This is a genomic window from Streptomyces sp. NPDC043746 (assembly GCF_056436485.1).
The window spans coordinates 26,370-83,332 of the sequence record NZ_JBWKCM010000010.1 but is presented as its reverse complement, the minus strand read 5'-3'; the positions used below and the strand labels follow the sequence as shown (position 1 = coordinate 83,332).

Below are 56,963 nucleotides of genomic sequence, written 5' to 3'. Positions count from 1 at the left end.
GCGACCGCGAGGGCGGCGAGGTAGTAGGTACCCGCCTGGTTGATGATCAGGACCTGGACGTCGGTGTACGACGCCGAGTCGAACATGATCCGGTACGGCTCGAAGGGGTTGCGGCCGGAGGCGAGCAGCACCACAGTCGTCAGCGCGAGGGCCACGACCAGGGCGAGCACCGGCCCGGCGAAGCCGAGGATCAGCCGGTCCTTGTCGATTTTCTTCATCGGGCCTCGTCCTCCGGGCTTTCGAGGTGACCGGTGGCGGCACCGGTCATGGCCGAGCCCAGTTCCTCCGGGGTGATGGTGGCCGGGTCGGCGTCGGCGACCAGTCGGCCGCGGTACATGACGCGCAGGGTGTCGGAGAGCCCGATCAGCTCGTCCAGGTCGGCCGAGATCAGCAGGACCGCGAGCCCCTCGCGGCGGGCCTCGCGGATCTGGTCCCAGATCTGCGCCTGCGCGCCGACGTCCACGCCCCGGGTGGGGTGGGCGGCGATCAGGAGCTTGGGGGCGTGGCTCATCTCGCGGCCGACGATCAGCTTCTGCTGGTTGCCGCCGGAGAGCGAGGCCGCGGTGACCTCGATACCGGGGGTGCGGACGTCGTACTCGCGCACGATCCGCTCGGTGTCGGTGCGGGCCGCCCTGTTGTCCAGCAGCCAGCCGCGGCTGTTGGGCTTCTCGGTGACATGGCCGAGGATGCGGTTCTCCCAGAGCGGGGCCTCCAGCAGGACCCCGTGGCGGTGGCGGTCCTCGGGGATGTAGCCGATGCCCGACTCGCGGCGCTTGCGGGTGGGGGCGTGCGAGATGTCGTCGGTGTCGAGGGTGATCACGCCGCCGTCCGGGTCGCGCATGCCCATCAGGGCCTCGATCAGCTCGGTCTGCCCGTTGCCCTCGACGCCTGCGATGCCGAGGACCTCACCCTTGTGGATGGTGAAGTCGACGCCCGCGAGGACGTCGCGGACAGTGCCGTCGGGGTCGGTGACGGTGAGCGAGAGGTCCTGGACGCGCAGCATCGGGACTTCGGTGACGGTGGACTCGCGGGTCTCCGGCGAGGGCAGCTCGCTGCCGACCATCAGCTCGGCGAGCTGCTTGGTCGTGGTGGTGGCCGGGTCGGCGGTGCCCACCGTCGTGCCGCGGCGGATCACCGTGATGTCGTCGGCGACCGAGAGCACCTCGCCCAGCTTGTGCGAGATGAAGATGACGGTCAGGCCCTCGGCCTTCAGCTCGCGCAGGTTGGCGAAGAGGGCGTCGACCTCCTGCGGCACGAGGACCGCGGTCGGCTCGTCCAGGATGAGGATGCGGGCGCCCCGGTAGAGGACCTTGAGGATCTCCACGCGCTGCCGGTCGGCGACCCCGAGGTCCTCGACGAGCACGTCGGGCCGGATGCCGAGCCCGTAGGCGTCGGAGATCTCCTTGATCTTCCTGCGGGCGCCGGAGCCGATGCCGTGCAGCTTCTCGCCGCCGAGGACCACGTTCTCCAGGACGGTGAAGTTGTCGGCGAGCATGAAGTGCTGGTGCACCATGCCGATGCCGCGCTCGATGGCCTCACCGGGGTTGGAGAACGAGACCTGCTCACCGTTGATGGCGATGGTGCCCTCGTCCGGCTTCTGCATGCCGTAGAGGATCTTCATCAGGGTGGACTTGCCGGCACCGTTCTCCCCGACGAGGGCGTGCACGGTGCCCTTGCCGATGGTGATGTCGATGTCGTGGTTGGCGACGACGCCGGGGAATCGCTTGGTGATGCCGTGCAGTTCCACGGCGGGGGGGCTGCTGGACGCGTTGATGACGCACTCTCCTTGGCCGGACAGGAGCGGGGGCGGAGGGGCTGAAGGGGGTGAAGTTATCGCGCCGGAGGGCTGTCTACACGCGTAGAGCTGCCAAATCTTGAAACACAGGCGCACGTCACCGTCCGGACACGGGGTCCGGCCCGGTAAGGAGAGCACTGCGAGAGGCGGATCTTCTTCTTCGGGTACCGCGGGTTCTTCTCGGGTGTCGCGGGGGAGCCGCGGTCGTGCCGCGGTCCTCCGGCTGCGGTGGGGACCTGCCCCGCTGGTCGGGGAGGGCCCGGCGGCCCTGTCCGCCCGCCACGCCGGTGTGCGGCGGGCGGTCGGACAGGGCCTGGTGCCTGAGGGAAGGGCCGTCCCGGTTACGGGGCGGTCTTGACGGTGATCTTGCCGTCGATGATGTCCTGCTTGGCCTTGTCGACCGCGGCGATGACGTCGGTCATCTTGGTGAAGGCCGGGTTGGACGTCGACAGGGCGACGCCGTCCTTGTCGAGGCCGTAGCGGATCTCACCGGACTGCGGCTTGCCGTCCTTGACCGACTTGATCAGGTTGAAGACCGCGTCCGAGACGTCCTTCGTGACCGAGGTCAGGATGGACTCCTTGTAGTTGGCGAGGCCCGCCTGGTTGTACTGGTCGGAGTCGACGCCGATGTTCCACTTGCCCGCCTTGGAGGCGGCCTCGATGGCGCCGGAGCCGGCCAGACCGGCGGCCGAGTAGATCACGTCGGCCTTCTTGTCGAGCTGGCCCTGGGCGGCGGCCTTGCCGAGGTCGGGCTTGGAGAAGCCGTCGAAGTTCGGGGGCTGGGTCAGGTACTGCGGCAGCACGTTCACCGAGGGGTCGGTGTCCTTGACGCCCTGGACGTAACCGGCTTCGAACTTCTTGATCAGCGGGGTCTCGACACCGCCGATGAAGCCGACCACCTTCGTCTTGCTGACCTTGGCGGCGGCGACGCCGGCGAGGTAGGAGCCCTGCTCCTCGTTGAAGACGATGTTGGCGATGTTCTTGCCGGTCACCGAGGCGTCGTCGATGATCCCGAACGTGGTGTCCGGGAACTTCGGGGCGACCTTCTTGATGGCGGGCGCGTAGGCGAAGCCGACGCCGATCACCGGGTTGTTGCCGGCCCGGGCCAGCTCGGTGAGGCGCTGCACCTTGTCGGCGTCGCTCTCACCGTCGGAGGGCTCGGCCTCCTTGCCCTCGACGCCGAGGTCCTTCTGCGCCTTGGAGAGACCGGCGTAGGCGGCGTCGTTGAACGACTGGTCGCCGCGGCCGCCGATGTCGTACGCGATGGCGGCCTTGTCACCGTCGGAGCCGGAGCCCGACGACGACGTCTTTCCGCCACACGCGGTGGCGCTGAGCGCGAGGGCCGCTGACGCGACGCCCACGGTGGCAATCCTGGTGATCCGGCGCAAGGGAGGCTCCTTCAAACCTGACCGAAGCGCCTCTTCCGGCGCTGGTTTCGCGGCGATCGTAACGCGCGTAGATGTCAGATAAGAGCACGTACGGAAGCCGTTATCGGATCGTCGCGAACAGAGGGTGGCGCGCCGGGTCCACGGATGGCCGGCGAACAGTTCGTTACGGCTGCCCTACGACCGTCCGGCCAGCAGGGCGGCGGCCGTGAACAGCTCGACCCCCACGGTGATGGCCTCTTCGTCCACGTCGAAGTTGCCCCGGTGCAGGTCCAGACCGCGCGTGTCGCCGGGCGGCCGGACGCCCAGGCGGGCCATGGCGCCGGGGACGCGCTCCAGGTACCAGGAGAAGTCCTCGCCGCCGAGGCTCTGTTCGGTGTCCTCGATCGCGTACGAGCCGCGGCGCTCGGTCATCGCCGCGTCCAGCAGCCCGATGGACTCGGCGTCGTTCACCACGGGCGGGACGCCCCGTACGTAATTGATCACGGTCTTGGCCCGATGCATTCCGGCCACCTCGTCGATGGCGGCGTGCACCAGGTCGGGCGCGTCCCGCCAGGCGGCCAGATCCAGGCAGCGGACCGTGCCGGACAGCTCGGCGTGCTGCGGTACGACGTTGGGGGCGTGGCCCGTCTGGAGGCGGCCCCAGGTCAGCACGAGGCCGGAGCGGGCGTCGACGCGGCGGGCGAGCAGCGCGGGGACGTCCACGGCGACCCGGGCGGCGGCGGTGACCAGGTCGGTGGTCAGGTGCGGGCGGGCGGTGTGGCCGCCGGGGCCGTCGAGGGAGATCTCCAGGCGGTCGCAGGCGGAGGTGATGGGGCCGATGCGCAGCCCGATCCTCCCGGCGTCCACCTTGGGGTCGCAGTGGACGGCGATGATCCGGCCGACGCCCTCCAGGACCCCGGACTCGATCGCGTCGACCGCGCCGCCCGGGAGGACCTCCTCGGCCGGCTGGAAGACCAGGCGTACCGCGTTCGGCAGGAGCCCCTGCCGGTGGAGCCCGGCGAGGACCAGCCCGGCGCCGAGCACGGTGGTGGTGTGGACGTCGTGCCCGCAGGCGTGGGCCCGGTCGGGGACGGTGGACCGGTAGGGGACGTCCGCCTTGGTGTCCGGGATCGGCAGCGCGTCGATGTCGGCCCGCAACGCCAGCATGGGCGTCACCCCGTCCCACTCCCCCACGTCACAGACGAGCCCGGTCCCCACGTCGAGCACCCGCGGCCGCAGCCCCGCCTTCTCCAACCGGTCCTTGATGGCGGCGGTGGTCCGGAACTCCTGGTTGCCCAGCTCGGGGTGCATGTGCAGATCCCGGCGGAAGGCGATCAGCTCGGCCCGCAGCTCGTCACCGAGCCTGCCGGGCAGCCCACCTCCTCCCGGCTGGTCGACCAGGTCTTCGGAGCGGGCTGCGGCGCGGGACTTCAACTGGTTCACCTGGTGAAGCGTAGGCCCCTTCACCCCCCAACTGGCCACAGATCAAGAAAACTTCAACCGCACAGGGGAACAGAAGGCGGGGTGGAGGTGTGTGACGGGTCGTGACGGTGGGTATGCCTTGGGGTTCTCCAATGGTGTACGGGACCGGTCGATACGCCGTCGCCGCACCCCCTGCGCGTACGCCCTCCCCGCTCCCTGCGCGTACGACACCCCGCCCTCTACGCGTGCGCCGTGGACGTCAGCCGCTGCACCCCCCGGGCCGTCTCCGTGACCCCGCTCAGGAAGCCCTGGGCGCGCGGGGAGGCCGTCGTACGCAGCCACTCGGGGGCGATGTCGCAGACCGCGACGTTCACGCCCGTGCCGGCCAGGGCCAGCGGGAGGGTGTGGACCACCGTGGAGGGGAAGCTCACCACCGTGTGGCCGATGGGGCCGCGGCGGGCGATGAGCTCCAGGGGGAGGTCCGGGCGGACGATCTCCAGGCCGGTGGCGGCTTCCAGGGCGTGGAGCTTCTCGGCGGACTCGCGGCGGTGGGCGAAGTAGCGGGTGGCCCCGTGGGTGCGGGTCAGGGCCGCCACCGCCTCCCGGTACGGGGCGGCGTCGACCACGCCCGTCTCCACCAGGGAGGTGCCGACCAGGTCCGCGCCCTTGCCGATGGCGGGCGGGCCGAAGCGGGCGCGGGTCCAGGTGAAGGCGTTGGCGGTGACGGTGATGCCCTCGGGGGGCTCGACCGGCATCGCGGTGAAGACCTCCACCGTGCGCCGGGCCGTCGGGGTGAAGCGGCGCCGCGCGGTGGCCGTGACCGGGGCCAGGACCAGTTCGCGCGGCCCGCCCCGGCCCTTGCGGTGCCAGCGGGTCAGCCGCTCGCCCCTGGCCAGCTGGGCGACGAACTCCATGGTCGCCGTGCCGTCGTCGACCACCGTGAGGCGCTCGGCGCGGACCAGGGTCAGCAGGAGCTGCACGTAACGGGAGAACGGGTCGCCGATCACGATGTGGTCCGCGCGCCTGACCAGTCCGGCCAGGGCGCGCAGGGCCTTGAGAGGCGCGCCGGACTCCCCGCGCGCCTCCTGCCAGCGGACGGCGACGCCCTCGTCGCGGGCCAGCTCCGCCATCCGGCGCAGCTGACCGCGCGACATCGGGTCGACCGGGGGGAGAACGACGACCGTGGTGGCGGCCGGATCGTCTCCCCCCTCGGTGTGCACCCACTCCAGGACGTTCAGGAGCTGGACCGGGCTCTCGACGAAGGCGAGGTTCACCGGTCGGCGCTCAGACCGCGACCGGCTCGGGGGCCGGGGCGTTCTCGGCCTCGGCGACGACGCCCGCGACCCGGCGGAGCTTCTTCATCGGGCCGAGCTCGGACGCGTACACCTTCTTGACGCCGTCACCGAGGGACGCCTCGATGGTGCGGATGTCGCGGACCAGGCGGGTCAGGCCCTGCGGCTCGACGGAGGCGGCCTGGTCGGAGCCCCACATGGCGCGGTCCAGGGTGATGTGGCGCTCGACGAAGGTGGCGCCGAGGGCGACGGCGGCCAGCGTGGTCTGGAGGCCGGTCTCGTGACCGGAGTAGCCGATCGGGACGTTCGGGTACTCCTGCTGGAGGGTGTTGATGACCCGCAGGTTCAGCTCCTCGGCCTTGGCCGGGTAGGTCGAGGTGGCGTGGCAGAGCAGGATGTTGTCGCTGCCCAGGACCTCCACCGCGTGGCGGATCTGCTTCGGGGTGGACATGCCGGTGGAGAGGATGACCGTGCGGCCCGTGGCGCGCAGGGCGCGCAGCAGCTCGTCGTCGGTGAGCGAGGCGGAGGCCACCTTGTGGGCGGGGACGTCGAACTTCTCCAGGAAGGCGACGGCCTCGGTGTCCCACGGGGAGGCGAACCAGTCGATGCCGCGCTCGGCGCAGTGCTCGGAGATGGCCCGGTACTCCTCCTCGCCGAACTCGACGCGGTGGCGGTAGTCGATGTACGTCATCCGGCCCCAGGGGGTGTCGCGCTCGATGTCCCACTGGTCGCGCGGGGTGCAGATCTCCGGGGTGCGCTTCTGGAACTTGACGGCGTCGCAGCCGGCTTCCGCGGCCACGTCGATCAGGGCGAGGGCGTTGCCGAGGTCGCCGTTGTGGTTGATGCCGATCTCACCCGTGATGTAGACGGGCCGGCCGGGTCCGGCGGTGCGGGTGCCGAAGGTGCGCAGACGGGAGGTGCTCATGGTGGTGCTTCCTTACGTGGTGGGGACAGTGGGGGCTGAGATGTCAGCGGTGAGGGTGGGGCCCAGCAGCCAGGCCGCGATCTCGCGGATGGCGCCGTAGCCGCCGGGGGTGGTCGTGACGGCGCGCGCCGCCGCGCGCACCGAGTCGTGGGCGCTGCCGACCGCGACGGGCCAGCCCGCGAGGGCGAAGCAGCCGAGGTCGTTGACGTCGTTGCCGACGTAGAGCACGCGCTCGGGAGCGATGTCCTGCTCGTCGCACCACTGCTTGAGCGCCTCGTCCTTGCGGTCGATGCCGTGCAGGACGGGGACCTGGAGCTTGCGGGCGCGGGCGGCGACGACGGGGTTCTGTTCCGTGGAGAGGATCAGCAGGGGCACGCCCGCCTTGCGCAGGGCGGCGATGCCGAGTCCGTCGCCCCGGTGGACGGCGACGGTCTCGCGGCCGTCGGAGTCGACCATGACCCGGTCGTCGGTCTGGGTGCCGTCGAAGTCCAGGACGACCGCGTCCACGTCGGCCCGGGTGGGCAGCGGCGCGGGGTCCAGGAGCGGGGCGAGCGCCCGGGCGCGGGCCAGGTCGTGCGGGTCGTCGATCTCCAGCACCCGGGCCGGGTCGGTGGGGACCAGGGCGGTGTGGCCGAAGAAGCGGTGCCGGTGGGTGCGGAAGCCCGCCGCGTCCATCGCGTACGCGGCGCCGGTCTCCAGGTAGTCCTGGGGGCGGTCCTGGCGGCGGGGGCGTACGGACTTGTCGTGGTTGACGCCGTACGTGCCCTCCTCCACCGCGTGCCCGTCGCGCCAGACGAAGCCGTGGAACGTGGCGACGGTGACGGCCGTGTCGGCGCCCTCGTGGACGACCGCCCGGGCCACCCCGTCGATGTCGTCGCGGGAGACGAAGGGGCTGGTGCACTGGACGAGGAGGACCACGTCGACGCGCTTGGCGCGCTCGGCCTCGTAGGTGTCCAGGGCGTGCAGCACGGCCGCCTCGCTGGTGGCGGTGTCGCCCGCGATGGCGGCGGGGCGCTCGACGCAGTGCAGCCGGTGGGCGGCGCCGAGGTCGACGGCGGCGGCGCGGGCGGCCTGGGCGATGGCCCCGTCGTCGGTGGTGACGACGACGTCGGTGACCTCGGGGGCGCCGAGTGCGGCGCGTACGGCGCGGGCGACCAGGGGGACGCCCCCGACCTCGGCGAGGTTCTTGGCGGGCACGCCCTTGGATCCGCCGCGGGCGGGGATCACGGCGAGGACGGTCGGGGGCGGCTTCATCGCTGCTCCTGGGGTCATGGAGGTTCCTGAGGTCGTGGAGGCCGCTGAGGTCGTGGAGGTCCCCGGGGTGGTGGTCACAGCTCCCCCATCCGGCGGATCACCGGGGCGACGCGCTGGACGCCGTGCCGGTAGGCGCCGCGCGCCGCGTTGCGTACGGTCTCCCGCACCACGCCCCGGACCCGGCCGGGCTCCTGCGGTGCGGCGGCGCCGGGCAGGGGCGTGCCGTCGGGGGCGAGGTGGTGGCGGGCGAGGATGCCGGGGAGGTAGCCGGGCGCCGTGGTGGGCGTGTAGTACGGCGCGAGCGCCGGGAGTCGGCCGTCCGCCAGCAGCTCGGCCACCTTGGCGCGGGCCCTGTCGTAGGCGGTGCCGTACGAGCCGTCGGCGGCGACGCCCTGTCCTGCCAGCCACTCCGCGTCGGGGCGCGGGCGGTACCCGCCGTCGAGCCGGTCCCAGGAGGTGAGGAGCCCGGAGCCGACGAAGTGGTGGTTGCCGAGGGGTTCGCGAACGCCGAGGTCGGTGAGGACGGCCGTCGGGATGCGGCGGTGCAGGGACTCCAGGGCCGCGGTGGAGGAGACGGTGACCAGGAGGTCGGTGCGGTCCAGGACTTCGCCCATGTGCCCGTACACCAACCGGAAGTTGGGCGGGAGCCCGCCGGGCAGCTTCTGTGCGAGCTTCTGGTAGGGCAGTTCCTCGATGTGCGTGGTGTGCTCACCGGGCTTGGAGCGCAGCTTCAGAAGCACCTCGCGGCGGGGGTGCAGCCGGGCGTGCTCGACGAGCCGGCGGAGCAGGTACGTACGGTCGGCGCGGGAGGCCGGTACGGAGGGCTGCGCGGCGAACACCACGGTGTCGCGGCCCTCTTCGGGGCGGTACGGGGCTCCGCCCAGGAAGGGCAGCGCGGCCTCGGTGACCGCCGAGGCGTCGGCGCCCACTCCCTCGTACACCGCACGGAACCGCTCCGCGTCGTGGGCCGAGTTGGCGAGGACGATGTCCGCGCCGTGCCGGAGCAGCAGCCCGTCGGCCAGCTTCTCGTAGACGACGCCGACGTACCCGGTGACGATGACGGGGCGGCGCTCCAGATGCAGCGCGGCCAGCCCGTGCAGCATCGCCTGGACACCGCCGCCGACGAGGGCGAGGACGAGGACGTCGTACCCCTCGTCGCGCACGGTGTGCAGGAACTCGACGGCGGTGACCTCACGGACCCGCCCGGCGTCGATACCGACCTCGCCGACCTCCGCGAGCTGACGGGGGGTCGGAGTGGCCCGGCCGCGCAGCAGCAGCCCGCTGACCTCGACGGGACGCGCGGCCGGCCCGACTCCGGTCGCCTCGGCGGTCAGGCGGCGCGCGGTGAGCGCGCCCCATTTCCACCGGGTGTCGGAGTCGGCGAGGACGGCGACCCGCAGCGCCTGGCGGGGCTCGGCTGGGGCTTCGGCCGGATCGGCCTGATTGCTGGTACGTGGGGGCACGTCCCAGAAGTTAGGAAGGCATTTCGATGCGCGGCCCAACGCGACAGCAACAAAGGGTTAACAGGCGGCCGACGGTTGGGGAATCGGCAGGCCAGAGTGGTCAACTTCCCCCACATTCGGTCCACTTCACCGTTCGGACATTCATCGTTCACTCGCAGTACTTTTCCGGGACAGGAAATGCGCCGGGTCTCCAACTAGCGTGCTGCGGGTGGTTAAGCTCTCCGTCATCGTGCCGTTCTACAACGTGCAGACATACGCGCCCGACACCCTCAGAAGCCTGCGGGCCAACGCCCGGGAGGATTTCGAGTTCATCCTCGTCGACGACTGCTCGACCGACGGGACGGCCGAGATCCTCCGGCGCGCCAGGGAGGACATTCCCGGCGCGAAGGTGATCGTCCACGAGCGCAACGGCGGTCTGGCCACGGCCAGGAACACCGGCCTGGACGCGGCGGACGGGGAGTATCTGACCTTCCTGGACGGCGACGACTGGCTGGCCCCCGGCTACTTCACCGACCTGGTGGCCGCGGCCGAGCGGCTGGAGTGCGACTTCATCCGCACCGACCATGTGCAGGTGACCGGCCGCACCCGGACGGTGCACCGGGTGCCGCACGGGCTGCGGAACGTGGCGCTGAGCCCGCGCTCGGTGATACTTCCGGTCGACCGCACCACGTCGGTGGACTATCCGTACGCCTGGGCCGGTATTTACCACCGCCGTCTTCTCGACCAGGGTCTGCTGCACTTCACGGACGGTCTGCGCACCGCCGAGGACCGGCCGTGGATCTGGCGGCTGCACCGGGAGGCGGAGAGTTTCGCCGCGGTCGGACTGCTCGGCCTCTTCTACCGGCGCGGGGTCGCCTCCTCTCTCACCCAGATCGGAGATGTACGGCAGCTCGATTTCATCCGGGCATTCGACCAGGTCATCGAGGAGACTTCGCAGGATTCCGACGCGGAAACCCTGCTGCCGAAGGCCGTCCGCACCTATTGCGCGGTCATGGCCCACCATCTCGGTTCCATAGAACGGTTCGAACCAGCGGTGGCCCGGACGCTGCGCACCATGAGCGCCACTGCGCTGCGCCGGCTTCCCCCCGATCTGCTCGACGAGACCCTCCGCTCCCTGGGCGACCGGCGCGCCGCTCTGCTGCGCCGGGTGCGCCGCCGCCCCACGGGCGGGGAGCCTGCCCCCACCGTCACGCCTGCCGCCACCGGAGCCCGCGCCTGATGTCTGCCATCCGTTCCACCCAGCTCTTCTTCGCGGCCTCCCAGTACGCCGCCGCGACGGTGACCGCGGCGATCCGGGCCGGTCAGTTCGGCCCGCGCGCCGAGCACCGCCGGCTGCTGATCGTCAGCGACACCTCCCCCGCCCCCGAGGTGGGCACCCCGCTCGACCGGATGGCCGGATTCGCCTCGCTGCGAGCGGAGTTCGACGAGGTGCACTCGTGGAACGCGTTCATCAGGCCCTTCCACCCGGCCGGCTGGTTCCCGCGCGAGCAGGACACCCTGCTCTGGGAGCGGTACCTGCGGCTGGCCTGGGAGCTGGGCGACGGGCCGGTGGAGATCGCCTGCGAGTCCATCCAGGCCAACCCGTCCAGCGCGGTGGCCAAGATCTTCGGCGAGAGTCCGATCCACCTCTACGCGGACGGGCTGATGAGTTACGGCCCCACCCGCAGCAAGATCGACCCGCTGATCGGCACCCGGGTGCAGCGTCTGCTCCACCTGGACCTGGTGCGGGGGTTGCGGCCGCTGCTGATGACCGAGTTCGGCGTGGAGCCGGAGGTCGTGCCGACCGCCGAGTTCCTCAAGGTCCTGGGCGAACTTGCCGCCTCCGCCGATGAGTTCAGCGCTCCCGCCGACGCGCCGGCGCTGCTGCTCGGGCAGTACCTCTCCGCCATCGACGTACTCACCGCCGACGAGGAGCAGGAGCTGCATCTGCGGATGCTCCGCGGTGCGGTCGCGCTCGGCCACACCCACGTGGTCTTCAAGCCGCACCCCGCCGCCCCGGTCAGCTGGTCGCGCGCGCTGGAGCAGGAGGCCGGGGCGCTCGGCGCCGAACTCACCGTGCTGGACTCCCCGGTGATCGCCGAGGTGGTGTACGAGCGGACGCGCCCGGCGCTCGTCGTGGGCGCGTTCTCCACCGCGCTGCTGACGGCGGCCACGTTCTACGGGATTCCCGTCGCGCGGGTCGGCACCGAGGAACTGCTCGCCGCGCTGACCCCGTACCAGAACAGCAACCGCGTCCCGGTCACCATCGTGGACGCCCTGCTGCCCGCCCTGGAGGACCGGGAGGCGGTCACCTCCTGGCGGCTGCCGGGCGAGGCGGAGGTGCGCGCGGAGCTGTCGGGGCTGGTCACGGCCGTCGGGTTCGCCATGCAGCCGCAGATCTACCCGGGGCTGCGGCCCGCCGCCGAGGAGTACCTCGCCGCGCACCCGTCCCCGGCCTCATCCCCGTACTTCCGCCGCCGCAGGCTCACCGCGCTCGCGCTGCCGGGGGCCCTTCCGGGGCAGTTCGACTTCATCCCGCGCAACGCCACGGTCCGCAGGATCGCCCGGCAGGCCGTCGCCTGGAAGCGGGGCGCGGAACAGCGGCTCCCCCGTGTCCGCAGCACGCGCGGCTGACGGGGCGGGGGGCGAGCGGGGGAACGGGCGGCCGAACGGGCAGGGGACGGCGGTATCGAGCGCGGCGGGTAAAGCCCGATGTGTGCGGAGATGAGGACCGCGTCCTCGCACCATGAGTGGCGCCGCCTGCTCCTCAAGCGCTGAGCGGGTGGTGACTGCCGGGCCGATCCGTTGATGACGGCCGCTCGTCACGATCACCGGCCCCGGTCGTCCTCGCAGGGGGACGACCGGGGCCGGTGATCAACGGGACTGTCCTGGGATCAGAAGACCTCCATGCCGTACCAAGCCAGCGCCTCATTGACCGGCTGGTAGTAGCTGAAGCACGCCGAGGAGTTCGTTCCGGACAGGATCCCGAGGGCAGCATCCTGGGCGAAGAGCGGCCCTCCACTGTCACCTCCGGCACGGCAGATGGCAGTCACATCCATACCTGTCACACGGTGACCGCTGGTGTAGTTGATGGTTTGGTTCTTCGCCCCCAGGGAGTTGCACGCGTATTTACTCCGGTAGCCGGAAGCACAGACGGTCTCACCGACCCTGCTGTCGCGCGAGTAACGGATGTCCTGGCTCACGCCTCCGGCAGCCTCGACATTCCCGTAGTAGGTCACGTTTGCGCCATTGTCGGCGCGGATCAGGCCGAAGTCGTTGCCGTTCACATAATTGGCGCCGGTGGTGTGGCCTATGCGGGTTCCGTTGGATTTGTACCAGGTTTTCCCTGCAGTGATGATGCAGTGACCCGCAGTGAGGATGGAGAGCTCACCGGGCTTGGATTTGTTCCGTACGGTGAACCCGTACGAACACTGGGTGCTCCCGTTCTGTATGTAATCCCCGCCGTTGATCGGTGAGGCCGCGGGCCGCGTCTCGCCCGGCACGCGAAGAATACTCGCCGCCTCCCCGTGGGACTCCACGAAGGCCTCGAGTTCCGCGAAGTCCTCGTCGCTCACCGTACTGTCCGCCCGGACGATCACCTGGTTGGCCGGGACGTCGACCCCCCAGCTCGTCCCGGGCGTCCAGAAGGTGTTGTCGAGCTCCTCCTTGATGCTCTCCAGGTACTCCGTGCCGTAGGCCACCCGTTGCGCTAAGGCACCAGCGCTCTCGACCTTCTCGGCGGTCTCGCCGTCGGTGACAGTGACGACGAAGCGTTGCCCGGCACGGTCGAGGTACATTCCGCCGGTCCGCGCGTCACCGAGGCGTTCAACGAGGCTCTCCACCTCGTCCCCGGTCGGCCCGTCGACCGTTTCCACACTGCGCACTGGACCGCCTGAGGCCGATTCGGCGCGAACCTGCGGTGCCACGCCGAGAGCAGCAACGGAGATAGCGAACAAGGCAGCCACCCTCGTTACGGAAAATATCCTCTTGGAACCAGCCACTGACTTCCCTCGTCTCTCGTTCTCCAGAATGAGCTTTCCTGGAGAACTCAAGCAGGGAGGCTCTAATTACAGGCAACGGAGGGATTAATTCCCGCTCTTGACCAGAATCCCCTTATGGTGAAATTCAGCCACGCCACTCACGGAGCACTCGCGCGCGCTCCACTCGACGCCCCTCCACACTCGCGCTGACGAGCATCGAGCCGCCCCCGCACCATTCGCCTCGGGGCTGTCCCGGGGGCCCACCGGACGGGACCGTTCCCTCTCCTGCCGGACGACCGCATCGACCGGGCGGGCGGATTTCCGCAGGCCCCGCAGCCGGCATGGACGCCCGCAGACCGCGCCGCACCGGCGGCCGGTCGGGATCCGCGAACAGGCCTGCCCTCGAGCAGAGTTGGATGACTACTCCCATCCCCCTACACGCTGCTGAGCGAGAGCTTCGCCGCGAACCCCAGGAAGAGCACGCCCGCCGCCGAGGTCGCCCCCGCCGAGAGCCGCTTGCGGCGGCGGAAGGCGGCGGCCAGGCGGGTGCCGCCGAAGATCAGCGTGGAGAGGTAGAGGAAGCTGGCGAGCTGGAGCAAGGTGCCCAGCACCAGGAACGACAGGGCCGGGTAGGCGTAACCGGGGTCGACGAACTGCACGAAGAACGAGATCAGGAACAGGATCGCCTTCGGGTTGATCAGGCTGACCATCAGCGCCCGCCGGTAGGGGTTCTCCGTCGCCCCCGCCCCGGAAGCCCCGGGCGCCTCGGACGCCTCGGCCGCCTCCGCCAGTTCGGCGGTCCGTCGGTGCCGTTCGCGCCACAGGGACACCGCCGCGCGCAGCATGCCGATCGCCAGCCAGGTCAGATAGCCGGCGCCCGCGTACTTGACGATGGCGAACAGCAGGGGCGTGGTCTGGAGCAGCGAGGCCGCACCGAGCGCGGCGAGCGTCATCAGGACGGTGTCGCCGGTCCACACGCCCGCGGCGGCTCTGTAGCCGGTCCGTACGCCGCGTCGCGCCGCGACGGAGAGCACGTACAGCGAGTTCGGGCCCGGCAGGAGAACGATCAGCAGCAGGCCCGCGAGGTAGGTCGGAAGGTCGGTGACACCCAGCATGGACGGAGTTTCGCACACCCGTACGCCGCCTCGTCCAGCCGTCTCACCGGCCACCTCGCCCACCGCCCGCCAGCCGTCTCGCCGTGACCTTTCGGCCGTCCTCCCGTGACCTGGCGCCACTACCGTCGTGCACAGGATTCGACCACCGGGCCGGACGGGCATCCGTCGGGGGAGCACCGGTGAGGCACCGGGCGGACCGGACACGAGCACGGGGGACGGGTGGGGATGGCGGGGATGGCGCGCAGGAACGTGGGCAACGTCGGCATGGCGAGCGACGCGTACGGGAACGGGGGCGACGGCGACCCGTACGGCCAAGGCCCGTACAGCAACGGCCCGTACAGCACCGGCACATACGGCGGCGCCCCCTCCCTCCGGGGTCACCGGCACGGGAGCCCGCGCGGCAGGCGTACGGCGACCGTGACCACGGCCGGAGTCCTCGCGATAGCCGCCCTCGCGGCGGGGTGCGGGCCGCAGGACCCGGTCGCCGACGCGCTCCGACAGCCACCGGCACCGGCCACCACCGCGGCGCCCTCCCCCACCCAGGACGGAAAGGCCGACGGCACCACGCCCACGGCCACCCCCGGCACCAGCACGGCACCCGCGCCAACGCCCACACTCGCACCCACCAGGCCGCCCACCACCCCACCACCCTCCCCTGCGCCCCGCCCGAGCACGGCTCCTCCGCAGCCCGAGGCTCTGTTGCGGACGGGCTCCGAGGGGCCTCAGGTGCGGGAGCTGCAGGCGCGGCTGCGGCAGATCGGACACTTCGGGCGCAACCCCACCGGCTACTACGGCACGGTCACGGCCGAGGCCGTCCGGTCCTTCCAGCTCAAGCGAGGTACGGAGGGGACCGGCGCGACGGACGCGGCCACCTGGCAGAAGCTGCTGGCCATGACCCGTACGCCGACGGCCGACGAGCTGGACCCGCCGACCGAGCGGCCGGTGGCGAAGCCGGACGAGCGCTGCCTGACCGGCCGGGTGCTCTGCGTCAGCAAGAAGAGCCGGACGCTGGCGTGGATGATCGACGGCCGGGTGGTCTCGGCGATGGACGTGCGCTTCGGCTCGGAGTACACGCCCACGCGGGAGGGTGAGTTCACGGTGTTCTGGAAGTCCCGGGACCATGTGTCGACGCTGTACGACACCCCGATGCCGTACGCCCTCTTCTTCAGCGGCGGCCAGGCCGTGCACTACTCCGCCGACTTCGCGGCCAACGGCTACGCCGGGGCCTCGCACGGGTGTGTGAACGTACGGGACCGGAAGAAGGTCGCGGCCCTCTTCGACCAGGTGAAGAACGGCGACAAGGTCGTCATCTACTGGTGAGGGCCCCAGGCAGTGCCTGAGGAGTGGGAGGGCGCGGGCGGGACCGGGGGAACGTGTCCCGCCCGCGCCGATGCGCTGAGCCGAAGGTACGGGGGGAACCCCGGCTCGTCGCGCTGCCGATGACCAGTCGGCTCACTCTGTACTGCGCCCGGCGCTCGAAAAACGTCACACCTGGAGCGGGCTGCCCGTGCGGGAGGCCTTGGTACGCAGCGGAAATGCACCTGCGTACGGGGGCGGGAGGCCGACACGCGGGGGAAGGAAAGCCCAGGTCAGCGGGTGAGCAGGGCAGTCGGGGCAGGAGCCGCCGACCTCATCGGAGCCACCGCCTCCGCCTCCGCGCGCACGCCGGCGTCGACCCGGCGCTCGCCGCCCGCGCGGGGCGGGGCGGGTTCGAAGGAGACGGGCGGCAGGGAGCCGCCGTCGCCGTCGCCATCACCGCCGCCGCTTCCGGGACCGCCGGAACCGGCCCCGCCGAGGAGCCGGTCGCAGAAGCGCTCCAGGTTCTCCTCGCCCTTGGCCAGCTGGACCAGCTGCCGTCGGCTCCGCTCGTCGAGGGTGCCGTCGCGGAACGCCTTGCACGCCTTGACGGACTTCTCGTACCAGTTGCCGCCCTGGTCGTGGCCGCCGGAGACGTCGGGGCGCTCGTCGCGGCCGGCCGGGTCCTTGGTGGCGTTCTCGCGCCCCGATCCGCCCGATCCGCCCGATCCGCCCGCCGCATCGGCGCCGCCGGACGCGCCCGGTCCGACGGACCCACCGGGCCGGTTGCGGTCGCCCGTACGGTCGCCGCCGTCCGCTTCCGCGTCGATGCCGCCGGTCTCTGGCCGCTCGGCCTCCTCCGGCGCGCCGGACTGCCGGCTCTCGGGCGAGGAGACCGGGTCGGGGTCGTCGGGCGGCGACGGGTCGCGCGCGGTGGACGGGTCGTCGGCGGGCAGCCGGGAGACCAGCGGTTCGGGGGTGGCCGCGGACACAGAGGAGGCGGGCGCGGGTGAGTCCTGGCCGCCGAAGGGGCCCGGGAGGACCCCCGTACCGGCGGCGACGGCCACACCGCCGAGAGCGCACCCGGCGAGCGAGACGGCCAGGCCGAAGCGGACCGGGCGGCTCCAGCGCGGGCGGCGGGGCGGGGCGGCGGGAGCGGCACCGATGTGGACGGAGTGCAGGGTTCCGGGCTGCCCGGGGAGGGCGGGTCCCGCGCTGCGCCCGGCGAGCCGGTCCCGGCCGGACCGGGTGGCCTGCCGGAAGGCGGTGAGCACGGCGTCCTCACCGGGGAGTTCACCGGCCGGGGCGCGGCGGGCGGCACGGGCCGCACCGAGTGCTTCGGCGAGCCGGAGGGCGTCGCCGCGGGCCTGGTCACCGAGGGGTACGACCGGTTCGCCGCGGAGCAGTTTCTCCGCCGCGTCCTTGTCGAGCCACTCGTACTGCTCGTCGGCCATCACATGTCCCTCTGCGTCCACGGTCGCGAATGCGTCACACCGGGAGTGACCACGGCCGGCGCCACCGGACCGCCCCTACCGGGGCGCTGAGAGGGTACGGCACCGAGTTCCGCACCACCGGCCCCGCCCCGACCTGCGTCGCTCCCGGCCCTCTGCGCCGAGGCCCGGCCTCCCGCGTCGGGGCCACCGCCGAGGCCGGGTCCGCTGCCGGGACCGGAACCGCCGGTCGCGGTACGGCCACCGGTCATGGAGCCACCAGTAGGCCCGGCACCACTGCCGGTCACGGATCCGCCGCTGGGGACCGCTCCCGTACCGGACGCGGCCCCGCTACGGGTGCGGGTGCCGGAACGGCCACCGGACGCGGCGGGAGACCCCCCGGCAGGCGCGGGCGGCACACTGGCAGGGCTGGGCGCGTCGGGCCGCTGCTCCCCGAGGAGTTCGGCCAGGCGCTTGAGGCCCCGGTGGGCGGCGGTCCGTACGGCGCCCGGGCGCTTGCCGAGGGTCTGGGCGGCGCTCTTGGCGTCCAGACCGACGACCACGCGCAGGACGACGGCCTCGGCCTGGTCCTGCGGGAGCTGGGCGATGAGGGACATCGTGCGGTCGGTGTCGAGCGCCTCCATGGCGTCACCGGCGGTGTCGGACTCGGCGGGCCGGCCGGTCAGCTCGGTCTCGTCGCCGCCGATCGCGGGGCGGCGGCTGCGCATCCGGAGATGGTCGAGCGAGCGGTTGCGGGCGATCCGGGCCGCCCACCCCCGGAACCTGTCGGCGTCCCCGCTGAACCGGTCAAGGTCGCGCGCTATCTGGAGCCAGGCCTCGGACGCCACGTCCTCGGCGTCCGGTTCCCCCACCAGCGTCCGTATGTAACCCAACAGCCGCGGCTGCACAGCGCGGTACACAGCACGGAAAGCGTCCTCGTCCCCGTCCTGTGCCGCGAGCACCGCGGCGGTCAGCTCCGCGTCGTCCCCCAGCACTCCCTCAACCCGCCCTGCTGTCCAAATCGCAGCTGGTCACCACTGCCGCGCCACTCTGCGCGACTCAGCACGCTACGTGGTCGGCAGGGGTCACGTCCATGGCTTGTACAACTCGCAACAATTCGCGGCCCTCGGGGCGGTGTGACAGAAAACGCAGCGGCGGCGCTGAGATGAGTACGGGGTCGTGCTGCGACCCCGTGGAAGACGGCCGGGGCCTCTCCTGTGGGGGGTGGCGGCCCCGGTCGTCGCTCCTCTCCGCCCACGCTCGGACCAGGTACGTCGTAAGCCGCCTAGCTCCTCCGCGACCAACGGCGTGACCGACGCGCGAGCGAATCCTTCCGGGTGAGCGCGTTCCCCGACACCAGTCACCCCGGTGAGCAGCACTTTCCAGCGCTCAGACGCTGCGTGAGCTCAGAACCAGCTCCTCGAAGAGGGCGCTCAAGGGCTCAATCCAACCGCTCCCGTCGCCGGGATGATCGCGAACGATCACCGGACAGCAGCCACTGGAGTGCCCTGCGTGAACACCGCGCCTCAGCAGACGACCGTCTTCCGCCTGATCGTGACGGGAGGCGGCACCGGCGGTCGCACGTACCCCGCTCTCACCGCGATCCGCACCTTGCAGGCACGCCTGGCGGCCTCCGGCCGCACCCTCGCCGTTCTGTGGATCGGAACGGCCGAGGGCCTGGAGGCCCGAGTCGCGGGCGCGGGGGTATCCCCTTCACCACCGTCACCACCGTCACCACGGGCAGGATCCGCCGCCACGCGAAACCTCTGGGAATGGCGCGGAGGACGACCGGGCCAGGCCCGCTCCTCGGGGCGCCGTTGGCCGTCCCAGCCCCCTGGCGACCAGGTGAGCGGGTTCGGTCCGGCGCGCCGGGCCCCACGACCGGTCGCCTCCCGGCGCCGGGAGGCGACGCCTCGTTGTGCGGTCGCTCGTCCTGGGCCACACTGCGGCCACGAACCAGTCCGGTGCCGGTGACGCATTGCCGGTCGGTCGCCCCCTGACCGCGGCGACCCTGTTCACCCGGCTCGCCTTCGACGGGGAGACGCTGGAGATCACGTCCCGGCTCCGGCCCTCGCCCCGGGGACGCACCACGCGCATCCCCCTGAGCGACCTGATGGCCATCGAAGCGTGGTCGCGCGACAGGCACCCCGGCGTGGACGGGACCAGGCAGCTGCTCTCCTTCCGGGTCCGGCGCTACTGGAACGGGGAGCAGATCACCCACCACGTACGTGTCATGCGCAAGGCCCCGACCGCCGACTTCCGCCGCCTGCAGGAAGGGGTGAACGAGGCGGTGGTCGATCGCGCGCGTCGCGTCATCGACGCCCGGGGGCCAGGAGCACCCGTCGGTCCGGACAACTGGGACGACCGGTTCCGGGCCAAGATCGCCCACGGACTGCGCACGCCCTTCCCTCTGGCCGAGCACCCTGACCTCAAGAACCGTGTTCTGATGCCCGGTTGGGCCCGGCAGAGGTCGGGCGCGTATGTCCTCCACGAGCTGCGCCTCCGTGAGGGCGCGCTTCTCGACTGGCATCGCTTTCTGCACTGACCGCCGTCGCGGAACACCGTGTGCTCCGCCGACAGCCCGCCGCAGTCGCCCTCTCGCGACTCCCGGCATCCGTAGGAAGAGGACCGGCCGGTGCGCTGATCAGCCGGGGGCGCACCGCCCGGGCCCCGCCCACCGGTGGGAGCGGTCGGGCTTCGAGGTGAATCGGACAGGTGAACCAAGGGTGACAGCCTCCTGTTTGGCCGGCCGGGAGCGTTCCCTGCGGTCAGGCTTCTCCCGGAGGCAGCGCCCCGGCCTAAGCGTGCGAGGTGGCGGTGGGGGCGGGCGGGGCCGAGCGCGTCGGGGGCGACCGGCTCGCCGGGGGAGAGTGAGGGGGTCGGTGTGGCGGACTCGGATGCCCGGTGTCCAGGCGGCGCGAAGGCCGGGCACCGGCTCGGCGCCGGGGAGCGGTGGGACGACCGGGCAGGGGGCCCGGTTCCGCGGCACGTGGCCTGTGTGATGGACGGCAACGGCCGTTGGGCACGGATGCGGTCGCTTCCCCGGACGGCGGGCCATCGCGCCGCTGAGGCCACGGTGATCGACATCATCGAGGCGGCCCGCGCCCGCGGCGTCGAATGGCTCAGCCTCTACGCCTTCTCCACCGAGAACTGGAGCCGCCCCGGCTCCGAAGTGGACTACCTCATGCGGCTGGTCCGCCGGGTGGTGCGCAAGCACGCACCGCTGCTGCTCGCCCGCGGCATCCGCTGCCGCTTCCTCGGGGCGGCGGATCCGCGCCTGCCCCGGGAGCTGGTCCAGGACTTCGACGACCTGGCCACGCTGACCGCCGACAACCGGGGGATGACGCTGACGATCGCCTTCGACCACGGAGGACGCCGGGACATCGTCGAGGCCGCACGGTCGCTCATCCGCAGCGGGACGCCCGCCGACGAGGTGACCGAGCGGCTCTTCGCGGATCATCTTCCGTTCCCCGACACCCCCGACGTGGACCTCGTCATCCGTACCTCCGGGGAACAGCGCATCTCCAACTTCATGCTCTGGCAGGTGGCGTACGCCGAGTGGGTCTTCCCCGAGGTTCTGTGGCCCGACTTCCGAGCTCCCGAGTTCCTGGCCTGCCTGCACACCTATCACGGCCGTGACCGCCGCTTCGGCGGCGTGCCGCCCCGGACGAACGGAGATCCGTCATGACGACCGGAACCACGGAGACGACCGGCCGAGCGCCCCTGTTCGCGACGGAACCACCGTTCTGCGCCTTCTTCGACGACCCGCGCTGGGCCCTGGCCATCATCCGCGCCACCGTGCTGGAAGCCGCCCACCCGCAGATCGGCGCGGCGCTCGCCGACAACTCCACCTTCGTCACCCACCCCTGGCGTCGGCTGCGCAACACCTTCCTCAGCATGCGGCGCATGTTCGACCCCGACCCGGCGGTACGCGAACGGGAGGCCGCCCGGCTCAACAGGCTGCACGCCCGCATGAGCGGCTCCGACTCCCGCGGCCGCGGCTACGACGCCATGGACCGCGGCGCCCGCGCGTGGGTGGTCGCCACCCTCTTCGAGAGCGCCGTCACCATGTGCCGGCTCAGCGGCCAGCCGCTCGACCAGGACACGATGGAGCGCCTGTACGCCGAGTACCGCGCGTTCCTCTCCGCGCTCGACGGCGACGCCGGGGCGCTGCCAAAGGAGCTGAACGACTTCTGGCGGTACTACGACCGGATGGTCGAGGACGAGCTGGAGAACACCGAAGCGGCCCGTGTCATCCTCTACCGGCTCTTCGACCACCTGCCCGCCCCCGCCCTGCTCGAAGGCGCACCGACCCTGTGGGCGGCCGGCCGGGCCGTCGTCGGCCCGCTTCTGGGGGCCGTCACCGTCGCCTCGCTCCCGGAGGCCTACCGGCGCAAGGCCGGCCTGCCCGAGATGCCCGGAGCCCCGGCCCTCATGCAGGGCGCCTACCTCACGGCCGGACTCGCCCGGTTCCTGCCCGAGGGCTGGATCAACGCCGAAGCCGTCATCGAGACCCTCTCGCTCCGGCCCGACAGCGACGATCCCCGCGCCCGCACCGTGGCCGGGCTGCGTAACCGCGCCAAGCGGGCAGCGGCCCTGATCCGTCTGCTCACCCCGCTGGGCGAGGGTGACGGTCCCGCCCCGGCGTCGGCGGCGGGAGAGGGCCGACGTGGGGCGAAGGAGTTCTTCCATCGGGTCCTGGACCAGACGGGCGACGGCTACCTCGACTGGCCCGACCTCGCCGCCATGGCGCGTGAACTGGCCACCCGCCTCGACCTCGACGAACCTGAGGAGACCCGGCTCTACGACGCCTTCGCCGCCTGGTGGCGCGAGCTCCAGGCGGCCCTCGACACGGACGGCGACGGCCGCGTCAGCGCCGACGAGTACGCCGCCGGCGTTCCCACCCTCGCCGGGCCCGCGCTCATCCGCGTGGCAGAGGTCCTCTTCGACGCGACCGACAGGGACGGCAACGGCACCATCGACGCCGACGAGTACCGCGCCCTGTTCCGCACCGCCTTCCACCGCGACCTCGCCACCGAGGGCGTATACGGTCGCAGCGCCTTCGTGGGCGACTTCGTCTCCTTCATGTCGGGCCGTCGCACGAACACCCCGTACGACCCGCTCCTCGCCGACGCCTGAGACCGCGACGCCCGCCGACCGCCACGGTCGAGCCGCGCCTTCGGCCGTGACCGAGCAGGCGGGGGCAGGCCGGTCCGCGGGGGTCCGGTCCCCGGCGTACGGCGGGAGGGGCGCCTGGGCGTCAGTCCTTCTTCTCGCCGAGGCTCTGGACGTACTCCTGGGCCTTGTCGACGGCAGTGTCGATCTTGTCGCTGTGCTTGCCGTCGGTCTTGCTGTCGATGAAGTCGCCCGCCTTCTCCAGCCCGTCGGAGATCTTGTCCCCGTGGGCTTCGGCGAGAGTCTCGGCCTTTTCCTTCAGGCCCTTCAGAGCATCGAACATCCGGGATCCGTCTCCTCCACTCGTGACTGCCTGGCGATGCGCATTGTTTCACGGTGCGTCCGGCCCGACGGGCACAACCGGACGGAACCGGGCAGGGAAGGAGAGAGCCGTTAGGCTGCTGGACCAGAGGAATCGGCGGCGAACTGCATGGGGTGGGCCAGGTCATGACGAGGCGACAGAGCTGGTGGCGGCGGGGGCTGGCGGTCGCGGCCGTGCTCGCGGTGGCCGGGTGTGCGGCGATCGAGGACGCGACGCAGCCCGAGCCGGCGGACGGCAAGCCGTCCGCCTCGGCATCCAGCGGATCCGGCGGCGGGGGCGGCACGGGGGCCGACGACTCCACCCTGCCGGGCATACCCACCGCGGAGCAGGCGCGGGAGGAACTGGCGGGGCTGACGGTGGCCCGGCACGGTTCGATGGCCGGCTACAGCCGGGCGAAGTTCCCCCACTGGGCCGCGCAGGGCGAGTCCTGCGACACGCGGGAGACCGTGCTGGAGCGTGACGGCACCGGCGTCGAGCGGGACGAGCAGTGCCGGGCGGTCGCCGGGAAGTGGACCAGCGTCTACGACGACAAGGCCTTCACCGAGGCCCGCGACCTGGACATCGACCACATGGTGCCGCTCGCCAACGCCTGGCGCTCCGGGGCCAGGACGTGGACGCAGGAGAAGCGCAAGGAGTTCGCCAACGACCTGACGCGCCCTCAGCTGCTGGCGGTGTCGGCGTCGTCCAACCGCTCCAAGGGCGACCAGGGGCCGGACGAGTGGCAGCCGCCGTCCAAGGCGTACTGGTGCACCTACTCCCGCGCTTGGGTGTCGGTGAAGGCCTCGTACGAACTCTCGGTGACGGAGGCGGAGAAGGAGACGCTCACCGAGATGCTGGACACCTGCGGCTCGTGAAACCGGGGCTCGTGAACCTGGGGCCCATGCGCCCGTGCCCGTGGGGCCGTGGCCCGTGAAACTGTAACTCTCGTGAACGGAAGCACCTCATGAACGGACCCGACCCGGCCCAGACGCAGCAGTTCGTGGACGACGTCGAGGCGGGGCGCGGCGGGGCGATGACCGACGAGGTGGGTGTCGTCACGGGTGAGTTGACGGTCTCCACCACCCTGCGGCCCGACGGGCGCGCCGACGTCGCCGTCCAGTACACCGGCGCGGAGGAGTGGTACGTCCTCACCGGCAGCCCCGTCCCGCTGCCCCCCGCCGGCCTGGAGGCCCTGCACCGCGACGTCCTCGACCGCGTCCGCCGGGGAGGCGGCGCGCAGGCGGGGTAAGGGGCAGCCGCCCGAGCCGCTGCCGGTCGCTACGGCCCGCGGCGGCCACGGCCCTGTGTCAGTGGTCGTCCCAGTGGCCGTCGTGCGCCGAATGGCGGTGGCCGTCGTGGACGTAGTCGACGTGGTCGCCGTGCGGGACGGCGACGTGGCCGCAGTCCTGGCCGTGCTGGTGGTCGTGGCCCTCGTGGACCTCGTGTCCGGGCTTCGCGCATTCGTCCACGTGGTCGCCGTGCACCCGGTGCAGGTGGGTGTCGTGGACGTAGTCGACGTGGTCCTCGTGCGGGACCGCGACGTGGCCGCAGCCCGGAGCGTGCCGGTGGTCGTGGTCGGCGTGGGGGCGGTGCTCCGTGGTGGTGGACATCTGCGCGGCTCCTCTTCGACTGGGGCATGGCCGTACCGGCCGAAGAGCCGGACGCACACACCTCGCGGCTTATGGCCGATTTTATCCCTTTCGAGGTCCGGAGTCCGGGGAAGCTGCGCGAAGCGGGTGACGCGGTCAGCCCCGGATACGGGCTCGGCGCGACATCACCGCGCGCAGCACCCGGCGCCCCTCCGTCGACAGGTCCAGGGCCTTGCGCACCCCGGCCCCGCTGCCCGCCGTGCCGGTGGTCTCCGCGAGGATCTCCAGGATCCGGATCTGGCGCTCCAGCTCCCCCGCCGCCAGCGGCCCCACCCCCTCCGCCCCACCGGCGCGTGCTGCTTCCAGGAGGTCGGCGGCGCCCTGCGAGGCGTGTCCGTCCGGGGCGTCGAACCGGCCGTGGATCTCCAGCGCGACCGACGAGCAGGCGTCCGCCCACTCCCGTAGCGGCGCGGGGGCGAAGTCGGTGGGGGCGGCCTCCAGCATGGCGCGCACCTGGGCGGCCGGACCGTCCCCGTCGGCCTCGACCTCGCCCTCCCGCGCCGCCGCGTCGTCCAGCTCCGCGCGGACGGCCGTGAGGCGGATGGCCCAATCCCGCCCGTTCTCGCAGCTCGCCCAGAGCGGCCGCATCGGCTCGGGCCCGTCCGGCCCCGTGAGCAGCGGCAGGCAGCGGTCCAGGCAGGCCACAGCACTGGCGGCGAGCGCGCGCTCGTCGGCGGATCCGATCAGTTCGAGCAGACTCATCGACATCTCCCTCGGTCTACCGCGTACTGCGCCGAGTGGCTGAAAATCGTCACTATCGGCGTCGGGGCAGGCCGTTTTCCGTCACCGGGCCGTCGTACGGGGTGGCCTGACGGGGAGCTGTCCGAGGGGTTACGGAGCCGTCGACTGCCCGGCCCGGACCTGCGGGGCCCACAGCGCCGCCCGCGCCACCTGCGTCCGGGTCAGAGCGCGGACGAAGACGATGGCCAGCACCGCGGAGACGATCTCGAACGCGTCGGCCGCCGCCACCAGTCCGAGTCCCTGCGCGGTCTCCTCCGGGGTCTCGGCCCTTTCCTCCATCCGTGCGGTGAACCGGTCCAGGAACGTGGAGGCGATCCACGCGGCCCACCAGAGGTGGAGCGGTGCCCGGGAGCCGGTGGGCCTGCCGCCGCCGGGGCCCGGGGCGACGCTGCCCGCCCAGACGCCGTCGGCCACCCGGTAGGGGAACCAGAGGTTGGCGACCGGCACGAACCAGCCGCCGACCGACCAGCCCGGCCCCATCTTCTGCGCGCCCGGGTCGAAGACCTCGGCGTTCCGGCGGGTGCGGTGGAACCAGATGATGAAGACGACGGCGGTGGCCACGAAGACGGCCCCCTGGCCGGTCCCGACCACCGAGTGGAGCCGCTCGGCCGCCATGCCCCGGCTGCCGTGCACGGCCGGGTCGCCCTCCTCGACGAGGCCCCGCCACAGGGCGCGGAGGTGGAGCCCCGAGCCGATGGCGGCCAGGTCCGTCACGATGACGACGCCCAGCAGCGCGGTCACCGCCCGGGAGAGGCCGACCGGCGAGCGCGGCCAGGTCCCGACGCCCCAGCCGCCGGGGCCGGTGGCCACGGGCTCCGGGTGCCCGGGCAGCGCGGGCCTGGTGCCCGGGCAGGAGGTGCAGAGGCCGTCGTCGGTGACGGCCTGTGCGGTACGGCAGCGGACGCAGAGCATGGAACGTTCCCCCCAGGGCGCGGGCCGTGCGGGGCGCGGGCCCCCAGGGCACAGCCCCGCACGCCATGTGGCCGGTGACCTCGCGCGTCCCTCCCCAGGAGTACGCGGTCGGCGGACCGTAGCCCGTGGAGGGGCCGCCTGTCCAAAGACCCACGCCCCGACCCGGCCGCCCCGCCGGCCCCGGAGCCCCGCCCCATGGCCCCATGGCCCCATGGCCCCGCCGGCCCCGGAGCCCGCCGACCCACCCGGCCCGCAGGAGCACCCCGTACGCGAAAGGGTCCGCCCGCCCCGCCTCCTCAGCCCGCGCTGCCCGTGCGGGTCGCCAGCTCCTGGAACCCGTCCCAGGTCAGCTCCGGCTTCCGCGGGTCCCACAGCTTCTGCGCCGTCGCCACGAGCGGCATCCTGATGCCGTCCGCGACCTGCTGCGTCGTCTGCGCGTTGGGCAGGTCGCCCCAGACCGCGAACCGGCCGCCGAGGATCTGCGGCGAGTAGCGCGCCGCCACCGGCTCGGTGCCACGCAGCACCATCGGGGTCCACTGCTCGTAGATCCGCTTGCCGGTGGGGTAGACGAACTGGTTCGGCTCCCCGAGCACGTAGTAGAGGAACTCGTCGTTGAGGTTGAGCAGCTTGTAGCCCGCCGCCAGGTACTCCTGCGGGGGCCGGGCGCCGATCTCCTTGCCGGTCCAGTACTCGATCTCGATGTTCTTGTCCGCGACGACCTTCGTGTCCCGGAAGAGGCCGTCGTTCCACGCCTTGGCGGTGCGGCCCTTGGGCTCGACCACGGCGGCCCGGTCGTTGAGCCAGCCGGTGGCGAGGTCCTCGATCGTGGCGCCGGCGCCGTGCTTCTGCTCGGCGGCCCGCTGGAGCTGCGGGTAGGAGGCGGCGGGGTCGCGGACCATCAGCGCCTGGTACTCGTCGGCGCCCAGGTGCCAGAACTTCCCCGGGAACAGGTCGGTGTACTCGTCGAGCAGCTCGTCGATCAGCTTGGCGGCGCCCGGCTTGGAGATGTCGATGGAGCCGCGCGACTCCCGCCCCTGGGTGTTGCGGAGCTGGAGGTCGGGGTGGGCGCGCAGCACCGCGCCGAGGTGTCCGGGCGAGTCGATCTCGGGGACGACTTCGATGTGCAGGCTGTTGGCGAGCCCCACGATGCGGCGGACCTCGTCCTGGGTCAGGGCCTCGTCCGAGACCACCTCGGGGTGGGTCTTCGACTCGATCCGGAACGCCTGGTCGTCGGAGAAGTGCAGGCCGAGCTGGTTGAGCTTGAGGTCGGCCATCTCCCGTATGCGGTCCTCTATCCACTCCGCGCTGTAGTGCTTACGGGCGATGTCGAGGTTCAGTCCGCGCTGCGGGCGGTCGGGGCGGTCGTTGACCACGCCCTCCGGCACCGTCCGGTCCGCCTTCAGGGACTGCTTGAGCGTGCGGGTGCCGTAGAACACCCCCGACTCGTCGGGGCCGGTGATCCGCACCTTGCGGTCGCGGACGGTGAGCGTGTACGACTCCGCGGGCCCCTGGTCCTTCGCGCCGAGCGCCAGCTCGACGTCCCCCTCCCGGGCCTCCTCGGCGCCCCGGTAGTGGATGTTCAGCTCCCTGGCGAGCAGCTGGGCCTCGTCCGCGAGGACCTCGCTGCCCTTGGCGATGACGACCGTGCTGTCCTCGCCGGGCTGCCAGCCGGGCCCGCGCGCGGCAGTGTGCTCGCGGACCGCCGGGATCGTGCTCGGGGTGCTGGAGAGCGGATAGCTGCGGGAGGGCGACGGCGCGGCCGCCGAGGCGGAGGTCCCGGACGGGGACGCCGCGTCGCGGGAGGGGTGGCTGCCGGAGCCTTCCGGCCAGACGACGACGGCGAGGACGACGGCGGCCGCGACCGTGGCGGCCGCGCCGGTGACGAGAGCACCACGCGTGGGCGACATCGCTCAGATTCCTCCGGTATAGGGGCCAGGAGACGCAAAAGGGGAGGTGGATGGGTGAATAGGCTGAAAGACTGACATTCCTGCCGCCGATCCGCCCACTGAGAACGAGCGCGGAGCGTACAGAACCCCGCAGTCCCGCAGGTCAGCCGGGTCCCGGACGGTCGTCAAACGTTCCGAAACTCTCCCGTTCGGGTGATTTTCAGCCGGTCCCCCGGACGGCCGCCGACCGGTCTCGTTAGCGTTGCGGCACATTCGCCCCCCTTCCACCCCCTCCCGGGAAGTTCCCGGGACATCACGCCGCCGGGAGGCCCCACCCCGGGAGGCCCCGCTTCCGGAACGCCCTCCGCACGCCCCGCGTACGCCTCGCGCTCACCCCGCGTACGCCCCCGCGGGGGCAACCTTGTCGCCCTCCTGCCCCTCTTCAGGGGCAGAGATGCCGTTGATCCGAGGAGTCCACGCTGTCCAGGTCCAGCGAGTCCCCCGCCGGCCTGCCCGAGCAGTCCGCGCCGCCGGTCGGGCCCTTCGCCATACCCGCGCAGCACCGCCGTCCGCCGCAGGTCAGCGGTGGCGCCGGCCTGTCCCCCGCCCAGGTGGCGGCCGGCCTCGCCCGGTTCAACGAGGCCCCCTTCACCACCGCCGAAGCCGCGCTCCTGGAGTGCTGCGGCAGCCGTCGCTGGGCCCACCGGATGGCCGCCCACCGGCCCTTCCCCGACCTGCCGTCCCTGCTGGCCGCCTCCGACGAGGCGGGGTACGACCTGGCACCCCGGGACATCGCGGAGGCGCTCGCCGCCGAGCCCGCCCCCCTCCTCCACGACGACGCGCCCCGCGCCGCCCACCTCGCACTCCAGGCCGCGCACGCGGCGTACGAGAGCAGATTCGGCCATTCCTTCGTGATCTGCCTGCACGCCTGCCCGCCCTCGCAGGCCGTGGACCAGGTCCTGGCCGCCATTCGGGTCCGGCTGACCCACGAAGTGGACGACGAGCGGGCGCTCACCGCCGATGAGCTGCGACGACTCGCCCGAAGCAGACTGGTGGAGCTGGTGGCAGAGGGCTGGTGAGCCGGGTCCGGCGAGCCGGACCCCACCGGCCCGGAGCGGCAGCCCGGAAAGGCCCGCTCTAGCCCGTACGTGCCTGTTTGATTGCCACTTTGATCACACCAGAGGCCCCCGCGCGAGCGAACCGACAAAGCGTCGCTACGATGGCCGGGGCCGGTGGACCGTACCCGGCCGGGTCAGACCGACAGTCAAGCCGGCCGACCCCAATCCCCGCTCCCGGAGGGTTCTTCCGTGCCGGCTGGAACGCTGTACCGCGGCCGGGAAGGCATGTGGTCCTGGGTGGCTCATCGAGTCACCGGTGTCCTCATTTTCTTCTTCCTGTTCGTACATGTCCTGGACACCGCTCTCGTCCGCGTCTCCCCCGAGGCCTACGACGACGTCGTGGCCACGTACAAGACGCCGATCGTCGCGCTCCTCGAATACGGCCTCGTGGCCGCCATTCTCTTCCACGCGCTGAACGGTCTTAGGATCATCGCCGTGGACTTCTGGGCCAAGGGCCCGCGCCTCCAGAAGCAGATGCTCTGGACCGTGCTGGGCATCTGGATCGTGCTGATGGTCGGGGCCCTGTACCCCGTCCTCGGGCACGCCGTACGCGACGTCTTCGGGAGCTGAGGCCCATGTCCAGCGAGACTTCTTCCGCAGCCGCGATCGGCGACGTCGAGGGCGTTGAGCCTGTGCGCCGATTCGACGCCGACAACCCGGCCCCGGTGATCGAGCCCCCGCGCAAGCGGACCAGCAAGACGCCCAAGGGTTCGCGCACCAACTTCGAGATGTACGCCTGGCTCTTCATGCGCCTGTCGGGCATCCTCCTGACCGTCCTCGTCATCGGCCACCTGCTGATCCAGCTGGTGCTCGACGGCGGCGTCTCCAAGATCGGCTTCGCCTTCGTGGCGGGCCGCTGGGCCTCGCCGTTCTGGCAGGTCTGGGACCTGCTGATGCTGTGGCTCGCCATGCTCCACGGCGGCAACGGCCTCCGTACGGTCATCAACGACTACGCCGAACGGGACAAGACCCGCTTCTGGCTGAAGATGCTCCTGTACACCGCCACGGTGTTCACCGTCCTGCTGGGCACGCTGGTGATCTTCACCTTCGACCCGAACATCCGCTAGGCGCCGGGACAGAGGGACCAGAGGAAAACCATGCAGATCCACAAGTACGACACCGTCATCGTCGGCGCCGGCGGCGCCGGCATGCGCGCGGCCATCGAGTCGACCAAGCGCAGCCGTACCGCCGTGCTGACGAAGCTCTACCCCACCCGCTCCCACACGGGCGCCGCGCAGGGCGGCATGGCCGCCGCGCTCGCCAACGTGGAGGAGGACAACTGGGAGTGGCACACCTTCGACACGGTCAAGGGCGGCGACTACCTGGTCGACCAGGACGCCGCCGAGATCCTCGCGAAGGAGGCCATCGACGCCGTCCTCGACCTGGAGAAGATGGGCCTGCCGTTCGGCCGCACGCCCGAGGGCAGGATCGACCAGCGCCGCTTCGGTGGTCACACCCGCAGCCACGGCGAGGCCCCGGTCCGTCGTGCCTGCTACTCGGGCGACCGCACCGGCCACATGATCCTCCAGACGCTGTACCAGAACTGCGTCAAGGAGGGCGTGGAGTTCTTCAACGAGTTCTACGTCCTGGACCAGCTGATCACCGAGGTCGACGGGGTCAAGAAGTCCGCCGGCGTCGTCGCGTACGAGCTGGCCACCGGCGAGATCCACATCTTCCAGGCGAAGTCGGTCGTCTACGCCTCCGGCGGCACCGGCAAGTTCTTCAAGGTGACGTCCAACGCCCACACCCTGACCGGGGACGGACAGGCCGCCTGCTACCGGCGCGGCCTGCCGCTGGAGGACATGGAGTTCTTCCAGTTCCACCCGACGGGCATCTGGCGCATGGGCATCCTGCTGACGGAGGGCGCCCGCGGTGAGGGCGGCATCCTCCGCAACAAGGACGGCGAGCGCTTCATGGAGAAGTACGCGCCCGTCATGAAGGACCTCGCCTCGCGTGACGTCGTCTCGCGCTCCATCTACACGGAGATCCGCGAGGGCCGCGGCTGCGGTCCGGCCGGCGACCACGTCTACCTGGACCTCACCCACCTGCCGCCGGAGCAACTGGACGCCAAGCTCCCGGACATCACCGAGTTCGCGCGGACGTACCTCGGCATCGAGCCCTACACGGACCCGATCCCGATCCAGCCGACCGCGCACTACGCCATGGGCGGCATCCCGACCAACGTCGAGGGCGAGGTGCTGGCCGACAACACCACCGTCGTCCCGGGCCTGTACGCCGCCGGCGAGGTCGCCTGTGTCTCCGTGCACGGCGCCAACCGCCTCGGCACCAACTCGCTGCTCGACATCAACGTCTTCGGCAAGCGCTCCGGCATCGCCGCCGCCGAGTACGCGGCGAAGAGCGACTTCGTCGAGCTGCCCGAGAACCCGGCCCAGCTCGTCGCCGACCAGGTGGAGCGGCTGCGCAACTCGACGGGCACCGAGCGGGTCGCCGAACTGCGCACGGAGCTGCAGGAGTGCATGGACGCCAACGTGATGGTGTTCCGTACCGAGCAGACCATCAAGACGGCGGTCGCCAAGATCGCCGAGCTGCGCGAGCGCTACCGAGACGTCTCCATCCAGGACAAGGGCAAGCGGTTCAACACCGACCTGCTGGAGGCCATCGAGCTGGGCAACCTGCTCGACCTGGCCGAGGTCATGGCGGTCTCCGCGCTCGCCCGCAAGGAGTCCCGCGGCGGTCACTACCGCGAGGACTACCCGAACCGCGACGACGTCAACTTCATGCGCCACACCATGGCGTACCGCGAGGTGGCCGCCGACGGCGCCGAGTCGATCCGGCTCGACTACAAGCCGGTCGTGACGACCCGCTACCAGCCGATGGAGCGTAAGTACTGATGGCTACCCCGACCCTGGACAAGACCGGCAACGCCGAGGCCGGCTTCGCCGACTCCCCGTTCATCACGGCCACGTTCCGCATCCGCCGCTTCAACCCCGAGGTGTCGGACGAGGTCCAGTGGCAGGACTTCCAGATCGAGATCGACCCGAAGGAGCGTGTCCTCGACGCCCTTCACAAGATCAAGTGGGAGCTCGACGGGACCCTGACGTTCCGCCGTTCCTGCGCGCACGGCATCTGCGGTTCCGACGCGATGCGGATCAACGGCAAGAACAGGCTCGCCTGCAAGACGCTGATCAAGGACATCAACCCGGAGAAGCCGATCATGGTGGAGGCCATCAAGGGCCTCACGGTCCTCAAGGACCTCGTGGTCGACATGGACCCGTTCTTCCAGGCGTACCACGATGTCATGCCCTTCCTCATCACCAAGGGGAACGAGCCGACCCGCGAGCGCCTGCAGTCCCCCGAGGACCGCGAGCGGTTCGACGACACCACCAAGTGCATCCTGTGCGCCGCGTGCACGTCCTCGTGCCCGGTGTTCTGGAACGACGGCCAGTACTTCGGCCCGGCGGCGATCGTCAACGCGCACCGCTTCATCTTCGACTCGCGCGACGAGGCCGGTGAGCAGCGGCTGGAGATCCTCAACGACCGTGACGGCGTGTGGCGTTGCCGTACGACGTTCAACTGCACTGACGCCTGCCCGCGTGGCATCGAGGTCACCAAGGCGATCCAGGAGGTGAAGCGCGCGCTCATCACGCGTCGCTTCTGATCCTGGCGGGCACCCCCGCACAGCACCCTGACGGGCTCCGTCCGCCGTGGTCGTCATGACCCCGGCGGACGGGGCCCGTTGCTGCGTACGGGCGATACGAGCGGTACGGTCGTCCGGAGCGAGACACGCACAGAGAACGGGGATCCCCATGAGCGAGCCGCATCCCGCACCGGGCGACGCCTACACGTGGGGCCCTCCCCAGCAGCCCGCCCACCCTCCGACGGTGGCCGACGGCTTTCCCCCACCGGGCGCCGCACCCGCGTACGGCTATCCGCAGCCGCTCCCCGAGTCCGCGACCCAGCCCGGCCCCGGCTACGGCTACCCGCACCCGGCGCAGCCGACGATGCCCGGCCAGTACCTCCCCGTGTCCCAGGGCGTGCCCGGCCAGGGCGGGGTGCCGGTGCTGTCGATCGGGGACATCACGGTCATGAGCGACGCCGTCGTGACGCCGTCGGGGACGATGCCGCTCAAGGGGGCGGTCTGGACGGCCACCGACATGTCGCGCACCGAGGAGAAGATCCCGGCGCACGCGATCGTGCTGGCGATCGTCTTCGCCATGTTCTGCCTGATCGGCCTGCTCTTCCTGCTGATGAAGGAGAAGCGGACCGTGGGCTTCGTCCAGGTGACCGTCGCCAGCGGCGGGCGCCACCACGGCACGATGATCCCGGCCATGGGTCCTCACACCTTCCCCACCGTGATGGGCCAGGTCAACCAGGCACGCTCGATGAGCGTCTGAGCGACGGGCCCGAACCATGGCACGTTTCGAGCACACGGTCACCGTCGCAGCCGTGGACCGGGGCTGGTTCGAAGAGGCCGCCGGACATGTGGTGGACCTCTTCGAGGCCTCCCGCGTGCGGGACGGGGCGATCCTGCTGCCCGACGGGCGCCCGGTGCACGGGCTGCGGCTGGTGAAGGGGCGTCACCTGCAGCCGGGGGCGCAGTACGCGGAGACATCCCGGGAGGTATCCGGCGGGAAGGACGAGGGGCCGGGCAGGGCGGACGCCGCTCCGGGGGCCGTCCCGCCAAGGACGGGCGGCCCAAAGGTCGCCGTCCCGCGTGAGGAGGTCGCCGTCCTCCGTGAGTGGCGGCCCTCCCGTGTCATCGCGGTGGAGAGCCACGCGGTGGAGGAGGGCATGTCGATGCGGGTGGGGGTACGGCTGCGTGAGCCACGGTCCCCCCGGTCGCTGGAGGTCTCCCTCGACGGGCACAACCCCGAGGGCGGTTCGCTGTACCGCTTCTCCGGCCGCGCCAAGGCCGACCTGAACGCCTGGTGGGCGGCGCTGGACCGGCCCCCGGCGGCTCCCCCGGCGGCCCGTGCCCCGGTCGTCGGCAAGGCCGTCCACCGGCTCGGCAAGGCCCGGCTCACGGTCACCCCGCGCCCGGCCGCAGACGGCTCCTGGCAGGTCTGCGTCGTGCTGAGCCTGCGCGGGCGGTGGCTGCTGCGGCCGGTCGCGGCGGTGGGGCTGTTCTTCGCCCGCAAGCCGGTCGAGCGGGGGTTCCGGGAGGCGGTGGACTCTTCGGTCAGGGAGTGGGCCGAGATGCTGGCGGAGCTGCCGCGACTGCGCGGTGAGGCGCTGCGTACGGAGATCGCGGACGCGCTGACCGGGCCGCCGGGGCCGGTGGCTCAGGAGCCGCGGCCTTCGGGGCCCGCACCTGAGTCCCTGTAGGGCACGTCGTCCGGGACAGCCCTTAGTGTGGGGCCCGTGGTGAGGGAAGAGGAGAACGTGCGGGAGAACGGGGCCGCCGAGCCCGCAGGGACCGGCAGAAGCGCACCGTCCGGCAAGGCCGCGAAGAGCGAGCAGACCCGCACGCTGATTCTCGAGACGGCCCTGCGGCTCTTCGCCGAGCGCGGGTACGACAGGACGACCATGCGGGCCATCGCCCAGGAAGCGGGCGTCTCCGTCGGGAACGCCTACTACTACTTCTCCTCCAAGGAGCACCTGGTCCAGGGCTTCTACGACCGCATCGCCGCCGAGCACGCTCGCGCGGTGCGGCCCGTCCTCGTACAGGAGAAGGAGCTGGTCGACCGGGTCCGGGGGCTGCTTCTGGTGTGGCTGGACGTGGCGGAGCCGTACCACCGGTTCGCCGCCCAGTTCTTCAAGAACGCGGCCGACCCGGAGAGTCCGCTCTCCCCGTTCTCCGACGAGTCGGAGGCGGCCCGCGAGGCGGCGATCGCCCTGCACCGGGAGGCCCTCGCCGGTTCGAGCACCAAGAGCGATCCCGAACTGGCCCCGCTGCTGCCCGAGTTGCTCTGGCTGATGCAGATGGGGCTGGTGCTGTTCTGGGTGTACGACCGGTCCCCGGGCGCGGAGCGCAGCCGCCGGCTCGTCGAGCGCACCGCGCCGATCGCCGCACGGGCCGTCGCGCTCTCCCGGTTCCGGGTGCTGCGGCCGCTCGTGCGGCAGGTGCACGCGCTGCTGGTGGAGTTCGTGCCCGTCCCGGCCGGCCGGGACGGGCACGAGGAGGAGCGGCCGGTCAGATCCGGTTGAGCTCCCACAGGCGCCAGAAGCCCGTGCCGTCGGAGAGGTACTGCGAGCCGGCGACGCCCGTCCTGGCGACGACGTAGTCCTTCTTCTGCCACAGCGGCAGCAGCGGCACGTCCTCTCCGACCAGCTTCTGCATCTCCTTGAAGTCGTTGGAGGTGCGGCCGCGGTCGCTGTACTGCTGTGTCGCGGCGATCAGCTGGTCCATCTTCTTGCTGGAGTAGCCGCTGTGCAGGACGTTGCCGGTGCCGACGAGCGGCTGGCTGAAGGTGTCCGGGTCCGGGAAGTCGGGGAACCAGCCGACGGTGTACATGTCGTACTCACCGGCCGCGTAGCCCTTCTGGTAGCGCGTCCACTCCACGGCCTTGACCGAGACCTTGAAGAGCCCGTCCTTCTCCAGCTGGCGCCGCAGCTCGGCGGTCTCCTTGGTGTACATGTCGCCCTCGCGGTAGGCGAAGTTGACGGCGACCGGGGTCTCGACACCGGCCTCCGCCAGCAGCTTCTTGGCGCGCTTGGGGTCGGAGCTGGGGTAGGCGTCGAAGAAGGGGGTGCTGTGCCCGATGTAGCCGGTGGGGATCAGCGAGTACAGCGGCTGGACCGTGCCCTGGTAGACCTTGCTCACCAGCGGGCCCCGGTCCAGGAGCGCGGCGACGGCCTGGCGGACCTTCTTCTCGCCGAACGGCGAGTCCTTGCGGGTGTTGAAGATGATGTTGCGGATCTCGGCGCTGGCCGCCTCGGTGACGCGCAGCTCCGGGTCGCCCTCGTCCAGCTCCGCGAGCTTGGAGGACGGCAGCTGGCGGTGGGCGATGTCGACATCGCCGCTGTTCCAGGCGGACAGCAGGTCCTCGGAGGCCTTGAAGTAGCGGATGGTGACGGCCTCACCGGTCTTCTTGAGCGCGCCCTTGTACTTCAGGTTGGGCACCAGCTCGGCGCGGGTCCCCGACTCGTACGACCGCAGGACGTACGGGCCGGAGCCGTCGACCTGGTTGCCCTTGCGCAGCTCGTCCGCCGGGTACTTGGTCGAGTCGACGATCGCCGCGGCGCCGGTGGCCAGCTTCTGCGGGAAGGTGGCGTCCTTGCCCGAGAGGTTGAACGTGATCGTGCGGCCCTCGGTCGTCACCGTGTCGAGGGTGGGGAAGAGGCCCGAGGGGCCGACGTCCGACTTGATCGTGAAGATCCGGTCGAAGGAGTGCTTGACGTCCTCGGCGGTGATCTTCCGGCCGTTGGAGAAGGTCAGGTCGTCACGGAGCCTGCACTGGTACGTCTGGAGCTTCTGCCCGACGAACGCGCAGCTCTCCGCCGCGTCCGGCTCCGGCACGATGGCGCCGGGCTTGAAGGTCATCAGCGACTGGTAGATGTTGCTGTAGATCGCCCAGGAGCCCGCGTCGTACGCGCCGGCCGGGTCCAGGGAGGACACGATGTCCGATGTCCCGACGGTGATCGCGTCGGACTTCGCTCCCCCTGACGGGAGAAGCTGGCATCCCGCCACACCTGTCATGCTCAAAACCGCGAGAATCGCGAGAATCCGTACCCGGACCGACCGCATTGCCGTGCTCTCCCTTACCAGCCCCACCACCGCAGTTGCGCGCAGACACGCACACCGCCGCATGTTCGCGCTTACCCAATCACACGATTTTCACATCTGGAAGAGTAAATAGGGCACTCACAGCCTTTTGTTGGACACGGTCGACGGACCGTGTCCGAAAAGGCCGTTTCCCGCCCCCCGCCTGGGGTTTTCCGTAGCTGAGGGTGACGTTGCGGTGCGGTTTCGTTGAAGCGTGCATGATCGCATCCGCAACGTCAGCGGGACCGGGAGGCGGGCCTCAGGCCCGGCGGGAGGCGAGTTCGACGACCGTGATGTCGGGCGGGGCGCCGACCCGGACCGGCGGCCCCCAGGCACCCGCGCCGCGCGAGACGAACAGCTGCGTGTCGCCGTACCGTTCGAGCCCGGCGACGGTCGGGTTGGCCAGCTCCGCGAGGTAGTTCCCCGGCCAGAGCTGTCCGCCGTGGGTGTGGCCGGAGAGCTGGAGGTCGACGCCGTGCTCGACGGCGTCGTGGATGACGACGGGCTGGTGCGCGAGGAGGACGGCGGCCCGCGTCCGGTCACGGTCCCCGAGCGCGCGGACGAAGTCCGGGCCCTGGCCCTCGGTCTCGCCCGCGACGTCGTTCACCCCTGCGAGGTCGAAGGCGCCCATCTCCACCCGGGCGTTCTCCAGCGGGACCAGCCCCAGCTCGCGGACGTGGTCCACCCACTGCCGCGCGCCGGAGAAGTACTCGTGGTTGCCGGTGACGAAGAAGCTGCCGTGCGGGGCGCGGAGCCCGGCCAGCGGCTCGGCGGCGGAGCCGAGGTCCGCCACGGTGCCGTCGACCAGGTCGCCGACGACGGCGACCAGGTCGGGCGAGGTGGAGTTGATCGTGTCGACGATCCGCCGGGTGTGGGCGCGGCCGAGGATCGGGCCGATGTGGATGTCGCTGACCACGGCGATCCGGAAGCCGTGGGCCGCCCGGGGCAGTCTGGCCAGCGGCACGGTGACGCGCTGCACCCGCGGCCCGCGCAGCACGTCGGCGGTCCCGTACCCGACGGTGGCGAGCCCGGCGGCGGCAGCGGCCCCGCCGACCACCCGGGAGACGAAGAGACGGCGGGAGGGGCGCGCGAGGGGCGTGGCGGAGGCCACGTCAGCCGGTTCCGGTTCGACGGGCGGTGCCGCCTGATCCGAACGGCGTACGGCCTCCGCGTCCCGTGCCGCTTCCTCGTCCCGTACGGCCTCCGCGCTCCGCACCGCTTCCTCGTCCCGTACGGTCTCCGCGCCCCGTACCGCGTCCGCTTGCGGTTCGGCGGGCAGGACGCCCACGGATGTCGCGGGGGCCTGATCGGCCGGGGTGGTGGAGGCGGCAGGGCCGTGCGGGACGAGTTCCTCCGTACGGGGCCGGATTCCGCTTGTCGTCGCGACGGTTTCCGACGGCAGCGCGACGGGGGTCCGGGCCTCGGCCGCCGCGTCGCGCCGGGCGAGCACCCGGAGCAGCACCGGGCGGACGAACTCGCCCACCAGCAGGGCCAGCGTCAGGTACAGCAGGGCGGCCAGCCACAGGAAGCCCGGCCAGGCCAGCACCTGCTGGAGCCAGAAGGGCGCGCCGAGCCGGCCCGAGGTCATGGCCCCGAGGCTGAGCAGGGGCAGCACGAAGGCCGCGAGGGTGCCCGCCCTGCGCAGGGCGCTGCCGGGCGCCGTCGTGTCACCGACCAGTCGGCGCCACACATAGCGGTGCACGCCCGCCAGCAGTGCCAGCACCACGAGCGCCACCAGGGCGAAGATCACTGCTGCCATCCGTGCTTCCCCGCTCCTGTCGTCATGCGCGCTCGTCGCGCGGAGCCCGGACCCCGCGCAACCCGAGCGACGGCCCCCGTCCCCAGAAGAAGGGACGTGATGGCGAGCAGCAGGTGGGCCCAGAAGTACCCCGGTCGGCTCGCCCGCGTCGGCGAACGCGAGCCCGCTGCCGTACGGACCCCAGCCGCCACGGCAGGGGGCACGGGTCGGATACTGGCAGGACCGACCCGCCTCCCCCCGGAAGGGCATCCCGTGAAGCTCAGCCGTCGCACGTCCTGGTTCCTGCTCGCGTTCGGTGCCTGGTCCTGGATGATCTGGATCACCTTCGCTCGGAACCTGTACAAGGACGCGAGCGGACTCGCCTTCGACGACGCGGGCGACCCGACCGCCTACTTCTGGGTTCATCTCGCCCTCGCCGTGACGTCGTTCATCCTAGGGACGGCGGTCGGCGTGATCGGCCTGAGGGGCGTACGAGCGAACGCGGGCAAGGAGGAGCCCCGCCCACACGCCACGGGGGAAGCGCACGGACGGGGCCGTTGAGGCATGGTCCCACTCAGCGACGATCCGACCGCCGCACGCACCCACCGCACCATCCGAATCCGCGGACGCCAGGGCGTCCCCGTGCTCCCCGACCGCGCCTGCGGGGGCACCGGCTCCGGGGCACCCCTGTCGTCCGCCGCCCGCCCGACGGCGCACTGTCACCGCCCGAACGGACGCTGAACCGGGCACGCGCACAGGCCCGCGCCCCTGGCGGACGAGGCGTCGCCCGCCTGAAGTCCTGGCGGTCCTTCCGCGGAGCCGCTGCGGCCGGATGAGCGGTCCCTGCCCGCGGTCCGCCCGCGACCCGTGCGGACGCGTACACGGGGCGACCACCGCGCCGAGCGACTCGGTGCCCTTACGGGCAGTTCATGGTGCCCGCGCGTACCTGGCATCGGCGATCGGCCACCGTGTAGTCAGGGAGGATCGACCGACCTGCGCAGAAGAGGACCTCTTGCACGCTCACGAGAACGCCGAAAGCACCGGGGCCGAAAAGAACCGCGTCTCTTCCCGCCTCCCGGGGCCTGAATCGCCTGCAGAACTGCGTGGCCTGCTCGGCCTGCAGGGCACGCTCGGCAATGCCGCGGTCGTCCAGATGCTCCGTCGGGCCGGTCTCCCGTGGGCCCCACCCGAGGAACACCGGCACAGTGCCGACTGCGAACACCAGGCCGAGCGGCCGACCGTGCAGCGCTCCGCCGTCCACGATGTCCTGCGCACCAGCGGCCGACCCCTGGACGAGGCCGTCCGCGGGGACATGGAGGCGCGTCTGGGTGCGGACTTCTCCGACGTACGGATCCACACGGACGCCGCCGCGAAGGCGTCCGCGGCCGAGGTGGGCGCGCGCGCCTACACCTCCGGCAACCACATCGTCATCGGCGAAGGCGGCCGGGACAAGCACACTCTCGCCCACGAACTCACCCATGTCATTCAGCAGCGCCAAGGCCCTGTCGCGGGTACGGACCACGGTGACGGGCTCAGGGTGTCCGACCCGTCGGACCGGTTCGAGCGGGAGGCGGAGGCCAACGCGCGCCGCGTCATGTCCGCCGCCGCGCCTGTCCGGGAGGACGAGCCCCGGGACATGGCGGGCCCTTCCGCAGGGGGTCCTTCATCGGCGACGGCCGCTGTTCAGCGCGTCTGGTGGGATGCCCGAGAGGAAACGCTCCGGCCGGATGATCCTCCGGCTGGATACAGGCCGGTGAAGACGGCGCAGGAGAGCAGCAAAGACGCCGCGAGCGTGGGGTATCAGCAGTACGTCCCGCAGAAACCGGCACCTGACGGCATCACGCCCCCGTCTGGTGTTCTTGCTGCGGGAAGTGAAGTTCATTCGGAGGTGGACGTCACCACCCGGATGTTGAATCGAATGTCGCGAGTCATGATGGGTGCGAAATACGACGAGCCCGGCAGCATGAGTCTGGGTGCTGTCGGGAGCCCCCATCTCGCGCTCACGTTGATCGACGGCCAGGTGCACATCGCCGGTAACACCGGGATGAAGGCGGTCAAGCGCACCGCGGCCATGGCCAGGCTGAACGAGCAGGCCATGAGAGCCGGTGACGGGCATGACGAGAAGAAGCTGGTCTCTCTGCTCGACGGAAGCTATCTGCACGAACACCCGGATCACGCCGCGGATCTCCGCGCGATAGAGACCGCGGTGAGAAATCCTCAGCAGCTCCAGTGGGCGAACACCGCGAACAAGGCGCCAGGCGGTGGGAAGATTCACGGAGAGATGGCTCTGCTCGACAAGGTGAAGGCGGCAATGGAAGCACGGCCGCACCCGGTCCCGGGAGCCCTCAAGGACTGGCCTGTCGGCGGCAGGAAGCGTGACTGCGTGGCCTGCCACTGGGCGCATGCGATCTTCAACAGATTCATCGCCGAGCCCCATGGCTACCGGATCGTGACGGCCGGGTCCCATGGCGGTTTCTTTCCGGGATGGGAAATGCCGCAGTGGATGAAGGACCATCCTGACGCGAAGGCGGAGATGATGAGGATCGTCCAGGAGAGCGGACACGAAATTCGTGACAATGGTCTCGTTCTCGACGGCATGACAGGTAAGGGGGAAACCAATCCGCTGAATCCCAGGCACCGGACCGATGAGCCGTACCTCTCCGACTCGTCAGTGGACGAGGGATTCTGATTTCCTGCCGAGTTCGTGCACGGTGGGCGCCGATGTGTCGAGGACGTCGATGGGGCCCGGCGTTCACCTGTGCCGTGCCGGGGGCAGCGCTCGGGACATCGCCGCTCCGCCCTGATGTCGCTGCCCTGCTCCGCGACGCTGTGACGAGCGCGAAGACGCGACCCCGATCACGTTTCGACGTGTCGAGCAACGGTTCAAGCGCGTCGACCTCACCCGCGCGCACCGCGGACAGGAGGTCTTCGAAAACCGGACGGACAACGGTGGATCCCCAACGGACCTACCGACGTCTTTGAACGTGTGAACCGCCTCCCGACCCCGACTCGCCGCCCACGCCTCAGCGGCTGCGCCCCGCGCCCCCGACGCCTGGGACGAGTCGGGGCGCGCCGTGGGCTGTCGGGTGCGGAAGGCCGCTCCGTGTCCGCCCGCTCGGCTCCCACGGCCGGGACAGCAGGGGTCAAGGCTCTCACCTGGTCTTCCCTGTCACCGAGGCGCTGCAGATCAGCCACATATGGAAAGCGATCCGGATGAACCATCTCCACAGCCCGAAGACGAGCAGGAACCAGAAAGCGGGGCGGCTGAGGTTCATGGGTCCGGTATCGCCGCCACCCGCCCGGTCCCTCGCCCCGGGTGGCGTCCGAAAGGGGCAGTCCCGGCCATCCCTCCGGCGGGTCAGCAGGTCGGGGTCCTCATCCACATTCCCACCCTGTACGTTTTCGACCGTGCCAGCTCTCAAAAAGATCGCTTTGACCGTCGCCTCCACCGTGGTGATGTCCACTCTTGTCCTCGCTCCCGCGTCGGCGGCCGAGAAGGACAAGGAGAAGGACAAGCAGCCCCAGCCGAACCACGTCATGTCGAGCGTCGGGGGCGAGCAGCTCTCCAAGAACGGCACCCAGGTCAACCTCGGCCCGGGGGCGCCCGTGCTGCCGAAGGGGCTGACCGCCCGCTCGTGGATCGTCGCGGACGCGGAGAGCGGCCAGGTGCTGGCGGCGCACAACGCGCACTGGCGGCTGCCGCCGGCTTCCACGATGAAGATGCTGTTCGCGGACACGGTCCTGCCCGCGCTCCAGCCCACCTCCCGCACGTACACGGTGAAGGACAGCGACCTGACGGGGGTCGGCGAGGGCAGCAGCCTGGTCGGGGTCAAGGAGGACCACACGTACACGGTCCACGACCTGTGGCTCGGGGTCTTCCTGCGCTCGGGCAACGACGCCGTGCATGTGCTCTCGGAGATGTACGGGGGCGTGCCCAAGACGGTGGCGGCGATGCAGCGGCACGCCGAGGAGCTCCAGGCGCTGGACACCACGGTGGTCTCGCCGGACGGGTACGACGCGCCGGGCCAGGTCTCCAGCGCCTACGACCTGACGCTGATCGCCCGCAGCGGCATGCAGAAGAAGGACTTCCGCGAGTACGCGGCGACGGCCTCCGCCGACTTCCCCGGCGAGCAGAAGAAGGGGAAGAAACGCGAGACCTTCGAGATCCAGAACACCAACCGCCTGATCACCGGGGACAACGGCGTCGAGCCGTACAAGGGCATCGCGGGCGTCAAGAACGGCTACACCACCCATGCCGGCAACACCTTCACCGGCGTCGCCGAGCGCGATGACCGGGTGCTGCTGGTCACGGTGATGAACCCGTCGGCGGACGAGAGCCACGCCGTCTACAAGGAGGCCGCCCACCTGCTCGACTGGGGCTTCGCCGCGAGCGGCAAGGTGCGGCCGGTCGGTGAGCTGGTGCCGCCGAGGTCCGTGGACACGGGCGCCGGTACGGTCTCCGGCGGCAAGGGTGCGGAGCCGGCCGCCGGGGCCGACCAGGGCTCCGGGGGCCAGGCGAAGGCCGCGCACGCGGCGGCGGCCGGGCAGGGCTCGGGCGGCGTCGGGATCGCGCTGGCGATCGTCGGCGGGGTGCTGGTGCTCCTGGCGGCCGGGGTGTTCCTGGTCAACCGCCGCTGGCCGGTGCCGGGTCTGGCCCGCCGCCCGCAGGACGGGGCACCGGGCGGGGAGCCGGACCGGAAGCCCGACCAGCGGCCGGACGCGGAGAGCGAGCCGCAGAAGTCGCCGTAGGGCCCGATCAGGCGGTACGGGTGGAGCCGCCGGCGCTCTCCACGGGCCCGGCGGCTTCCGCGTTCCCCGGCCCGTCCTCCGCGGCCCCGTCCGGCCCGTCGGCCTTCTCCAGCTCCTCCTCCTTGGAGCCGGTCGCGGTCCAGGCGGCGCAGAACAGCAGCAGTTTCGCGGTGAAGTTGATCCACAGCAGCAGCGCGATCGGTACGCCGAACGCCCCGTACATGCTCTTGCCCGCGACCCCCTTCATGTAGCTGCCGAGCAGCAGCTTGAGCAGTTCGAAGCCGACCGCGCCGATCACGGCCGCGACCACCAGTCGGCGCCGGGGCGGCTCCACCCCGGGCAGGAGCGAGAGCAGATAGAGCATCAGCAGGAAGCCACCCAGGGCCGCCACCAGCAGGGCGGCCACCCGGAGCAGGATGCCGCCCGCGCCGCCCTCGGGGATGCCGAGCCGCTCGGCGCTCCACCCGAGGGCCGTGGAGCCGGCCGTGGAGACCGCGAGGGTGGCGAGTCCGGCACCGCCGAGGCCGACCAGGAGCACGGCGTCCTTGAGCTTGGCGACGACCGGGTTGGCCTCCTGCACGTCGTCCAGCTCCCAGACCGCGCGCAGGCACTCCCGCATCGAGCCGATCCAGCCGACGCCGGTGAACAGCAGCAGCGCCCCGGCCACCAGACCGACCGTGCCCGCGTTGGCCACCAGACCGTCGATGCCGAGCTGGTCGGAGATGCCCGGCACCTGCTCGGCGAGCTTCTCCTTGATGGTGTCCAGCTGCTGGTCGCTCAGCAGTGCGGCGGCGACCGCCGCGCCGACCGCGATCAGCGGGAAGAGCGCCAGGAAGCTGATGAAGGTGATCGCGGCGGCGAGCCTGGCCCAGTGGACCTTCTCCAGCCGCTCGTAGGAGCGCCAGGCGTGCGTCTCCGTCAACCGGGAGACGAGCGGCCCGACGACGGGGAGTTTCTTGAGCCAGTCCATGGACGTACGCGTACCCTGCCGGGCCCGGAAAACCGTCGGACCGCACCGAGGACTCTTCCGGACGCGTCCGGACGGACCACTCCTCGCCTCGGTGACACGCGCTTCATCACCCATTCCGGTGAGGGGTGTAACAAAGGGGACGAATAGGTTTTCCCGTGTCATACGGCCGGGGCTACGGTCACGGGCATGTCCGTCGACACGGTGTCCTTGACCGGCTGGGGCCGCACCGCCCCGACCACCGCCGTACGGTTCCGCCCCCGTACGTACGAGGAGGCGGCTGCCGTGGTCCGGGGCCGGGGGCCCCGGGGCGCCCTCGCCCGGGGGCTCGGGCGGGCCCCGGGGGACGCGGCGCAGAACGCGGGCGGCTCGGTGCTCGACATGACGGGGCTGGACCGGATCCGCGCCCTGGACGAGGTGGCGGGGACGGTCCGCTGCGACGCGGGGGTGAGCCTGGAGCGGCTGCTGCGGGTGCTGCCGCCGCGTGGCTGGTTCCCGCCGGTCGTGCCCGGGACGGGCCGGATCACCGTGGGCGGCGCGATCGGCTCCGATGTGCACGGCAGCGACCACCCGGCCGCCGGTTCGATCGCCCGGCACGTCGTCGCGCTGGAACTGCTCACCGCCGACGGCGAGGTCCGTACGGTGACCCCCGGCACCGCCCTCTTCGACGCGACGGCCGGCGGACTGGGGCTGACGGGCGTGATCCTCTCCGCCACGCTGCGGCTGCAGCGGGTGGCGACCGGGCTGATCGCCGTCTCCACCGAGCGCGCCCGGAACCTGGACGACCTGCTGGCGCGGTTCACGGCCGGGGGCGACCGGATGCCGTACGCGTCCGCCTGGGTCGATCTCTCCGCCCGGGGCCGGGCCGCAGGGCGCGGTGTCCTCACCCGGGGGGAGCATGCGCCCCTCGCCGTGCTACCGGCGCACGCCCGGCGCACAGCGGCTCGACGGCGGCGCGAGCCCTGGGCCGTCGCCCTGTCGGCCCTCCCCCGCGGGCTGCTGGGCCCGGCCGCCGCCCTGGTGGACGAGGTCCGCTACCGGAGTGCGCCCCGCGCCCGGAGCGGTGGGCTGCGGACACCCGCTGCCTTCTTCCACCCGCTGGACGCCACCCCCGCGGCGGACCGGCTGCACCGCCTGTGCGCCCTCTCCACCGGCCGCGCCGGGGTCGTGCGGTACCGGTTCACGGTCGGGTACGGGCAGGAGGAGGCGCTGGGCCGGGTGGTGCGCCGGATCGCGGCGCACCGCTGCGCCGCCCTCCGGGCCGAGCTCCAGCGGTTCGGCGCCGCCTCGCCGGGGTGGCTGTCGTTCCCCGCCCCCGGGTGGGCTCTCACCGTCGAGCTGCCCGCCGCCCTGCCCGGCCTCGGCCGCTTCCTGGACGGGCTCGACGCGGAGGTGGCGGCGGCCGGGGGCCGGGTCTGCCTGGCGCAGGACGCCCGGATGCGCCCGGAGACCGCGGCCGCCATGTACCCGCGGCTTCCGCACTTCCGGGAGCTGCGGGCGGAGCTGGACCCGACGGGGGCGTTCCGCTCGGACCTGGCCCGCCGACTCGGTCTGTGACGTACTTCCACCCGCTGCTCCGCCCCCTCAGGCTCCTCCGCCCCTGACGCTTCTCCACCCCCTGACGCTTCTCCACCCCCTGAACAGGAGTGTTCCGTGAAGGACGCCTTCGGTGCCCCGCAGTCCCTGCTCGTCCTCGGCGGCACCTCGGAGATCGCCCTCGCCACCGCGCGCCGGTTGATCGCCCTGCGCGCCCGCCGCGTCTGGCTGGCGGGCCGCCCCTCCCCCGCTCTGGACGCGGCGGTCGTCGAGCTGCGCGACCGGGGCGCCGACGTCCGCACGGTCGCCTTCGACGCGCTGGAGACCGGCACCCACGAAGAGGTGCTCGGGAAGGTCTTCGCGGAGGGGGACATCGACGTGGTGCTGATGGCGTTCGGGGTCACCGGGGACCAGGCGCGGGACGAGGAGGAGCCGACGGCCGCCGTGCGGGTCGCCCAGACCAACTACACGGGGGCGGTCTCGGCGGGGCTGGTGTGCGCCGGCGCACTCCAGGCGCAGGGGCACGGGTCGCTGGTGGTGCTCTCCTCGGTGGCCGGGGAGCGGGCCCGGCGCGCCGACTTCATCTACGGCTCCAGCAAGGCGGGGCTGGACACGTTCGCCCAGGGGCTCGGGGACGCGCTCCAGGGCACCGGCGTACAGGTGCTGGTCGTGCGCCCCGGGGCCGTACGGACGCGGGCGGGCGCCGGGCGGCCGGAGCAGCCGTTCGCCACCACGCCGGAGGCGGTCGCCGGGGCGATCGTGACGGGGCTGCGGCGGCGGTCGGAGACGGTGTGGGTGCCCGGTTCGCTGCGGGTGGTGATGTCGGCGCTGCGGCATGTGCCGCGCTCGGTGTTCCGGCGGCTGCCGGTATGACCGGTGTTCCGGCGGCTGCCGGTGTGACCGGCGGGCCCCTCGATCAGCCGTCCGCGGTCAGCGGCGCGGCTGCCGGTGCGGGGCGTGTCCGCCGGGTCAGGGGCGCAACGACGGGGCGCCCATCGTGTACCCGCCCTGGGCCGGGACGGCGGGGGTGCTGCCGCCGGAGCCGAACGGGAAGTCGCGGAGCTTGCGCCAGACCGCGTCCGCGCCCTGCTCGTAGAGGGCGAAGGAGCCGCAGGTCCAGGCCGCCTCGTAGTCGGCCAGCTCCGCGTAGGCCCGGTCCATCGCCTCTTCGGAGATGCCGTGGGCCACGGTGACGTGCGGGTGGTACGGGAACTGGAGCTCGCGCACCAGCGGTCCCGAGGCGTCCCGGACCCGCTTCTGGAGCCAGGAGCAGGCGGAGGCGCCCTCCACCACCTGGACGAAGACCACCGGGGAGAGCGGCCGGAACGTGCCGGTGCCGGAGAGCCGCATCGGGAAGGGGCGGCCGGCCGTGGCGATCGTGTCGAGGTGCGCCTCGATCGCCGGCAGGTCGGCCGCCTCCGCCTCGGTCGGCGGCATGAGGGTGACGTGGGTGGGAATGCCGTAGGCGGCAGGGTCCCCGAAGCTCGCGCGCCGCTCCTGGAGCAGGCTGCCGTAGGGCTCCGGGACCGCGATCGAAACGCCGAGCGTTACGGTCCCCACGTCGTTCTCCTCCGTCGTCGATGGTCGATTTCCGGCCTTGCGCCGCGACCTGCCGCCGCAAGTCTGGCCCCTGGGGCCCTGATCTCGCCAGGGCCCTTGGACTCAGTGCTTGGCGGGCAGGAAGCCCATCCGGTCGTACGTCTGCGCCAGGGTCTCGGCGGCGACGGCCCGGGCCTTCTCCGCTCCCTTGGCCAGGATGGAGTCCAGCGTCTCGGGGTCGTCCAGATATTCCTGGGTGCGGGCCCGGAACGGAGTGACGAACTCCACCATGGCCTCGGCCAGGTCGGTCTTGAGCGCGCCGTACCCCTTGCCCTCGTACGCCCGCTCCAGCTCCTCGACGGGGCTGCCGGAGAGGGTGGAGAGGATGGTGAGCAGATTGCTGACGCCCGGCTTCTTCTCGGCGTCGAAGCGGATCACCGTGTCGGTGTCGGTGACGGCGCTCTTGACCTTCTTGGCCGTGGCCTTCGGGTCGTCGAGCAGGTTGATGAGGCCCTTCGGCGTGGAGGCCGACTTGCTCATCTTGACCGCCGGGTCCTGGAGGTCGTAGATCTTCGCCGTCTCCTTGAGGATGTACGGCGCCGGGATGGTGAACGTCTGCCCGAACCGGCCGTTGAACCGCTCCGCGAGGTCCCGGGTCAGCTCGATGTGCTGGCGCTGGTCCTCGCCCACCGGGACCTGGTTGGCCTGGTAGAGCAGGATGTCCGCGACCTGGAGGACCGGGTAGGTGAAGAGGCCGACGGTGGCCCGGTCGGCGCCCTGCTTGGCGGACTTGTCCTTGAACTGCGTCATCCGGGAGGCCTCGCCGAAGCCGGTGAGGCAGTTCATCACCCAGCCGAGCTGGGCGTGCTCGGGCACATGGCTCTGGACGAAGAGCGTGCACCGCTCCGGGTCCAGTCCGGCCGCGAGCAGCTGCGCCACCGCGAGCCGGGTGTTGGCCCGCAGCTCGGCGGGGTCCTGCGGGACGGTGATCGCGTGCAGGTCCACGACCATGTAGAAGGCGTCGTGCGTCTCCTGCAGCGCCACCCACTGGCGCACCGCGCCCAGGTAGTTGCCGAGGTGGAACGAGCCGGCGGTGGGCTGGATCCCGGAGAGCACACGGGGGCGGGCGGGCGCGCCGGGGCGGCCCGTCTGCGGCTGGTCGGTGGAGAGCGCGGGGCGATCAGAGGCCATGGGCCCATTGTCTCAGGTGCGGGGGCGATCTCCGGCAGCCGGTGCGGGGCGCAGCGGGGGCGCACCCGCTCGGGGGCGGGGCCCCTCACGCCCCGGGAGCACGCACCTGAGACGAAGCGCACATTCCGGCCGCCGGAGCACACGCGGGCCGGTGAGGGGATGGTCACAGGCACATCGTGCACGGCCCCACGGGGCACGCGCGGGCCCGTGCGGGGGCAGGAGCGTGCGAAGGGCGCGCCGCCGACCGGGGCGCGTGCGGCGCTGCGCCGGGGGCTGCGCGGGCGGGCGCGCCGGAGAGTGAAGGTTTCCCCGCGCCGGATGCGACCGACGATACAAAGTGGGCACACCCACGCCCACGCCGTACGACGAACGGAGATCCCGTGTCCGCCACGGAAACTGCCATCGCCTCCGCCGAGGCGCACAGCGCGCACAACTACCACCCGTTGCCGGTCGTCGTGGCCTCGGCCGAGGGCGCCTGGATGACCGATGTCGAGGGTCGCCGCTATCTCGATCTGCTGGCCGGATACTCGGCGCTCAATTTCGGCCATGGGAACCCCCGGCTGATCGACGCGGCCAAGGCCCAGCTGGAGCGGGTGACGCTGACCTCCCGGGCCTTCCACCACGACCGGTTCGCGGACTTCTGTGCACAGCTGGCCGAGCTGTGTTCCATGGAGATGGTGCTGCCCATGAACACCGGGGCGGAGGCCGTGGAGACGGCGGTGAAGACCGCCCGCAAGTGGGGCTACCGGGTCAAGGGCGTCCCGGACGGGATGGCCAAGATCATCGTGGCCTCGGACAACTTCCACGGCCGCACGACGACGATCGTCAGCTTCTCCACGGACCCGGAGGCGAGGGCCGACTACGGCCCGTACACCCCGGGGTTCGAGATCGTGCCGTACGGGGATCTCACCGCGCTCCGGGAGGCGATGACCGAGAACACCGTGGCCGTGCTGCTCGAACCGATCCAGGGCGAGGCCGGGGTGCTGGTGCCGCCGGCCGGCTATCTGCCCGGGGTGCGGGAGCTGACGCGCGAGCGGAACGTGCTCTTCGTCGCGGACGAGATCCAGTCGGGGCTGGGGCGTACGGGGAAGACGTTCGCGCTGGAGCACGAGGGCGTGGTGCCGGACGTGTACCTGCTGGGCAAGGCGCTCGGGGGCGGAGTGGTCCCGGTGTCGGCGGTGGTCTCGTCGGCGGAGATCCTCGGGGTGTTCCGGCCCGGTGAGCACGGCTCCACCTTCGGCGGGAACCCGCTGGCGTGCGCGGTGGCGCTGGAGGTGGTCGCGATGCTGCGGACCGGGGAGTTCCAGGAGCGCGCCGCCGAGCTGGGCGACCATCTGCACCGGGAGCTGGGGCTGCTGGTGGGCGGCGGGGCGGTGGAGACCGTACGCGGCCGGGGGCTGTGGGCGGGCGTCGACATCGCACCCGCCCTGGGCACCGGCCGGGAGATCTCGGAGCGGCTGCTGGCGGAGCGGGTGCTGGTGAAGGACACCCACGGCTCGACCATCCGGATCGCCCCGCCGCTGGTGATCTCCAAGGAGGACCTGGACTGGGGCCTGGACCGGCTGCGTACGGTGCTCAGCGTCTGAGCCGCTCGGAAGAGGGTCAGAGGATGACGTGGGGCAGGAAGCGGGCGTACTCGTCCGTGACCGGCCCCGCCGATTCCCGGATGCCGAGCCCCGCCGCCTCGTCCTCCACCACCCAGGCCCCGAGCACCACCCGGTTGCCTTCGACATCGGGCAGCGGCGCCAACTCCTGGTAGCAGCACGGCTCCTGGCGCAGGACGGCCGGGGAGCCCGGCCCGTGCAGGTCGACCCCGGCGCCCTCGCGGCCCAGCAGCGGCTTGGAGACGTACCCCGCCCCGACGGGCCCGGCCAGCTCGCGCGGGCCGTCCAGGTAGGCGGGCAGCAGGTTGGGGTGGCCCGGGTACAGCTCCCAGAGGACCGCCAGCAGCGCCTTGTTGGAGAGCAGCATCTTCCAGGCGGGCTCGATCCAGCAGGTGGTGCCGGAGCCCCCGCCGTTGTCGAGGGTCTCCAGCACCCGCGGACCGAAGCGGTCCGTGGTCAGCCACTCCCACGGGTAGAGCTTGAAGCAGCTGCGGATGAAGCGGAGCCGGTCGTCGACGAACCGCCCGCTCAGCCGGTCCCAGCCGATCTCCTCCACCGACAGCGCCTCGGTGTCCAGCCCGGCCTGCTGGGCGGTCTCGCGCAGATACGCGACCGTCATCAGGTCCTCGCCCGCCTCGTCGCCCTCCGAGTGCACGAAGTGGACCGGGCCCGGCGGCAGCAGTGGCGCCTGCCGCTTCCAGGCGTCGACCAGCCGCTCGTGCAGCGAGTTCCACTGGTCGGCGCCGGGGAACCGCTCCTCCATCCAGAACCACTGCGGGCTGGCCGCCTCCACCAGCGAGGTCGGGGTGTCGGCGTTGTACTCCAGCATCTTCGCCGGGCCGTGCCCGTCGTACCGCAGGTCGAACCGCCCGTACAGGGACGGCAGTTCGTCACGGCGGTGCCAGGACTCGGCGACCAGCGACGCCAGTCGCGGGTCGGTGATCCCGAGGTCGGCGAACCGGTCCTGCGCCACGATGTGCGCGGCGGCGGCCAGGCTCATCGCGTGCAGCTCCTCGACGGTCTCCTCCAGCGCCTCGACCTCGGGCAGCGAGAAGACGTAGTAGGCGCTCTCGTCCCAGTAGGGGCGCAGCGACCCGTCCGGGTGGCGGGTGAGCGGATAGACGAGCCCCTGGGACTCGACGGTCTCCTGCCAGCCGGGGCGCGGTGCGATCGTGCGGCGCTCCACCGGCTCAGCCTCCGCCGGACCTGGTGCAGCCGAAGCCGCCCCGGTCGACCGCCGACTTGTCGAAGCTGCCGCCCTGGACCTTGCCGTCGTAACTGCTGGTGCTGCCGCCGTAGTAGTACGAGCCCCGGCCGGAACCGCCCCCGGAGCCGCCCGACCCGCCGCCGCTGCCGGAGCCCCGGCACTCGTAACTGGGCAGGGTCTCGCGGGTGATCCGGTCGGCGCACCGCCGGTCCGGCTCCGAGCCGCAGGAGGTGATCGTCAGGGCGAGCAGCCCCATGCCGCCGAGCACGACCGTGCTCGACCTCAACCTTCGTGGTGCCATGTTCAGTTCTCCCCCGTGGTACGTGGTGCGGTCCGGCACCCCGTTCACGCCGGACGACTTGTCAGACTAGTTGTCGGGGACGTCGGTTCGAAAGTCGCCTCCCTCCCGGGGCAGCACCCGGCACAGCGCGTCCAGCGCCCCCGCCCAGGCGCTCTCCGAGGGTGCGCCGTAGCCGATGACCAGGGCGTCGCGGCCGTCCGGGGCGTCGGGGTGGCGGTAGTCCGCGAGGCCTTCCAGCGCCAGGCCTCGGGAGGCCGCCGCCCGGACCACCGAACGCTCGGTGCCGGCGGGGAGTTCGACGACCGCGTGCAGCCCGGCGGCGATCCCGCTGACCTCGGTGCCGGGCGCGCGTTCGGCCAGCGCGGCGACGAGCTGGTCGCGGCGGCGCCGGTAGCGCAGCCGCATGGAGCGCACGTGCCGGTCGTACGCCCCCGAGGCGATGAACTCCGCCAGCGTCAGCTGCTCGACGGCCCCGGAGGTCCGGTCGGCCGCGCCTTTCGCCGCCACGGTCTCCGCCACCAGGCCCCGGGGCAGCACCATCCACCCCAGCCGCAGCCCGGGGGCGAGGGACTTGCTGGCGGTGCCGAGGTACACCACCCGCTCGGGGTCCAGCCCTTGAAGAGCCCCCACGGGTTGCCGGTCGTAGCGGAACTCCCCGTCGTAGTCGTCCTCCAGGATCAGGCCCCCGGTGGCGCGGGCCCAGTCGACGGCGGCGGTCCGCCGGTCCGGGTGGAGCGGTACGCCGAAGGGGAACTGGTGCGCCGGGGTCAGCAGGACCGCCCCCGTACCGCGCATCGCCGCCAGCTCCCCGGTCCGGGCGCCGAGGTGGTCCACCTCCAGGAGGGGGGTGGCCAGACCGGCGCCGGTCAGGAGGTCTCGGTGGTGGCCCAGCCCGTGCGACTCGACGGCGATCTCCCGCACCCGGCGCCCGCGCAGGACCGTGCCGAGCAGCCGCAGCCCGTGGGTGAAGCCGGAGCAGATCACGATGGCTTCCGGGTCGGCGTGGACGCCCCGGGCGCGGGCCAGGTACTCGGCCAGCACCGTGCGCAGTTCGGGGCGCCCGCGCGGGTCACCGTAGTCGAAGGCCTCGTCGGGTGCGGCGGTGAGCGCCTTGCGGGCGGCCCGGAGCCAGGCGGTGCGGGGGAAGGCGGAGACGTCCGGGGAGCCGGGCTTGAGGTGGTGGCGGGTACGGGGGCGGGCCGGGCGGGCGAGGGGCGCCACCGGGTCCGACCGGCGTGGCACGGCCCGCTGCGCGACCCGGGTGCCCGAGCCCTGTCGGGCGGTGAGCCAGCCCTCGGCGACGAGTTCGGCGTAGGCCCCGGCGACGGTGTTGCGGGCGATGCCCAGGTCGGCGGCGAGCGCCCGGGAGGACGGCAGCCGGGTGCCGGGGGCCAGCCGCCCGGCGCGCACGGCCTCCCGCAGGGCCTGGATCAGCCCGCTGCGCAGCCCGGGACCGACCGGTTCCAGATGCAGGTCGGCACCGAAAGTGGCCCACGAATCCGTCATGGAGATGGACCATACCGGTGCGCCACCGGGCCCGTAGCGTCGGAGCCATGACGACGACACCCGCCCACCGCACCCCCTCCCCCGCGCCCTCCCCGTACGCCCCCGAGCACCCTGCCCGGCTGCCCTGGACCGAGCTGGTCCCCGAGGTCTTCCAGGCGATGGTCCGGCTGGACGCGGCCGCGCGGAAGGGGCTCGACCCGCTGCTGCTGGAGCTGGTGAAGGTCCGGGCCTCGCAGCTCAACCGGTGCGCGCTCTGCCTGGACATGCACTCCAAGGACGCCCTGGCGGCGGGCGAGAGCGTCGAGCGGATCGTCCAGCTCAGCGCCTGGGACGAGTCGCGCCACTTCTACACGGAGAGGGAGATCGCGGCACTCGAACTGACCGAGGCCGTCACCGTCCTGACCGACGGTTTCGTCCCGGACGAGGTGTACGCCCGGGCCGCCGAACACTTCGAGGCGGCCGAACTGGCCCGGCTGATCGCCGCGATCACGGTGATCAACGCCTGGAACCGCTTCGGGGTGACCACCCGCCAGGCCCCGGGGCACTACACGCCGGGCGACCCGAAGCACTGAACCGAACCGCCACGTCCGCCCTTCGCGAGGAGCCCCCATGACCGACCCCGTCTCCGTCTTCCGCGCGCTGCACCACGGGCGGACTCCCGGCGACCCGCTGGTGCTGCCGGGGCCGTGGGACGCGGCGAGCGCGCGGGCGCTGGAGGAAGCGGGGTTCCCGGCGCTGGCGGTCCCGAGCGCGGGCGTCGCCGCCTCGCTCGGCCACGAGGACGGCCGGACCCCGGCCGGGGAGATGTTCGCCGCCGTGGCGAGGATCGTCCACGCGGTCTCGGTCCCCGTGTCGGCGGACATCGAGGCCGGGTACGGGCTGACGCCTGAGGAACTGGTGGACCGGCTCCTGGAGGCGGGGGTTGTCGGCTGCAACCTGGAGGACTCGGTGGACGGCGTCCTGGTGGACCCGGTGCGCCAGGCCGACCGGCTGGCCCGTTTCCGTGCGGCGGCGGGAGGCCGGCTCTTCCTCAACGCCCGTGTGGACGTCCACGTCCGTGAGGTGCCCGCCGGTACGGACCGGGCCGCGGCCACGCTGGAGCGGGCGTTGCGCTACGCGGCGGCGGGCGCCGACTGCGTCTACCCGATCGCGGCCCCGCCCGAGGAGCTGCCGGGGCTGGCCGCGGCCGTCCCCGTACCGCTGAACGCCTTCGGCACGCCGGACCCGGCCGATGTGCGGCGGCTGGGCGGTCTCGGCGCTGGACGGGTGACGTTCGGGCCGGCCCTCCAGCAGCGGGCGGTGGCGGCGGCGCGCGAGGCGGCGGTTCGCCTGCGGTAGCACGCGCCGCCGGGGGTCACTGCGACGCCGGGGCCCCGGCAGCGGGAGTGCTGCCGGGGCCCCGGTGCGGTGCGGGCGTGGGTCCGCGTCCGCGGTGCGCCCTGCCGTTGCCTACGGGTCAGATGAGGCCCAGCTCGCGGACGGCGTCGCGCTCCTCGGTGAGCTCCTGGACGGAGGCGTCGATGCGCGCACGGGAGAACTCGTTGATGTCCAGGCCCTGGACGATCTCGTACTTTCCGTCCTTCGTGGTGACCGGGAAGGAGGAGATGATGCCCTCGGGGACGCCGTAGGAGCCGTCCGACGGGATGCCCATCGAGGTCCAGTCGCCCTCGGCGGTGCCGTTGACCCAGGTGTGCACGTGGTCGATGGCGGCGTTGGCGGCCGAGGCGGCGGAGGACGCGCCACGGGCCTCGATGATCGCGGCGCCGCGCTTGGCGACGGTCGGGATGAAGGTGTCGGCCAGCCACACCTCGTCGTTGACGGTCTCGGCGGCGTTCTTTCCGGCGATCTCCGCGTGGAAGATGTCCGGGTACTGGGTGGCCGAGTGGTTGCCCCAGATCGTCAGCTTCTTGATGTCGGAGACGGCGGCACCGGTCTTGGCGGCCAGCTGCGAGATCGCGCGGTTGTGGTCCAGGCGGGTCATCGCGGTGAAGCGCTCGGCCGGTACGTCCGGGGCGGCGGCCTGCGCGATGAGCGCGTTGGTGTTGGCCGGGTTGCCGACGACGAGGACCTTGATGTCGTCCGCGGCGTGGTCGTTGATGGCCTTGCCCTGCGGCTTGAAGATGCCACCGTTGGCGGCGAGCAGGTCACCGCGCTCCATGCCCTTGGTGCGCGGGCGGGCGCCGACGAGCAGGGCCACGTTCGCACCGGCGAAGCCGACGTTCGGGTCGTCGGTGATCTCGATGCCGCGCAGCAGCGGGAAGGCGCAGTCGTCGAGCTCCATCGCGGTGCCCTCGGCGGCCTTGAGGCCCTGCGGGATCTCCAGGAGGCGCAGGTTGACCGGCACGTCCGGGCCGAGCAGGTGGCCGGAGGCGATGCGGAAGAGCAGCGCGTAGCCGATCTGGCCGGCAGCGCCGGTCACGGTGACATTGACGGGAGTGCGGGTCATGGCGGTCTCCGTTAGACAGCTGGCGGTGGGGGTCCCGGCCCCTGGTGCCGGACCCTGGTGCGGGAGATCCCTTCGCGCCCGGATCAAATCTTGACGTGAAGAGATATCCGGCGGTCAGGCTATCGGACCCGGGCGGGGTGGGCCGCCCGGCCCCCTGTGGCACCGCACACAACCGGTCACGCAGCGCGTGCGGGGGCGGGCGGCGGGGCCTTGCCGGGGGCGCGAGCGGCGGTGCCCCAGGGGCCGTGGCGAGGGCGGCGGTGCCTGCGGTGGGGAGCGGTGCCTGTGGGCGTGGACGGGGTCAGGCGGTGCAGCCCTGGGTACCGGAGGTGAGCGTCGCGCAGGCCTTCGCGTCGGCCGCCTTCTCCACAGCCACCATCGGCGTGTACGCCTCCGTGACCGCGACCTCGCCGCGCTGCCCGGCCACCGCCACGCTGCCGGTGACGGTCACGGTGTCGCCGGGCCCCGCCTCGGTGAGCCGGGCCCAGGCGGCGGAGCAGACCTCGCTGTACCGGACCTCGACCCGGGCGGTGCCGATCGCGGTGGTGGTGACCGTACGGGCGTGCTCGCCGCCGCACCCCATCGCGTCGGGGTTGCGTCCCGCGCACTCGTCGCCCCGGCACTCGACGCCGTCCGGCAGTGCGGCGACGGGCTCGTCGGAGGCGCCGGCCGGGTCACCGGTCGGGTCCTGGGCCGTCGGGGTGGCCGCCGCCGTCGGGGTGGCCTCGGCGGGCTCGCCGCCCGGCGCGAGCATCACCGCGCCGACGAGCACGATCAGCGCTCCGGCCGCGCCGACGCCGAGCATGACCCCCTTGTCGCCGCCGCCGGTGTTCCGTCGCTCGGTCGGCCGGCTCCCACCGCCCTGCCGTTGTCGCCCCGGGGCGACAGCGCCCCGCTGGGCGGGGACTTGGGGGGCGCTGTCCACGCGCCTGCGCGGGTGGCTCGCGAACTTGCTCGTCCGCGGGTCGAGTTCGTCGGGCAGTGCCTTCCAACGAGGCATGGCGCCTCCCCCTTGTCATCCCCGGTGCGTCCCGGACGTGCTTTCCTGTGCCCCTGCGGCCGACCGGTCCCGCCGACCTGTGCGTCCCTGGGACCGGTCAGCTGTTCGTCCGTTGCGCCGTGCCAGTCTGCCATCGTCGCGCGGCGATCACACCGTGCCGGAATGGTCACTTCCGTGCCACAGGCCCCAGGGGGACCTTGTAGCGCCCCTCCGTGTCCATGACGCTGGAGCCGGGACGGGGCAAGGCCGCTCGATTCGCCGTGAGCCGGGGTCTGTCGCCCCGGAGCCCCGGACCGTGCTGTCCGTCCCTCGTCGGGGGTGGGGACGGGCAGCCCGGGGGGGGGCCCCCCCCCCAATGTCCCCCCCCCTCCCCCCCCCCCCCCGGACCCCCCCCCCCCGCCGAGCATGAAAAA

General features: G+C 72.0%; 51 protein-coding genes and 3 pseudogenes (1 of these 54 only partly in view). 26 read left to right on the top strand and 28 right to left on the bottom strand.

Translation table 11 applies throughout. The annotated features are described in order from the left end of the window. The 8 genes from AC0682_RS13715 to AC0682_RS13680 form a co-directional block, all read right to left on the bottom strand. Positions 1–218, bottom strand: the 5' portion of a protein-coding gene (locus AC0682_RS13715; protein ID WP_254811844.1) for an ABC transporter permease. 901 nt of this gene lie to the left of the window's left edge; the window shows 218 of its 1,119 coding nt (coding positions 1–218); the start codon lies at positions 216–218; its stop codon lies off the left edge, out of view. Then, positions 215–1,798 (bottom strand): ABC transporter ATP-binding protein, encoded by a 1,584-nt coding sequence (locus tag AC0682_RS13710; RefSeq protein ID WP_437441669.1) that lies wholly within the window; start codon positions 1,796–1,798, stop codon positions 215–217. The genes AC0682_RS13715 and AC0682_RS13710 overlap by 4 nt, the downstream gene beginning before the upstream one ends. 338 nt (positions 1,799–2,136) lie before the next feature. Then, positions 2,137–3,183, bottom strand: a complete 1,047-nt coding sequence (locus AC0682_RS13705; protein WP_254811846.1) for a BMP family lipoprotein — start codon at positions 3,181–3,183, stop codon at positions 2,137–2,139. Positions 3,184–3,357: 174 nt separating this feature from the next. Beyond that, on the bottom strand, positions 3,358–4,596 hold the full coding sequence (locus tag AC0682_RS13700; protein ID WP_437441670.1) for an amidohydrolase: 1,239 nt from the start codon (positions 4,594–4,596) through the stop codon (positions 3,358–3,360). A gap of 227 nt (positions 4,597–4,823) precedes the next feature. Next, on the bottom strand, positions 4,824–5,858 hold the full coding sequence (locus AC0682_RS13695; protein ID WP_478532909.1) for a hypothetical protein: 1,035 nt from the start codon (positions 5,856–5,858) through the stop codon (positions 4,824–4,826). 10 nt (positions 5,859–5,868) lie between these two features. Continuing rightward, complete coding sequence (locus AC0682_RS13690; RefSeq protein ID WP_254811849.1) at positions 5,869–6,801, bottom strand: N-acetylneuraminate synthase family protein; 933 nt, start codon at positions 6,799–6,801, stop codon at positions 5,869–5,871. Positions 6,802–6,813: 12 nt separating this feature from the next. After that, entirely contained in the window at positions 6,814–8,055 is a 1,242-nt protein-coding gene (locus tag AC0682_RS13685) for an acylneuraminate cytidylyltransferase (RefSeq protein ID WP_254813201.1), read from the bottom strand. Positions 8,056–8,129: 74 nt separating this feature from the next. Next, positions 8,130–9,518, bottom strand: a complete 1,389-nt coding sequence (locus tag AC0682_RS13680; RefSeq protein ID WP_478532908.1) for a DUF6716 putative glycosyltransferase — start codon at positions 9,516–9,518, stop codon at positions 8,130–8,132. 208 nt (positions 9,519–9,726) lie between these two features. Between AC0682_RS13680 and AC0682_RS13675 the strand changes: the two genes are divergently transcribed. Beyond that, positions 9,727–10,737: a glycosyltransferase family 2 protein gene (locus AC0682_RS13675; protein ID WP_254811851.1), complete on the top strand. Its 1,011-nt coding sequence runs from the start codon at positions 9,727–9,729 to the stop codon at positions 10,735–10,737. After that, positions 10,737–12,131: a polysialyltransferase family glycosyltransferase gene (locus tag AC0682_RS13670; RefSeq protein WP_478532907.1), complete on the top strand. Its 1,395-nt coding sequence runs from the start codon at positions 10,737–10,739 to the stop codon at positions 12,129–12,131. Before AC0682_RS13675 ends, AC0682_RS13670 begins: the two co-directional genes overlap by 1 nt. A 260-nt stretch (positions 12,132–12,391) precedes the next feature. Here the strand turns inward: AC0682_RS13670 and AC0682_RS13665 are convergent, their stop codons facing one another. Both AC0682_RS13665 and leuE read right to left on the bottom strand, forming a co-directional pair. Beyond that, on the bottom strand, positions 12,392–13,372 hold the full coding sequence (locus tag AC0682_RS13665) for a S1 family peptidase (RefSeq protein WP_478532905.1): 981 nt from the start codon (positions 13,370–13,372) through the stop codon (positions 12,392–12,394). A 539-nt stretch (positions 13,373–13,911) separates the two neighbouring features. Beyond that, complete coding sequence (gene leuE, locus AC0682_RS13660) at positions 13,912–14,592, bottom strand: leucine efflux protein LeuE (RefSeq protein WP_478532904.1); 681 nt, start codon at positions 14,590–14,592, stop codon at positions 13,912–13,914. 225 nt (positions 14,593–14,817) lie between these two features. On the opposite strand from leuE, the gene AC0682_RS13655 reads away from it, so the two are divergent. Next, positions 14,818–15,912 (top strand): L,D-transpeptidase family protein, encoded by a 1,095-nt coding sequence (locus tag AC0682_RS13655; RefSeq protein WP_478532902.1) that lies wholly within the window; start codon positions 14,818–14,820, stop codon positions 15,910–15,912. A gap of 269 nt (positions 15,913–16,181) precedes the next feature. Here AC0682_RS13655 and AC0682_RS13650 read toward each other — a convergent pair whose 3' ends face one another. Together AC0682_RS13650 and AC0682_RS13645 are read right to left on the bottom strand one after the other, a co-directional pair. Further along, positions 16,182–17,342, bottom strand: a complete 1,161-nt coding sequence (locus tag AC0682_RS13650) for a hypothetical protein (protein WP_478532900.1) — start codon at positions 17,340–17,342, stop codon at positions 16,182–16,184. After that, entirely contained in the window at positions 17,342–18,313 is a 972-nt protein-coding gene (locus AC0682_RS13645) for an RNA polymerase sigma factor (RefSeq protein WP_478532899.1), read from the bottom strand. Before AC0682_RS13645 ends, AC0682_RS13650 begins: the two co-directional genes overlap by 1 nt. 472 nt (positions 18,314–18,785) lie before the next feature. Between AC0682_RS13645 and AC0682_RS13640 the strand changes: the two are divergent. From AC0682_RS13640 to AC0682_RS13625, 4 genes and pseudogenes are all read left to right on the top strand, one after another. After that, a pseudogene (locus tag AC0682_RS13640) lies at positions 18,786–19,093 on the top strand (glycosyltransferase); the annotation flags it as partial. A 143-nt stretch (positions 19,094–19,236) separates the two neighbouring features. Beyond that, on the top strand, positions 19,237–19,863 hold the full coding sequence (locus tag AC0682_RS13635; protein ID WP_478533046.1) for a hypothetical protein: 627 nt from the start codon (positions 19,237–19,239) through the stop codon (positions 19,861–19,863). 444 nt (positions 19,864–20,307) lie between these two features. Further along, positions 20,308–21,006: a polyprenyl diphosphate synthase gene (gene uppS, locus AC0682_RS13630; RefSeq protein WP_478533033.1), complete on the top strand. Its 699-nt coding sequence runs from the start codon at positions 20,308–20,310 to the stop codon at positions 21,004–21,006. After that, positions 21,003–22,457, top strand: coding sequence for an oxygenase MpaB family protein (locus AC0682_RS13625; protein ID WP_478532898.1), 1,455 nt, complete (start codon positions 21,003–21,005; stop codon positions 22,455–22,457). Before uppS ends, AC0682_RS13625 begins: the two co-directional genes overlap by 4 nt. Before the next feature lie 121 nt (positions 22,458–22,578). Here the strand turns inward: AC0682_RS13625 and AC0682_RS13620 are convergent, their stop codons facing one another. Next, positions 22,579–22,776: an antitoxin gene (locus AC0682_RS13620; RefSeq protein WP_478532897.1), complete on the bottom strand. Its 198-nt coding sequence runs from the start codon at positions 22,774–22,776 to the stop codon at positions 22,579–22,581. 164 nt (positions 22,777–22,940) lie between these two features. Here AC0682_RS13620 and AC0682_RS13615 point away from each other — a divergent pair, with 164 nt between their 5' ends. Both AC0682_RS13615 and AC0682_RS13610 read left to right on the top strand, forming a co-directional pair. Beyond that, positions 22,941–23,669 (top strand): HNH endonuclease family protein, encoded by a 729-nt coding sequence (locus AC0682_RS13615; RefSeq protein WP_478532896.1) that lies wholly within the window; start codon positions 22,941–22,943, stop codon positions 23,667–23,669. An 89-nt stretch (positions 23,670–23,758) separates the two neighbouring features. Next, positions 23,759–24,043, top strand: a complete 285-nt coding sequence (locus AC0682_RS13610) for a hypothetical protein (RefSeq protein WP_478532894.1) — start codon at positions 23,759–23,761, stop codon at positions 24,041–24,043. A gap of 58 nt (positions 24,044–24,101) precedes the next feature. Here AC0682_RS13610 and AC0682_RS13605 read toward each other — a convergent pair whose 3' ends face one another. The 4 genes from AC0682_RS13605 to AC0682_RS13590 all read right to left on the bottom strand — a co-directional run bounded on the left by AC0682_RS13605 (position 24,102) and on the right by AC0682_RS13590 (position 28,003). Continuing rightward, positions 24,102–24,404, bottom strand: coding sequence for a hypothetical protein (locus AC0682_RS13605; protein ID WP_478532893.1), 303 nt, complete (start codon positions 24,402–24,404; stop codon positions 24,102–24,104). Between the two features lie 135 nt (positions 24,405–24,539). Beyond that, a complete protein-coding gene (locus AC0682_RS13600) occupies positions 24,540–25,145 on the bottom strand; it encodes a hypothetical protein (protein WP_478532891.1) in 606 nt (201 codons plus the stop codon). A gap of 129 nt (positions 25,146–25,274) precedes the next feature. Next, on the bottom strand, positions 25,275–26,096 hold the full coding sequence (locus AC0682_RS13595; RefSeq protein WP_478532889.1) for a DUF4328 domain-containing protein: 822 nt from the start codon (positions 26,094–26,096) through the stop codon (positions 25,275–25,277). 296 nt (positions 26,097–26,392) lie between these two features. Beyond that, the gene (locus tag AC0682_RS13590) at positions 26,393–28,003 is read right to left on the bottom strand and encodes a family 20 glycosylhydrolase (protein ID WP_478532888.1); all 1,611 of its coding nucleotides are present in this window, start codon (positions 28,001–28,003) and stop codon (positions 26,393–26,395) included. Positions 28,004–28,593: 590 nt separating this feature from the next. Between AC0682_RS13590 and AC0682_RS13585 the strand changes: the two genes are divergently transcribed. The 8 genes from AC0682_RS13585 to AC0682_RS13550 all read left to right on the top strand — a co-directional run bounded on the left by AC0682_RS13585 (position 28,594) and on the right by AC0682_RS13550 (position 35,208). Then, a complete protein-coding gene (locus AC0682_RS13585; RefSeq protein WP_478532886.1) occupies positions 28,594–29,061 on the top strand; it encodes a 2-oxo-4-hydroxy-4-carboxy-5-ureidoimidazoline decarboxylase in 468 nt (155 codons plus the stop codon). Between the two features lie 228 nt (positions 29,062–29,289). Beyond that, complete coding sequence (gene sdhC, locus AC0682_RS13580; protein ID WP_006127027.1) at positions 29,290–29,670, top strand: succinate dehydrogenase, cytochrome b556 subunit; 381 nt, start codon at positions 29,290–29,292, stop codon at positions 29,668–29,670. A 5-nt stretch (positions 29,671–29,675) separates the two neighbouring features. Next, entirely contained in the window at positions 29,676–30,167 is a 492-nt protein-coding gene (locus AC0682_RS13575; RefSeq protein ID WP_478532885.1) for a succinate dehydrogenase hydrophobic membrane anchor subunit, read from the top strand. Between the two features lie 30 nt (positions 30,168–30,197). Next, positions 30,198–31,952 (top strand): succinate dehydrogenase flavoprotein subunit, encoded by a 1,755-nt coding sequence (gene sdhA, locus AC0682_RS13570; protein WP_478532884.1) that lies wholly within the window; start codon positions 30,198–30,200, stop codon positions 31,950–31,952. Next, positions 31,952–32,719, top strand: a complete 768-nt coding sequence (locus AC0682_RS13565; RefSeq protein ID WP_070205313.1) for a succinate dehydrogenase iron-sulfur subunit — start codon at positions 31,952–31,954, stop codon at positions 32,717–32,719. The genes sdhA and AC0682_RS13565 overlap by 1 nt, the downstream gene beginning before the upstream one ends. Positions 32,720–32,867: 148 nt before the next feature. Continuing rightward, positions 32,868–33,455, top strand: a complete 588-nt coding sequence (locus AC0682_RS13560; RefSeq protein WP_478532882.1) for a hypothetical protein — start codon at positions 32,868–32,870, stop codon at positions 33,453–33,455. Positions 33,456–33,471: 16 nt separating this feature from the next. Then, positions 33,472–34,386 (top strand): hypothetical protein, encoded by a 915-nt coding sequence (locus tag AC0682_RS13555; protein WP_478532881.1) that lies wholly within the window; start codon positions 33,472–33,474, stop codon positions 34,384–34,386. A 36-nt stretch (positions 34,387–34,422) separates the two neighbouring features. Beyond that, complete coding sequence (locus tag AC0682_RS13550) at positions 34,423–35,208, top strand: TetR/AcrR family transcriptional regulator (RefSeq protein ID WP_478532880.1); 786 nt, start codon at positions 34,423–34,425, stop codon at positions 35,206–35,208. Here AC0682_RS13550 and AC0682_RS13545 read toward each other — a convergent pair. The 3 genes and pseudogenes from AC0682_RS13545 to AC0682_RS13535 form a co-directional block, all read right to left on the bottom strand. Beyond that, positions 35,195–36,748 carry an ABC transporter substrate-binding protein gene (locus AC0682_RS13545; protein ID WP_254811858.1) on the bottom strand — a complete coding sequence of 518 codons (1,554 nt, stop codon included), beginning with the start codon at positions 36,746–36,748 and terminating at the stop codon, positions 35,195–35,197. The two genes, AC0682_RS13550 and AC0682_RS13545, sit on opposite strands and share 14 nt — an antisense overlap. 277 nt (positions 36,749–37,025) lie before the next feature. Further along, positions 37,026–38,516 (bottom strand): metallophosphoesterase, encoded by a 1,491-nt coding sequence (locus AC0682_RS13540; RefSeq protein WP_478533032.1) that lies wholly within the window; start codon positions 38,514–38,516, stop codon positions 37,026–37,028. Positions 38,517–38,547: 31 nt separating this feature from the next. Beyond that, positions 38,548–38,696 (bottom strand): annotated as a pseudogene (locus AC0682_RS13535) (SCO4848 family membrane protein); the annotation flags it as partial. Between the two features lie 81 nt (positions 38,697–38,777). On the opposite strand from AC0682_RS13535, the gene AC0682_RS13530 reads away from it, so the two are divergent. From AC0682_RS13530 to AC0682_RS13515, 4 genes and pseudogenes are all read left to right on the top strand, one after another. Further along, on the top strand, positions 38,778–39,065 hold the full coding sequence (locus AC0682_RS13530) for an SCO4848 family membrane protein (RefSeq protein WP_478532878.1): 288 nt from the start codon (positions 38,778–38,780) through the stop codon (positions 39,063–39,065). 21 nt (positions 39,066–39,086) lie between these two features. Further along, positions 39,087–39,319 (top strand): annotated as a pseudogene (locus AC0682_RS13525) (IS5/IS1182 family transposase); the annotation flags it as partial. 197 nt (positions 39,320–39,516) lie between these two features. Continuing rightward, positions 39,517–41,193 (top strand): eCIS core domain-containing protein, encoded by a 1,677-nt coding sequence (locus AC0682_RS13520; RefSeq protein ID WP_478532877.1) that lies wholly within the window; start codon positions 39,517–39,519, stop codon positions 41,191–41,193. 719 nt (positions 41,194–41,912) lie between these two features. Next, the gene (locus AC0682_RS13515) at positions 41,913–43,253 is read left to right on the top strand and encodes a D-alanyl-D-alanine carboxypeptidase family protein (RefSeq protein WP_478532876.1); all 1,341 of its coding nucleotides are present in this window, start codon (positions 41,913–41,915) and stop codon (positions 43,251–43,253) included. A 7-nt stretch (positions 43,254–43,260) separates the two neighbouring features. Here the strand turns inward: AC0682_RS13515 and AC0682_RS13510 are convergent, their stop codons facing one another. After that, the gene (locus tag AC0682_RS13510) at positions 43,261–44,223 is read right to left on the bottom strand and encodes a YihY/virulence factor BrkB family protein (RefSeq protein ID WP_254811860.1); all 963 of its coding nucleotides are present in this window, start codon (positions 44,221–44,223) and stop codon (positions 43,261–43,263) included. A 186-nt stretch (positions 44,224–44,409) separates the two neighbouring features. Here AC0682_RS13510 and AC0682_RS13505 point away from each other — a divergent pair, with 186 nt between their 5' ends. Together AC0682_RS13505 and AC0682_RS13500 are read left to right on the top strand one after the other, a co-directional pair. Beyond that, positions 44,410–45,777, top strand: a complete 1,368-nt coding sequence (locus tag AC0682_RS13505) for an FAD-binding oxidoreductase (RefSeq protein WP_478532875.1) — start codon at positions 44,410–44,412, stop codon at positions 45,775–45,777. A 96-nt stretch (positions 45,778–45,873) separates the two neighbouring features. Continuing rightward, positions 45,874–46,629, top strand: coding sequence for a decaprenylphospho-beta-D-erythro-pentofuranosid-2-ulose 2-reductase (locus AC0682_RS13500; protein ID WP_478532874.1), 756 nt, complete (start codon positions 45,874–45,876; stop codon positions 46,627–46,629). Positions 46,630–46,725: 96 nt separating this feature from the next. Here AC0682_RS13500 and AC0682_RS13495 read toward each other — a convergent pair whose 3' ends face one another. Then, on the bottom strand, positions 46,726–47,316 hold the full coding sequence (locus tag AC0682_RS13495) for a 2'-5' RNA ligase family protein (RefSeq protein WP_254811862.1): 591 nt from the start codon (positions 47,314–47,316) through the stop codon (positions 46,726–46,728). 102 nt (positions 47,317–47,418) lie between these two features. Then, a complete protein-coding gene (trpS, locus tag AC0682_RS13490; protein WP_254813204.1) occupies positions 47,419–48,411 on the bottom strand; it encodes a tryptophan--tRNA ligase in 993 nt (330 codons plus the stop codon). Between the two features lie 455 nt (positions 48,412–48,866). On the opposite strand from trpS, the gene rocD reads away from it, so the two are divergent. After that, on the top strand, positions 48,867–50,072 hold the full coding sequence (gene rocD, locus AC0682_RS13485; protein WP_478532873.1) for an ornithine--oxo-acid transaminase: 1,206 nt from the start codon (positions 48,867–48,869) through the stop codon (positions 50,070–50,072). 16 nt (positions 50,073–50,088) lie between these two features. Here rocD and AC0682_RS13480 read toward each other — a convergent pair whose 3' ends face one another. The 3 genes from AC0682_RS13480 to pdxR form a co-directional block, all read right to left on the bottom strand. Further along, positions 50,089–51,276, bottom strand: coding sequence for a glutathionylspermidine synthase family protein (locus AC0682_RS13480; RefSeq protein WP_478532872.1), 1,188 nt, complete (start codon positions 51,274–51,276; stop codon positions 50,089–50,091). Positions 51,277–51,280: 4 nt separating this feature from the next. Then, positions 51,281–51,598: a hypothetical protein gene (locus AC0682_RS13475; protein WP_254811865.1), complete on the bottom strand. Its 318-nt coding sequence runs from the start codon at positions 51,596–51,598 to the stop codon at positions 51,281–51,283. A 66-nt stretch (positions 51,599–51,664) separates the two neighbouring features. Next, positions 51,665–53,104: a MocR-like pyridoxine biosynthesis transcription factor PdxR gene (gene pdxR / locus AC0682_RS13470; RefSeq protein WP_478532870.1), complete on the bottom strand. Its 1,440-nt coding sequence runs from the start codon at positions 53,102–53,104 to the stop codon at positions 51,665–51,667. Positions 53,105–53,151: 47 nt separating this feature from the next. Between pdxR and AC0682_RS13465 the strand changes: the two genes are divergently transcribed. Continuing rightward, a complete protein-coding gene (locus AC0682_RS13465) occupies positions 53,152–53,676 on the top strand; it encodes a carboxymuconolactone decarboxylase family protein (protein WP_478532868.1) in 525 nt (174 codons plus the stop codon). Positions 53,677–53,713: 37 nt separating this feature from the next. After that, positions 53,714–54,442 carry an isocitrate lyase/PEP mutase family protein gene (locus tag AC0682_RS13460; protein ID WP_478532866.1) on the top strand — a complete coding sequence of 243 codons (729 nt, stop codon included), beginning with the start codon at positions 53,714–53,716 and terminating at the stop codon, positions 54,440–54,442. A 118-nt stretch (positions 54,443–54,560) separates the two neighbouring features. Here AC0682_RS13460 and AC0682_RS13455 read toward each other — a convergent pair whose 3' ends face one another. Both AC0682_RS13455 and AC0682_RS13450 read right to left on the bottom strand, forming a co-directional pair. Then, a complete protein-coding gene (locus tag AC0682_RS13455) occupies positions 54,561–55,550 on the bottom strand; it encodes a malate dehydrogenase (protein WP_254811869.1) in 990 nt (329 codons plus the stop codon). Positions 55,551–55,851: 301 nt separating this feature from the next. After that, on the bottom strand, positions 55,852–56,550 hold the full coding sequence (locus AC0682_RS13450; RefSeq protein WP_478532864.1) for a DUF2690 domain-containing protein: 699 nt from the start codon (positions 56,548–56,550) through the stop codon (positions 55,852–55,854). Between the last annotated feature and the right edge of the window lie 413 nt (positions 56,551–56,963).

Bases quoted from the DNA above. Each gene is read 5' to 3' on its own strand.
- AC0682_RS13670 (WP_478532907.1), top strand. From the start codon at position 10,737: ATGTCTGCCATCCGTTCCACCCAGCTCTTCTTCGCGGCCTCCCAGTAC.
- AC0682_RS13600 (WP_478532891.1), bottom strand. From the start codon at position 25,145: ATGAGTCTGCTCGAACTGATCGGATCCGCCGACGAGCGCGCGCTCGCC.
- AC0682_RS13450 (WP_478532864.1), bottom strand. From the start codon at position 56,550: ATGCCTCGTTGGAAGGCACTGCCCGACGAACTCGACCCGCGGACGAGC.
- pdxR (WP_478532870.1), bottom strand. From the start codon at position 53,104: ATGACGGATTCGTGGGCCACTTTCGGTGCCGACCTGCATCTGGAACCG.
- AC0682_RS13650 (WP_478532900.1), bottom strand. From the start codon at position 17,342: ATGGCCGACGAGCAGTACGAGTGGCTCGACAAGGACGCGGCGGAGAAA.
- AC0682_RS13455 (WP_254811869.1), bottom strand. From the start codon at position 55,550: ATGACCCGCACTCCCGTCAATGTCACCGTGACCGGCGCTGCCGGCCAG.
- AC0682_RS13560 (WP_478532882.1), top strand. From the start codon at position 32,868: ATGAGCGAGCCGCATCCCGCACCGGGCGACGCCTACACGTGGGGCCCT.
- AC0682_RS13655 (WP_478532902.1), top strand. From the start codon at position 14,818: ATGGCGGGGATGGCGCGCAGGAACGTGGGCAACGTCGGCATGGCGAGC.
- AC0682_RS13595 (WP_478532889.1), bottom strand. From the start codon at position 26,096: ATGCTCTGCGTCCGCTGCCGTACCGCACAGGCCGTCACCGACGACGGC.
- AC0682_RS13505 (WP_478532875.1), top strand. From the start codon at position 44,410: ATGTCCGTCGACACGGTGTCCTTGACCGGCTGGGGCCGCACCGCCCCG.
- AC0682_RS13605 (WP_478532893.1), bottom strand. From the start codon at position 24,404: ATGTCCACCACCACGGAGCACCGCCCCCACGCCGACCACGACCACCGG.
- AC0682_RS13620 (WP_478532897.1), bottom strand. From the start codon at position 22,776: ATGTTCGATGCTCTGAAGGGCCTGAAGGAAAAGGCCGAGACTCTCGCC.
- AC0682_RS13475 (WP_254811865.1), bottom strand. From the start codon at position 51,598: ATGGCACCACGAAGGTTGAGGTCGAGCACGGTCGTGCTCGGCGGCATG.
- AC0682_RS13625 (WP_478532898.1), top strand. From the start codon at position 21,003: ATGACGACCGGAACCACGGAGACGACCGGCCGAGCGCCCCTGTTCGCG.
- AC0682_RS13590 (WP_478532888.1), bottom strand. From the start codon at position 28,003: ATGTCGCCCACGCGTGGTGCTCTCGTCACCGGCGCGGCCGCCACGGTC.
- AC0682_RS13685 (WP_254813201.1), bottom strand. From the start codon at position 8,055: ATGAAGCCGCCCCCGACCGTCCTCGCCGTGATCCCCGCCCGCGGCGGA.
- AC0682_RS13465 (WP_478532868.1), top strand. From the start codon at position 53,152: ATGACGACGACACCCGCCCACCGCACCCCCTCCCCCGCGCCCTCCCCG.
- leuE (WP_478532904.1), bottom strand. From the start codon at position 14,592: ATGCTGGGTGTCACCGACCTTCCGACCTACCTCGCGGGCCTGCTGCTG.
- AC0682_RS13555 (WP_478532881.1), top strand. From the start codon at position 33,472: ATGGCACGTTTCGAGCACACGGTCACCGTCGCAGCCGTGGACCGGGGC.
- AC0682_RS13690 (WP_254811849.1), bottom strand. From the start codon at position 6,801: ATGAGCACCTCCCGTCTGCGCACCTTCGGCACCCGCACCGCCGGACCC.
- sdhA (WP_478532884.1), top strand. From the start codon at position 30,198: ATGCAGATCCACAAGTACGACACCGTCATCGTCGGCGCCGGCGGCGCC.
- AC0682_RS13510 (WP_254811860.1), bottom strand. From the start codon at position 44,223: ATGGACTGGCTCAAGAAACTCCCCGTCGTCGGGCCGCTCGTCTCCCGG.
- AC0682_RS13460 (WP_478532866.1), top strand. From the start codon at position 53,714: ATGACCGACCCCGTCTCCGTCTTCCGCGCGCTGCACCACGGGCGGACT.
- AC0682_RS13615 (WP_478532896.1), top strand. From the start codon at position 22,941: ATGACGAGGCGACAGAGCTGGTGGCGGCGGGGGCTGGCGGTCGCGGCC.
- AC0682_RS13575 (WP_478532885.1), top strand. From the start codon at position 29,676: ATGTCCAGCGAGACTTCTTCCGCAGCCGCGATCGGCGACGTCGAGGGC.
- AC0682_RS13610 (WP_478532894.1), top strand. From the start codon at position 23,759: ATGAACGGACCCGACCCGGCCCAGACGCAGCAGTTCGTGGACGACGTC.
- AC0682_RS13565 (WP_070205313.1), top strand. From the start codon at position 31,952: ATGGCTACCCCGACCCTGGACAAGACCGGCAACGCCGAGGCCGGCTTC.
- AC0682_RS13545 (WP_254811858.1), bottom strand. From the start codon at position 36,748: ATGCGGTCGGTCCGGGTACGGATTCTCGCGATTCTCGCGGTTTTGAGC.